Source organism: Cupriavidus sp. 22TCCZM04-2 (assembly GCF_057798895.1).
On record NZ_JBYOJS010000004.1, the window covers coordinates 281,814 to 335,965 of the forward strand.

The window sequence follows — 54,152 nt, forward strand, 5'->3', positions numbered from 1 at the left end:
GGCCTGCGGCGCCACGGGATGCGGCGGATCATTGCGGGAACCGAGCCAGATCAGCGCCGCCAGCAGGCTCATGCCGAGCAGCAGGTGCGTCACGACGATGATTGGCTGCAGCTTCATGGTCACCGTGAAGGCGCCGAACGCGCCCTGCACGCACACCAGCAGCAGCACACTGGTGGCGAACCACGGCGACTGCTTCAGTTCCTTGCGCTTGACCCACGCCAGCACCATCAGCGTGATGATCAGCACGCCCACCGCCATGGCGAAATAGCGGTGGATCATCTCGATCCACGCCTTGGCCAGCGTCACCGGGCCGCTGGGCAGCGCGGTCTGGGCGGCGTGGATCGGCTCCATCGCCGCATGCGGGTTGGAATGGCCGTAGCAGCCCGGCCAGTCCGGGCAGCCGAGGCCGGAATCGGTCAGCCGCGTGAAGCTTCCGAACATGATCAGGTCGAGCGTCAGGAACGCGGTGATCCAGACCAGCTTGCGGTACTTGTTGCGGTCGCCGCGGACCAGCACGTAAGAGACCGGGAACAGCGCGATCAGGATGCCGATGATGGCGAGTTGAAGCAGCATGCCAGTCGTTCCCTCAGCCGATGCGCGAGACCCGGAGCAGCTTCTTGAGATCGCCGCTCATCTTCTTGGGGTCGGGGTCCTTCGGGAAGCGCATCATCAGGTTGCCAAGCGGATCGACCAGGAAGATGGTGTCCTCGATGCGGCCGCCCTCGGTCGCGGGTATCCATTGACGCGCCACGTCAGGCGCAATGCGAAGGAAGCGCACGCCGGCGTAGGGCTCGTTGTAGGCCGCGGACAGGCGTTCGTCGACAGCGCCTTCGTCCGTGATCAGCCATACCGGCACGATCCGTTCGCGGTCCTGGCCCTGACCCGCGCGGATCTGGCGGATGGTGAACAGCTTCTTTGCGCACGCTTCGTCGCAGGCCGACCCATCGGCCGTTACCAGCAGCCACTTGCCGCGGAAACTTTCGAGCGGCACGGCTTCGGCGCGCTCGTTGGCGACGCGAACGGCGGGCATCGGACGCTGGGGATCGATCAGCGCGCCATAGTTGGTGGCGCCGCCCGTCGGCTTGAAGACATAGAAGGTCAGGTAGGACGCGATCACCGGCGATGCGCACACCAGCAGCAGCAGCAGCATCTGGATGCGGCCGCGGCGGGTGCGGGCATCGATGCGCGAATCCGGCGCCGGTGCCGTGCCGGCCGGAGCCGGGGCGGAGTCTTGGTGTGGCATGCGTACGTCTGTCGTTCGTTGGTCGTGGCCAGTTGGCCGTCAATTGGGTCCTGCCCCCGCAAGCCGGCGCGCGCGGCGCCAGCCCAGCGCAATCACCAGCACCAGCGTCAGCGCGGCCAGGCCGAACCACTGGAAGGCGTAGCCGTAGTGCCGGTCGGCGCCCAGATCAGCGGGCGCCCAGTCGCGGGCTAGGCCGTCGCCAGTATCGGTGCGCTGCTCGATCACGATCGGCTGCAACGCCACGCCGGTCTCGGCCGCGTAGGCGGCAAGGTCCACGTTCTGCCGAATCCGATGGCCGGCTTCGGCGCTTGCGTCCTGGCCCAGGCTATAGACCCTGGGCACCGCCGCAAGTGCCGTGCCTTCGACGGTGACTTCACCGGCTGGCGTAGCGAATGGCGCAATGCGCGTGCGGTCCTGGACATCGCGCGGCAGCCAGCCACGCAACACCAGCACGCTGCGGGCGGCGGCGCCATCACTCCGGATCTGCAAGGGCGTCAGCACCAGGAAGCCGGCGCGGCTGTCGGAACCATTGCCGTGGGGGCGATTATCCAACAAGACGGTCCGGTCCGCGTCAAAACGTCCGGTGACGCGCACGGTGCGGTCGGCCAGGCCGCCCGGCGCGGGTGCCGTGGTCAACGTCACCGGCGGCTGTGCGGCCAGTGCCTGCAGCCGTTCGGCACGCGCGATCTTCTCGTGCGCGCGGTTGAGCTGCCAGTTGCCGAGCATGCAGGTCGCCGCGATCACCACCGCGGCCGCAACCGTCGGTACCGGACTCAGGGCGCGCCAAAGCTTCATCGGTCCGCTCCCGTGGCATACGGCGACATGCCGGCGGTGCGATAATGGCCCTTTCCGCCCCCGAGCCCGCGGCACGCATCGTACGTATCGTACGTATCGCGGCCAGCCTGCCCCGCCATGCGCTTTGTCATCATCGTCGCCTTTCTCCTGATCATCGGCAGCCTGGCCTCGGCCCTCTTCTTCATGATGCGCGACCGCGGCAGGACGCCGAACATGATGCGCTCGCTGATGCTGCGCGTGGGCTTCTCGGTGGCGCTGTTCCTGTTCATCCTGTTCTCGAACTGGATGGGCTGGATCCACAGCACCGGCATCCGCATGAATCCCTAGACGCCTCGTCTTCCGAAACCGCAAAAAACAAGCGCCGCAGGCTGGGTTTCCCTCCTGCGGCGCTTCTGTTTTGTGGTCCCGCCGCGGAAGGCGCTTCAGGCCTTCCGCCGGTACGACAAATTGCTGCTTACAGCCAGTACACCACGATGTAGAGGAACAGCCACACCACGTCAACGAAGTGCCAGTACCAGGCGGCGCCTTCGAACGCAAAGTGATGCTCGGGCGTGAAATGGCCCTTGAGCACGCGAATCAGCACGACGGTCAGCATGATCGCGCCCATGGTCACGTGGAAGCCGTGGAAGCCGGTCAGCAGGAAGAACGTGGAACCGTACACACCCGAGGTGAGCTTCAGGTTCAGTTCCGAGTAAGCGTGCATGTACTCGTACGCCTGGAAGCACATGAAGATCGCGCCGAGCAGGATGGTCAGCACCAGCCCCTGGATCAGCTGGCTGCGCTTGCCTGCCAGCAGCGCGTGGTGCGCCCAGGTCAGCGTCACGCCCGACATCAGCAGCAGTGCCGTGTTGATGGTCGGGATCGGCCACGGACCCATGGTCTGGAAGGTCTCGACCACGCCGGCGGGGCCGGTGTTGGGCCATACGGCGGCGAAGTCAGGCCACAGGATCTTGTTGTCGAGGTCGCCCAGCCACGGCATGGCGATGGTGCGGGCATAGAACAGCGCGCCGAAGAAGGCCGCGAAGAACATCACTTCGGAGAAGATGAACCAGCCCATCGACCAGCGGAACGACAGGTCGATGTTCTTGCCGTACATGCCCCCTTCGGATTCACCGATGGCGTCGCCGAACCAGCTCTTGAGCACGAACAGGAACCACAGCAGGCCGAAGCCGCACAGGTACGGCGCCCAGTGCTGTCCGTTCACCCAGCCGGCAGCGCCGGCGCCGGTCATCAGCAGGCCGATGGCTGCCGTGATCGGGTGGCGCGACGGTCCCGGTACGAAGTAGTACGGAGCGTTTGCGCGATTCGCACTCATTCTTTTATCTCCAGCTCAGAGTCTTGGTTCAATCGTTATATCGGCACACCCGGCGGCCTTGTCTCCCTGGCCGCCGGCGGCACTGCTTTTCTGTCTACCCTACCTGCCCTGCTAGGCCGCGGCCGAACTGACCACGACCCGTACGATCGTGACCAGGATCGCGATGAACACAACCGCCGCGATCACCCCGGCAATGACCACATGCACCGGGTTCAGCCTGGCCATGTCGCTCTCGTGCTCCGCGCCCTTGCGCAGGCCGATGAACGACCACAACACCGCACGCATGGTCTGCGCGAACGACATCTTGCGCTTGACCGCGTCTTTCAACTCGTCCACGGCGTTTCCTCCTGCCTCAGCCGCCGCTGCGCGCCGCAGGCGGGCTTTCCAGCGCGCCCTGCGGTGCCTGCGCCACCGGCGTACCCACTTCAAAGAAGGTGTACGACAGCGTGATGTTCTTCACGTCCTTCGGCAGCTTCGGATCGATCACGAATACCACCGGCATCTCGCGTGCTTCCTTGGCCTTGAGCGTCTGCTGCTTGAAGCAGAAGCACTCGAGCTTCTTGAAGTACTCGGTCGCCTGCTTGGGCGCGTAGCTCGGGATCGCCTGCGCCGAGATATCGCGCGACTGCCCGTTGGCCACCTCGTAGACGATCGTCACCATCTCGCCCGGATGCACTTGCATGCTGTTCTTCACCGGACGGAAGGCAAAGGGACCGCGCGCGTTCGAATCGAACTCCACCGTGACGGTGCGGCTCGTGTCGACCTGCGTGTTCTTGAGCGAGCCGCCATACAGCTCGCGCGTGGTCACCACGTTGATCCCGGTGAGGTCGCAGATCTTCTTGTACAGCGGCACCAGCGCGTAGCCAAAGCCGAACATCACGCCAACGATCACGACCAGCCGCAGCATCATGCCGCGGTTGAACCGCTTGTCGGCTTCCCTGCCCTGACCTTGCTGCTGCTCCTGCTGATCGACGCTCATCCCGCTTCCCCGCTACCCCGCAGCTTCAGCCAAGGAACACCATCTTGGCGAAGAACCCCAGAAAGAAAACCACCACGATGGAAAACAGGATCAGTCCCAGGCGCCGGTTGGCGGCTTTCTGGCCTGCTTGCGATGGGTTTTTTTGTGGAGCCTGCATCTTCTGCATCTTGTATTACCTGCCGGCACGGAAGGCGGCTGGCGCCCTCCGTGCCTTGTTGCGTTCAGTGCTTAGCGAACTTGCGGCGGCACTTCAAAGGTGTGGAACGGCGCCGGCGACGGCACGGTCCACTCCAGGCCCTCGGCACCATCCCAGGGCTTGTCCGCGGCCTTCTCGCCGCCACGGTAGGACGGCAGCACCACGAAGAAGAAGAAGTACACCTGCATCAGGCCGAAGCCCAGTGCCCCGATCGACGCGATCGCGTTGAAGTCCGCGAACTGGGTCGGATAATCGGCATAGCGGCGCGGCATGCCGGCCAGGCCCAGGAAGTGCATCGGGAAGAAGGTCACGTTGAAGAAGATCAGCGAACCCCAGAAGTGGATCTGGCCGCGGGTTTCGTTGTACATGAAACCGCTCCACTTCGGACCCCAGTAGTAGAAGCCCGCGAACAGCGCGAACAGCGAGCCGGCCACCAGCACGTAGTGGAAGTGCGCCACGATGAAGTAGGTGTCCTGCAACTGGATGTCGATCGGGGCGACCGCCGGCATCAGGCCGGTGAAGCCGCCGATGGTGAATACGAAGATGAAGCCGATCGCGAACAGCATCGGGGTCTCGAAGGTCATCGAGCCGCGCCACATCGTCGCAATCCAGTTGAAGATCTTCACGGCCGTCGGCACCGCGATCAGCATGGTCGCGTACATGAAGAACAGCTGGCCCGTCACCGGCATGCCTGTCGTGAACATGTGGTGTGCCCACACGATGAACGACAGGATGGCGATCGACGCCGTGGCGTACACCATCGAGCTGTAGCCGAACAGGCGCTTGCGCGCGAAGGCCGGTACCACGTGCGAGATGATGCCGAACGCCGGCAGGATCATGATGTACACCTCGGGATGCCCGAAGAACCAGAAGATATGCTGGTACATCACCGGGTCGCCACCGCCCGCGGCCGAGAAGAAGCTCGTGCCGAAGTGGCGGTCGGTCAGCACCATGGTGATGGCGCCGGCCAGCACGGGCATCACGGCGATCAGCAGGTAGGCGGTGATCAGCCAGGTCCAGCAGAACATCGGCATCCGCATCAGCGTCATGCCCGGGGCGCGCATGTTGAGGATGGTCACGATGATGTTGATCGAGCCCATGATCGACGACGCGCCCATGATGTGCATGGCGAAAATGGCCATGTCCATGCCCGGACCCATCTGCACCGACAGCGGCGCATACAGCGTCCAGCCGGCGGCGGTGGCGCCGCCCGGCGCGAAGAACGAGCCGGCCAGCAGCAGCGCGGCCGGCGGCATCAGCCAGAAGCTGAAGTTGTTCATGCGCGCGAACGCCATGTCGGAGGCGCCGATCTGCAGCGGGATCATCCAGTTGGCGAAGCCGACGAAGGCCGGCATGATCGCGCCGAACACCATGACCAGGCCGTGCATGGTGGTGAACTGGTTGAACAGTTCGGGGCGGAAGAACTGCAGGCCCGGCTCGAACAGCTCCAGGCGGATCAGCAGCGCCAGCACGCCGCCAGACAGCAGCATGGTGAACGAAAACAGCAGGTACAGCGTGCCGATGTCCTTGTGGTTGGTCGCGAACAACCAGCGGCGCCAGCCATGCGGGTGATCGTGCGCGTGATCGTCGTGCGCGTGATCGTGCGGATGGCCGATTGCGTCGTGGGTAGCAGTACTCATCGCAAATGCTCCTCTAATCCTGTCCTGTCTTCAGCCGGTCAGCCCGCGCTGCGGTTGCCCGCGATGCTGGCCTGCTTGCTGCCCTGGTCCTTGACGGGCTTGGCGTCCGCCTTCGGTGCCTCGCCGCCCGCGGCGCCGCCGCCTTCGGGGAACTTGCCGGCGCGGGCATTCACGAAGTCGCTGGGCTGGATCACTTCGCCGGTCTTGTTGCTCCAGCTGTTGCGCACGTAGGTCATGGCCGCGGCCAGTTCGGTATCGGACAGCTGCTTCCACGACGGCATGGCGTTCTTGCCTTCCAGCATGATGTGCATCTGGCCGGCCTTGGGGCCGTTCACGATCTTGGAGCCGTCCAGCGCCGGGAATGCGCCGCCGCCCTTGCCGTTGGGCTGGTGGCAGACCGCGCAGTTGGCGGTGTAGACCTTCTCGCCGCGGACCTTCATCTCGTCCAGCGTCCAGGTCTTGTTCGGATCATCGGCCTTGGCGGCCATTTCCTTCTTCTTGCCGTCGACCCACTTGGTGTAGTCGGCGTCGGACACGACGCGCACGACGATCGGCATGAAGGCGTGTTCCTTGCCGCAGAGTTCGGCGCACTGGCCGCGGTACACGCCGATCTTCTCGGCCTTGAACCAGGTGTCGCGCACGAAGCCGGGGATCGCATCCTGCTTGACGCCGAAGGCCGGGATCATCCAGGCGTGGATCACGTCATTGGCCGTGGTGACGATGCGCACCTTCTTGTTGACGGGCACCACCAGCTCGTTGTCCACCTCCATCAGGTAGGTGTTGGACTTCGGCGCTTCGTTATTGATCTGTTCACGCGGGGTGGTCAGGGTCGACACGAAGGAAATGCCTTCGCCCTCGCCCTTCAGGTAGTCGTAGCCCCACTTCCACTGGTAGCCGGTGGCCTTGATGGTGACGTCGGAATTGGTGGTGTCCTTCATGGCCACGACGGTCTTCGTCGCCGGCAGGGCCATGGCGATCACGATCAGGAACGGGACGATGGTCCAGACCACTTCGACCGTGATGCTTTCGTGGAAGGAGGCGGACTTGGCACCCTTGGCCTTGCGGTGCGTGAAGATGGAATAGAACATCACGCCGAACACGGCGACGAAGATCACCGTGCAGATGATCAGCATCATCCAGTTCAGCCAGTGAATCTGCTCGGCGATCTTGGTGACCGGCTCGGTCAGGTTCAGCTGACGCACGGCGGGACCGCCGGGCATGTCACTGACCGCCAGGGCCGCCTGGCTGGCAAGCAGGGATGCGCTCGCCAGGCAAACTGCGGATGCCTTCTTCCACATTTTCATTTGTTATCTACCCAATTTACAGATTCAAATCTGCCCCCGCCTCCGCCCCTGCCACCTCTCAGAGGCGGCGCAGGGCCGCTGCGAGCTCCTGGGCGAACTTGCGCCGCCTGTGCAGGTCCAGATAGCACCCCACCTGCACATCGCGCCCGCCCGAGCGCAGCGTTACCAGTGCGCGGGGCGATTCCCCCAGTTCGACCCGCACCCAGTGCGGGTTGAATTCCTCGCGCGTCAACCGCTGCGCGCTGGCTGTCTCCACGACCAGCACGCCATCGTTGATGCTGACACGCTCATAGTCCGTCGCATGACGTGCGTACACAAGCAGAGCAATCCCCAGTCCGAGCAGGTCCAGGCCGGCAAACGGCAGCACGAGCCAGGACCCTTGCACCGCGAAAAACAACGCGATGGCAAGCGAGACAGTGAAGATCGAGAGGTAAAACCAGCCGACCTGGCGTGGGGAAAGCGAGCAATTCCGCTTCATCAGCCAGTCGTGGGGCGCGGGAGGAGGTCCGTCGAGATTTCCGCCGGAGTCACCACTTGCCGTCTGGAATGCGATACCCAAGTCTTGCATCGCCAACCACTCTGCATTTGGATGCACACCCGGGACGATTGCGCCAGGAGTGCACCTTGCGAGTGCAACTCCAGGACGTTCTTGTGCCAGGGGACCACTGCGACAAACTGGCGCATTATAGGGCGCTTCGCATACCCGGACAAGGCCGCACATTGACCAAAGCGCTTGCGCGCCGTAAGGATTTATGCTTAGACGCTATCCATTGGATCACCCGTAAAGCCAATGCCGGCGCGGCTTTGCGGGCGATGGGCCCATCGTGCCGCGACACGAAAGTCAATACAGTCGTAACCGCTCGACGCCGCGTTCAGCGACGCGGTCTTGCCCGGCCAATCTTGTCCAGCGGCACCACGGCATGGCCCTGCTCATCGAGCTGCTGCGCACCACGCGAGGGCAGTTTCCACGCGTGGCCATAGACGATCTCGAAGCTCAGCGGGATCACCCCATCGGCGTCGCGCCGGCGCGCCAGGGCCGCGCAGACCGCCTCGTGCCAGCGCCGGCCATGCAGGCCGGCGTGGCTCGCGTCCGGGTGCGCGCGCAAGCCACCGAAGGCCTGGACCTCGCGCAGCAGCGTCTCGGGCGATTCGTAGGTCACGGTCAGCGTTTCCATGTCCATCACCGGCGTGGACCAGCCGCTGTGGACCAGCATGTCGCCGATGTCGTGCATGTCGACAAAGCGCAACGTATGGGGCGCGGCATCGACCTCGGCGAAGGCCGCGCGCAGCTCGCGCAGCGTATCGGGACCGAACAGCGAAAACATCGCCAGGCCTTCGTCCCGCGTCACGCGATGCCATTCGGGAAACACGCGGTGCGGCTCCGGATGCCAGTGCAGCGCCAGGTTGGACCACAGCAGGTCGAAGCTGCCGGGCGCAAAAGGCAATGTGGCAAGATCGCCCTGGACCAGATCGAACAGCGGGCGCTTGCCAAGCAGGCGGCCAACCCAGCCGGGCCTCCGCTGCGGATCGCGTTGCCCCGCTTCGGCCAGCATCGCGCCGGAGATATCGAGGCCGGCGATCTGCGCATCGGGAAAGCGTGCCCGCAGGCCCGCCAGCCCCTGGCCATGCCCGCAGCCAAGATCCAGCGCGCGCTGCGGCGCCAGGCGCACGACTTCCATGCGCTCCTGCATGCGGCGGCCGATCTCGCCGAGCAGGAAGTCGAGCTGGCCGAACGCGGCGCTGCGCCGGTCGAAGGCCAGCCGCGTCAGGCGCGTGGGCGGCAGGAAGGCATCGGGGGAATCGGCGGCATGCAGGGACACGGGAAAACCAGGCAACAGGAAGACGGGGAAGTCGCGGCAGCAGACACCGCGCATGGCGGCCGCGCGCGTTGGCGGGCGGCTGGACGGCAAGTATACGCGCGCATCGCGAAAGCCGCCGGGCATGCGCGCGGGCTGACGCGTGCGCTGTTGCCGTGCGCCTGTGCGCTCTGCGGCGTGGTGCAGGACGAAGTGGTGTGCCGCGACTGCGTCAGCGACCTGCTCTACCCGGTGTCGCGCTGCCCGGTCTGCGCGATGGGCCGGGCGCCCGGCGAGCCGTGCCCGGCCTGCGCCCAGCACCGCCCCGCATTCGACCAGGCCGTCACGCTGGGCGACTACGCGTTCCCTCAGGACTCGCTGGTGTTGGCACTGAAGTACGGCAAGGTGCTGCCACTGGCCAGCTGGCTCGCGACCGCGCTGGCGGAGCGGATGCAGCGCGGGTTACGCACCGGCGCGTTACGGCCGGACGTGATCGCACCGATACCGCTGTCGCCGCAACGGCTGGCCGAACGCGGCTTCAACCAGGCCTGGGAGATCGCCCGGCCGCTCGCGCGCCACCTGGGCGTACCCAGCGACCCCGTGCTGCTCGAGCGACCGCGCGACATCGCCACCCAGCACTTGCTGGATCTGGCGCATCGGCAGTTGAACGTGCGCGGTGCATTCCGCCTGGGCCGCCGGCAGTCGCTGGCGGGCAGGCACATCGGCCTGGTCGATGACGTCATGACCTCGGGCGCTACGCTGGATGAAGCGGCGCGCACGCTCAAAGCGCACGGTGCGGCGCGGGTCAGCGTGATCGTGGCACTGCGCACGCCCTGAGCGGATGACAGCGCGGATGACAGCGCCGCGGTCGCGCGGTAAGCTGCGCACCGTTTTCGATGCCCCCCTTTGCAAGGAAGTCCCCCATGTTCAACGTCGTCCTGGTCGAACCGGAGATCCCGCCCAATACCGGCAATGTGATCCGCCTGTGCGCCAACACCGGTGCGCAATTGCACCTGGTGAAGCCGCTGGGATTTCCGCTGGAAGACGCCCGCATGCGGCGCGCGGGACTCGATTATCACGAGTACGCGACCATGCGCGTGCATGACAACTGGGACGCGCTGATGGCCAGCGAACAGCCCGACCCGACCCGCATGTTCGCGCTCACCACGCATGGCTCCACGCCGTTCGGGCAAGTGAGTTTCCAGCCTGGCGACTGGTTCGTGTTCGGCTCCGAGACGCGCGGGCTGGCGCCGGAACGGCGCGAAGGGTTTCCGGCGTCGCAGCGCATCCGCCTGCCGATGCGGCCCAATAACCGCAGCCTGAACCTGTCGAACACCGTGGCGGTGGTCGTCTTCGAAGCCTGGCGCCAGAACGGCTTTGCCGGCGGCGCCTGAGCGCGAGCTTTGTGACCGTTATTCGGGCTGCACGCCCGCGGCGCGGATCACCTTGTCCCAGCGCACTTTCTCGCTCGCCATGGTCTGGCGCAGCGATGCCGGGGCCGTGCCGGCCGGCACGAAATACTGCGCGCGCATCTTCTCGCGCACGTCGGCGCTGCCAATGATGGCGACCAGCTCGCGGTAGAGCCGGTCGATGATCGCCGGTGGTGTGCCCGCCGGCGCCAGCACCGCCTGCCATGAAATCGCTTCGAATCCCGGATAGCCCGATTCCGCGACGGTCGGCACCGAAGGCAGCACGCCCGTGCGCCCCGTGGTGGTGACCGCCAGGATGCGCAGCTTGCCCGCATTGACCAGCGGCATCGCAATCGCGGGCACCATGAAGCCGGCCTGGATCTGCCCGCCGACCATCGCCGTGGTGACCTGCGGGAAGCCCGGATAGGGCACGTGCTGCAGGTCGATGCCGGCCATGGCCTTGAGCTGCTCCATCGCCAGGTGCGCGGCGCTGCCATTGCCGACCGAGCCGTAGTTCAGCGCGCCGGCCTTCGATTTGGCCAGCGCCACGAATTCGCGCACGTTTTGCACGGGCAGCCTTGCATCGACCACCAGCACATTGGGCGACGTCGCCACCAGCGTGACCGGGGCCAGCTGGCGGAACGGGTCATAGCTGAGGTTGCGCGACAGCGATGGCGCCGTCACCAGCGGCCCGTTGATCGTGAAGAGCAGCGTGTAGCCATCGGGCGGGGCCTTCGCCACCATGCCGGTGCCGATATTGCCGCCGGCGCCGGGACGGTTTTCCACCACCACCGGCTGCCCGAGCGTGGCCGCCAGTTTTTCCGTGAGGATGCGCGCGATCAGGTCCGGCGACGATCCCGCCGGGAACGGCACCACCATGCGCAGCGGCCGCGACGGCCAGGTGTCGGCCCAGGCCGGGGAAACAGCGCTGGCGGCGCAGGCACAGGCAAGCGCGATCAGCGCGTGGCGACGGGAAGTCATGCGATGTCGAGGTCGGAAAGAAACTGGAAGGCGGCTATTCGTCGCGCGCGTCGCGCTGCAGCAGTTGTGCCACGGCATCGGCGGCGCTCAGGCCTTCGAACAGCACGGCGCACACGGCACGCGTGATCGGCATCTCGACCTTTTGTACAGCGGCCAGTGCCGCCACGGCCTGCGCGCAACGCACGCCTTCGGCGACGTGGCCGAGACCGGCCAGGATCTGCTCCAGAGTCTGCCCAGCCGCGAGTTGCTGGCCGACCTTGCGGTTGCGCGACAGGTCGCCGGTGGCGGTCAGGATCAGGTCGCCCACTCCGGCCAGGCCCATGAACGTTTCCACGCGCCCGCCGAGCGCCAGGCCCAGGCGAGTCATTTCCGCCAGGCCGCGCGTCACCAGCGCGGCGCGTGCGTTCAGGCCCAGGCCGAGGCCATCGCTGGCGCCGGTGGCAATCGCCAGCACGTTCTTCACGGCGCCGCCAACCTCGACGCCGGTCAGGTCGTCGCTGCCGTAGATGCGCATGGCGTGGTGATGGAAAGCGGCCTGCGCACAGTCGGCAAGTTCAGGGACGCTGCACGCCACCGTCAGCGCGCACGGCAAACCCATTGCCACTTCGCGGGCAAAGCTGGGCCCGGTCAGCACGCCGTAGTCGAAGCCGCTGCTGCGGCCGGCGACATCGAGTTCCTCGCGCACCATCTGGTGCGGCAGCGCGTGCGTGCCGGCTTCGAAGCCCTTGCACAGCCACAGCATGCGGACATGGCCCTCGCCGCGCGTGGCCAGCCTGCGGGTCATCTCGCGCAGGCCCGAGACCGGCGTGGCGACCACCACGAGACCGTCCGGATCGTCGGCGGCATGAGCGACCGCCCGCTCGAAATCGGCCTCGACACGCAGCCGCTCGGAGAGCCGCACACCAGGCAGATAGGCATCGTTGCTGCCGCTGGCCCCGATCGCGGCAAGCTGGGCAGGATCGCGCCCCCACAGGATCACGTCATGGTTGACGGCGGCATGGCTGGCGAGTGCGGTACCCCAGGCACCCGCACCGAGGAAGGTCAGTTTCATGGCGGCTCGAACGGTGGATCGGCGCAATCGATGGTAATCCGGTGTGCGTGCCCCGGAAAGGCAAAACGGGGCCGCGGCCCCGTTTCGTCAGGCAGTGCGGGACTGCGGGATCAGTGGCGAGCCTGGCTGCCGTCGGGCATCACGATGCCGCTGTTGCTGTTGCCGCCGCCGGCGGCCTGGGCTTCTTCCATGGCGGCCTGCAGGCGCTGCTCGTACAGGGCCTGGAAGTTGATTTCCGACAGGTGGATGGCCTGGAAGCCGGCGCGCGTGATCACGTCGGCGATATTGCCGCGCAGGTACGGATACAGGATCGTCGGGCAGGCAATGCCCAGCAGCGGGTCGAGCTGCTCGACCGGCACGTTGCGGATGTCGAAGATGCCGGCCTGGTGCGCTTCCACGAGGAAGGCGACCTTTTCCTGGACCTTGGTCGTCACGGTGCCCGTCACCACCACTTCGAAGATGCCTTCCTGCAGCTGCGAAGCGGCCACGTTGACCTGCACTTCGACCGACGGCGCTTCCGATTCCAGGAAGATGCCCGGCGAATTCGGCTGCTCGAGCGACATGTCCTTGAGGTACACGCGCTGGATATTGAAGAAGGGTTGGTCTTCCTGCTGGGTGTTTTGCTGGTCGCTCATGAAAGGCTTCCGGGATGGGCGTTGGGCGTGGCGGCCGGTATCGGCACGAGCCTGCGCCCGGTTGGAAAACGCATATGGTACATGACGCGGGTGGCAATATCACCCGCGCCGGAGCGGGCTCAGGCAGCCAGCAGCGGCGACAGGCCGCCCTGGCGGTCCAGCGCTGAGAGATCGTCGAAACCGCCAACATGGGTGTCGTCGATATAGATCTGCGGCACGGTACGGCGGCCGGTGCGCGACATCATTTCTTCGCGCTTGCCGGGTTCGCGGTCGATCAGGATCTTCTCGATCGTCTCTACGCCCTTGGCCTTGAGCAGGCGCTCGGCCATCACGCAATAGGGACACACCACCGTGCTGTACATGACGACGCGGGCCATGCTGAATCTCCTTCGATACTCAAACGCCACGGCCCTGCCAGATGCAGGGTCCGGCGCGATGTGACGGACAGGCCGGCCAGTCGGGCGCGGCTTACTTGATGACCGGAAGACCGGCCTGCTGCCAGGCGGCGAGGCCGCCTTCAAGGGCATAGGTCTCACTGTACCCGGCTTCCTTCAGCGCTGCCTGAGCCTTGCCGAGGCCCTGGCCAGTCTGGGATACCACGATGATGGGGACGGCCTTGTCCTTTGCAAGACCGGCCGCGCGCGAGGCCAGCTCGGCCAGCGGGGCGCTCTTGGCCTGCGGCAGGTGGCCCTTGGCATACTCGGAGGCATCACGGATGTCGACCACCACGGCGCCGCGCTTGTTGATCAGCTGGGTGGCGGTCACCGTATTGACGGCTTTTCCGCCGGTGCCGCGGGCAATCGTGGGCCAGGCGAGCAGTCCGCCGGAGACCACGGCAAGTGCGATCAGGGCAAGGTTGTTATAGTCGGCGAAGAAATTCACGTTGGCGTTCCGTTGGGTTGGGTCGGCGGCATTATAAAATACGCGGTTTGGTGTCCGGGCCTCCGCTGTCAGGCACAGCGGCCATTGTCGCCTCATTGTTGCCTGGCTGGCACATGGCGACGCGCATGGGGCGATACCGGCGCACGCAGGTTACCTACACTCTGGAAGCAGCAGCATGTACAAGCTAGTCCTTATCCGCCATGGCGAGTCGACGTGGAATCTCGAAAACCGCTTTACCGGCTGGGTCGACGTCGACCTGACCGAAACCGGCGCCGCCCAGGCCCGCCTGGCCGGCAAGCTGCTCAAGGATGCCGGCTTCGCCTTCGACGTGGCCTACACCTCGGTGCTCAAGCGGGCCATCCGCACGCTGTGGCACGTGCAGGACGAAATGGACCAGATGTGGATTCCGGTGCGCAACGAGTGGCGCCTGAACGAACGCCACTACGGCGCGCTGGCCGGCCTGAACAAGGCGGAAACCGCCGCCAAGTTCGGCGACGAGCAGGTGCTGGTGTGGCGCCGCAGCTACGACACCCCGCCGCCCGCGCTGGAACCTACCGATCCGCGTGCCTCGTACGACGATCCGCGCTACGCGAGCGTTCCGCGCGAACAAATCCCGCTGACCGAATGTCTGAAGGACACCGTGGCCCGCGTGCTGCCGCTATGGAACGAATCCATCGCGCCCGACATCCAATCGGGCAAGCGCGTGGTCATCGCCGCTCACGGCAACAGCATCCGCGCCCTCGTGAAATACCTGGATCAGATCTCGGATGACGATATCGTCGGCCTCAATATCCCCAACGGCACCCCGCTCGTCTATGAGCTGGACGCCAACCTGCGCCCCCTGCGCCACTACTACCTGGGCGACCAGGAAGCCATCGCCGCCTCCCTGGCGGCTGTGGCCAGCCAGGGCAAGGCGCGCTGAAAGCCCGCCGGGCGACCTGCACCAGCCATGGTGCGGCCGCCCACCGACCGCCGGTACGTGACAGGCCTTTTTCTTCACACCCACTTATACTGTCGGACAAACCGCCCCGCGCCCCACGCGTGGCGGCTGCAGCCGGCATAATCCCCCTACGTACACGTTCAGGCAGCCCTCATGCGTAAGACGCTCAAGAACATCAGTCTCGTTTCGGTCGGACTTGTCGCCGGCGTGCTGGCCACGCTGCAGATTTCGGCAACCGCGCAGAATTCTTCCGGCCCGTTGCCGCTGGACCAGCTGCGGCTGATGGCCGACATCTTCGGGCAGATCAAGCGCGAATATGTTGAGCCGGTCGATGACAAGAAGCTGCTGACCGAAGCCATCAAGGGCATGGTCGCCAGCCTCGACCCGCACTCGGCCTACCTGGACGAAAAGGACTTCAAGGAACTGCAGGAAGGCACGCGCGGCCGCTTCGCCGGCCTGGGCATCGAGATCTCGCAGGAAGAAGGACTGGTCAAGGTCATCAACCCGATCGAGGACACGCCCGCGTTCCGCGCCGGCATCCAGCCCGGCGACCTGATCACCCGTATCGATGACAAGCCCGTGCGCGGCCTGCCGCTGGAGCAGGCGGTCAAGCGCATGCGCGGTGAACCGGGCACCAAGGTCACGCTGACGATCTATCGCAAGAGCGAGGAACGGACCTTCCCGGTTTCGATCACCCGCGCCGAAATCCGCGTCCAGTCGGTCAAGACCAAGATGCTGGACAACAACACCATCGGCTGGGTGCGCCTGACCAGCTTCCAGGAACGCACGGTGGCGGACCTGGGACGCAGGCTGAACGAGATGGCGCAGAAGAACCCGGGCCTGAAGGGCATCGTCCTGGACCTGCGCAACAACGGCGGCGGCGTGCTGCAAGGCGCGGTCGGCGTGGCAGCGGCGTTCCTGCCGGAAGACTCTACCGTGGTCTCCACCAACGGCCAGGTTGCCGACGCCAAGCGCGTGTACAAGGCGACCTTCAACAACTACCGCCTGTCGTCGATCGAGGACGATCCGCTCAAGGACCTGCCGGCGCTGTACAAGAAGATCCCGATGGTCGTGCTGACCAACGCCTATTCGGCGTCGGCGTCCGAGATCGTGGCCGGCGCGCTGCAGGATCACCACCGCGCGCTGATCATGGGCAAGACCACGTTCGGCAAGGGTTCGGTGCAGACCGTGCGGCCGCTGACCAATGACACCGGCATCAAGCTGACCATCGCGTACTACTACACGCCGACGGGCAAGTCGATCCAGGCCAAGGGCATCCGCCCGGACATCCCGGTCGACCAGAACGCGGACGGCGATCCGGACGACGCGCTGATCACCCGCGAGATCGACACCGAGCGCCACCTGCACAACAAGCAGGAATCGGAAGAGCCGGAAATGAACGAGCGCGAACAGCGCCGCGTGGAAGAACTGCGCCGCCTGGAAGAGGAAAACGCGAAGAAGACGCCGGAAGAGCGCGAGAAGGATCGCCGCAAGAAGCCGATCGAATTCGGCTCGGCCGACGACTTCATGCTGCAGCAGGCCATCGCCCAGCTCGACGGCCAGCCGGTCAAGCGTTCCAAGTCGAAGCTCGAAACCAACCCGCCCGCCGACAAGCCGGCCAAGGCCGCACCGGCGAAGAAGAGCCCCAGCGCCCCGGCGGCCAAGCCTGCGCCGGCGCCGGCCAAGCAGCCCCCGGCGAGCGCGCCGATGGGCGCGCCGCTGGGCACGCCGACCGGCAAGGCGCCCTCGCCCTGAGCGGCACCCTGACCAGAAGCGGCCCCGCGGGGCCGCTTTTTACATTGCACGCCCGGCCCTAAGTTGCCTCCGGGCCCTGTCCTGAGCCTGATGCCATGAACGACGATCAACTGCTGCGCTACTCGCGCCATATCCTGCTCGATGAACTGGGCATCGAAGGCCAGGAACGCCTGCTGGGCGCCCGCGCGCTGGTGATCGGCGCCGGCGGCCTGGGCGCCGCGGCCCTGCCCTACCTGGCGTCGGCCGGCGTCGGGCGGATCAGCGTGGTCGACAACGACCACGTGGACCTGACCAACCTGCAGCGCCAGATCATCCACACCACGGAAAACGTCGGCCGCCTGAAGGTGGAATCGGCGCGCGAAGGGATGCTGCGCATCAACCCGGGCGTGCAGGTGGAAATCATCGCAACCCGCGTCGGCGATGCGGAGCTGGACCAGCTCGTGGCGCAGGCTGACGTGGTGCTCGATTGCTGCGACAACTTCGCCACACGCCAGGCCGTCAACCGTGCCTGCGTACGGCACCGCGTGCCGCTGGTGTCTGGCGCGGCGCTGCGCTTCGACGGCCAGATCAGCGTGTTCGACCGGCGCCGCGACGACGCGCCGTGCTACGCCTGCCTGTTCCCGCCGTCAGAGCCAGCGCCCGAAGTCGCCTGCGCCACCATGGGCGTGTTCGCGCCGCTGGTGGGCATGGTCGGCACCGTGCAGGCGGCCGAAGCGCTCAAGCTGCTCAGCGGCGTGGGCCAAAGCCTGGCCGGCCGGCTGCTGATGGTCAATGCCATGACGATGGAGTGGACCACGATGCAGCTCGCGCGGACGCCGGACTGCCCGATCTGCGCGGGACACTAGCGCAACGCCGGCCAAGCTCAACGCGCGGAGCGCTCGCGCAGCCACTCGGTCACCGCGGCGCGGTCGCCGCGGAACACGATGCGCTCCGCTCGGTTCTGCTTCTGGTAGGCGTACATCGGGTCGTAGTAGTCGCGCAGCAGCACTTCGATCCAGCCACGATGCAAGCCGGTTTCGCCTTGCTCCGACTGGCGGACCAGCGCCTGCTCGAGCAGTGTCGACAGCCGCGCGTAGCGCTCGCCGCCCAGGCGCGGGGAGATTGCCGCCATGGCATCACGCAGACGCGCCGCATACGCCTCGAAACCGGCCTCCGGACCGAGCTGGTCGATGTGCTCGGCTGCCAGGCCCAGCACATAGTCGCGCAACACGCGTTCGACGCGCTCGTCGAATGGCGCCTCCAGCCACACCAGCGGGCTCGCCTGCATGCGCTGCCACAGCACCTTGGGCAGGTCCCGGCCGCCGATGAAGCGGCCCTCGTCCTCGACCACCAGCGCGCGGTAGCCGGCATCGGCCCGCCGCAGCAGGTCGATGGCCAGCGCATTCTCGAAATCGACCTGCGGCGGTTGCGCCTGCGCGCGGCGGCCAAACGCGGAGCCGCGGTGACGGGCCAGCCCCTCCAGGTCCACGGCCGCCGGCACCTCGTCGATGACGTCGGTCTTGCCGGTCCCGGTCATGCCGCCAAGCACGAGAATATCCCGCGTGGCCGCGGCTTGCTCCGTCACGTCGATCAGGAAGCTGCGCATGGCCTTGTAGCCGCCGGTCACGCGCGGGTATTCGATGCCCGCCTCGTCGCGCAGCCACCGCTGCACGATCTGCGAGCGCAGGCCGCCACGGAAGCAGTACAGGTAGCCGTCCGGATGCGCGCGGGCAAACGCCGCCCATTGCGCTAGCCGCGCGGCCTTGATATCGCCCGACACCAGGCGATGACCCAGTTCGATCGCCGCGTCCTGCCCCGCCTGCGCATAGCAAAGGCCGACCTGATGCCGCTCCTCGTCATCCATCAGCGGCAAGCTGACGGTGCCCGGGAACGCGCCGCGCGCAAACTCCAGTGGCGCCCGCACATCCATCATCGGCGCGCCGCTCAGAAACAGCTGCCGGAAGTCGCCGGTGTCCTCACGCATCAGACCACCTCCGGCGCACGACGCGTTCAACGACAGTGGCTAGTTCCACACCGGCGCGGATCACGTCGGGCATATTGGGGAAAATGGTGCAGCCACAGCCGGCCCCGTGGCTGCCCTGCGTCAGGCGAATGGATTTGGCCATGGTCATGGCTCCTGTACGGCGGTCTGGATGAAGAAAAGAATTGGAATGAGAAGGGTTACTGCAGGTGGGCAAACAAGGCGGTGGCGCCCGGATGCGCCACGCGGGGATGCCGGCCACCCGAAAAGGCAGCCCGGCAGGAACTGGCGGCTTACTGCTCGCCCGGCTCCATCTGCGACTGCAGGTAGTTCTGCAGGCCGACCTTGTCGATCAGGTCCAGCTGCGTCTCCAGGTATTCGATGTGCTCCTCGGTGTCGGTGAGGATATCTACCAGGATCTCACGGCTGACATAGTCGCCAACGGATTCACAGTATGCAATCCCTTCCTTCACGGTGGCATGCGCGCCCTGCTCGAGCTTCAGGTCGCACTTGAGCATCTCCGGCGTGTCTTCGCCGAGCAGCAGCTTGTGCAGGTCCTGCAGGTTGGGCAGGCCGTCGAGCATCAGGATGCGGTCGATCAGCCGGTCGGCGTGCTTCATTTCGCCGATCGATTCCTTGTACTCCACCTCGCCGAGCTTCTTCAGGCCCCAATGGCGATACATGCGCGCGTGCAGGAAATACTGGTTGATCGCGGTCAGCTCGTTCTTGAGCTGGGCATTCAGATGCTGGATGACCTTTTTGTCACCTTTCATGGGTGGCTCCTGTTGCATCGGGCCCGCGCCAAAACACGAACGGCGCCAGAGGCGCCGTTTGCAGTCGAAGCAAGAATGCGCGAAAACGCGCCGTGAACCCCGTTTCAGTTCATGGGCGCGTTCAAGCCACCAGCGCCTGACGCTGGTCGTTCGCGACTGCCGGGTCCCGAGTGTCCATTATGGTACATGTGGTGGACACCGAACAGGTAGAAATCTCCACAACCTGGATGCTCCCGATCGTGGCTGCAGTCACGTTTCGCACGGCGGCTATGCCTTCCTGCAGCACCTCGTGGGCGCACTCGCGGCACCGGCCGCAGCAGGTCCCGACGCCAAGCGTCTCGGCCAGTTCGTCGAGGGTCTCGACGCCCAGAAGAGCGGCTCCATGGATTTCGCGATCGGTAATCTGGTTGCAGATGCAGACGTACACAACTCCCTCCTTGGGGGCTGGCGGCACCGGCTTGCCGCTCGAATGAACGTCAGAATACCAAAGATCGAAAATGATAACAATTCCCATTAAGCCACATGTGCAAAGGTGGGATCTGCATCACGTCAGGAAGCGTGGCAAGCCATTTTTGGCGCACATTCACCATGCAAAAGTGACGATTATGCGCAAACTTGCAGAAAAACCCTTTGCGCCCTAGGGCTTAGCGAGTTGCCGCAGCGCGGCTTCCTGCTCCTCGGGTTCGTAGGCGCTGAGCACCTGGTCGACGAGCGGCTCGAGACGGGTGCAATCGGCGTGCAGGACTTCCTGCTTGACCCGCAACAGCTGCGCCGGATGCATCGAGAATTCGCGCAGGCCCATGCCCAGCAGCAGGCGCGTCATGCCCGGATCACCGGCCATCTCGCCGCAGACCGCCACCGGCACGCCGGCCCGGTTGGCTTCGCGGATGGTCCGGGCAATCAGTTGCAGCACGGCCGGGTGCATCGGATCGAACAGGTGTGCCACGGCATTGTCGGCACGGTCGATGGCGAGCGTGTATTGCGTCAGGTCGTTGGTGCCGATCGACAGGAAATCCATGCGCTTCAGGAACAGCGGCAACAGCAGCACCGCGGCCGGGATCTCGATCATGGCGCCGACCTTCAGGCCGGGATCATAGGGCACGCCGCACTCGTCGAGCTGGCGCTTGGCCTGCGCGAGCAATTCGAGGGTCTGGTCGATCTCGCGCGCATGCGACAGCATCGGCACCAGCAGCCGCACCGGCCCGAAGGCCGAGGCCCGCAGCAAGGCGCGCAGTTGCGTCAGGAACATGGTCGGCTCCGACAGCGACCAGCGGATCGCACGCAGCCCGAGCGCCGGATTGAGCGCGGTCTCGAAATCGTCGCCGCGTCCGTCCAGCGGCTTGTCGGCACCGACGTCGATGGTACGGATGGTCACCGGCAGGCCATGCATGGCCTCGACCGCGCGACGGTAGGCGGCAAACTGCTCGTCCTCGTCGGGCAACTCGCCGCGCCGGTTCATGAACAGGAATTCCGAGCGGAACAGGCCAACGCCCACGGCGCCCGCCGCCAGCGCGGCGCCGGCGTCCTCGGCCATTTCGATATTGGCCAGCAGGTCAACCTCCTGGCCGTCCAGGGTGACCGCCGGCGTGTGCCGCAAGCGCTGCAGGCGCTTCTTTTCCAGCGCGCGCTCGCTCTGGCGGTGGCGGTATTCCTCGAGAATGATGGCCGAGGGATCGACGATCACCAGCCCGGCGTCACCATCGATGATGATCCAGTCGTCCTGCCGGATCAGCTCGCTGGCGCTCTGCACGCCGACCGCCGCGGGGATGTCCAGGCTGCGCGCGACGATGGCCGTGTGCGAGGTGCGGCCGCCCATGTCGGTCACAAAGCCGTGGAAGACGGTGTGGCGGAACTGCAGCATGTCGGCCGGCGCGATATCGTGGGCCACCACGATCACGCCCGGCGCCGGCTCGCCGTCGGCGGCCAGTGCGGGCACAGGCGCGGGCGCCAGCACCGGCGCGCCGGCCAGCACCTTCAGGATCCGTTCCACCACCTGCTGGATGTCGGCCTTGCGCTCGCGCAGGTATTCGTCTTCGATCTCGTCGAACTGGCGCATCAGCTCTTCAAGCCGCGTGGTCAGCGCCCACTCCGCGTTGTATCGGCGCCCGCGGATCAGGGCTTCCGGCTCGCGCGACAAGGCCTCGTCATCGAGGATCATCGCGTGCACGTCCAGGAACGCCCCCATTTCCTCGGGGGCTTCGCGCGGCAGGTCGCGCTTGAGTGCGGACAGTTCGGCCCGCACGGCGGCGCGGGCCGAACGCAGGCGCTCGACCTCGTCGTCGAGCCGGTCTTCATCTACCAGGTAGTGCGAGACGTCCAGCGCCGCGGGCGCCAGCAAATGGGCGCGGCCGATGGCGACGCCGCGGGAGACCGGGATGCCGTGCAGGGCAAATGACATGTGCCGCTCCGTCAGGAACGTTCAGGGAAGCATCGTGGCGCGGCGGACCTCACTCGCCCTCGCCAAAGCGATTGGCGATCAGCGCCAGCAGCGCGTCCATCGCCGCCTGCTCGTCCGGCCCGTCGGTCTCGATGGTCACCGTGGACCCGATGCCCGCCGCGAGCATCATCACGCCCATGATGCTCTTGGCATCGACCTGGCGCCCGTTGCGGGACATCTTGACCTGACTGGCAAAGCTGCCGGCCAGCTGGGTCAGCTTGGCCGATGCGCGGGCATGCAGCCCGAGCTTATTGATTATGGTGGTGTCCCTCTGCAGCATATCGGTCGGGATGGTTGGCTGTTTGGTTTTGTACGGTTGTTGTGCCGACCTGCAGCACGCCCTGCGATCCCCCGGCAAGCGCCTTGGCCACCAGCTGGTCGAGCTTTTCCCCGCGATAGCAGATGGCGCGCACCAGCATCGGCAAGTTGACGCCGGCCAGCACCCGGACACGCCCCGGTTCCGCCAGCCGCGCCGCAATATTGGCTGGCGTGGCCCCGAAGATGTCGGTCAGCACCAGCGCGCCGTTTTCGTCGCAGACGGCATCGAGCCGTTGCCGGGCTTCCGCAAGGACGGTGGCGGGATCCGCGTCAGGAAGGACGTCGATGGCCTCCAGCCGCTGCGGCTGGCCACAGTAGACGTGGGTGGCGCAATCGCGCAAGGCCGAAGCCAGTGGGGTGTGCGCGATGATCAGAATTCCTGCCATGTTGTGAATCCGTTGGACTGGCCCGATTGTAGCAGGCGCCTTCCCCGGTTTTTTCGCCCTCCTGGCCGCCTTACGCCCGCTTTCGGACTCCTCCTACCGGCGAGCTTTGCTCAGGCCCCTGGTGCCTCTACCGCATGTTCGAGCGCGTCAATGAACATCGCGGCCACCTGGAACCCGGTCTGCTGGGTGATCTCCTGGAAACAGGTCGGGCTCGTCACATTGACTTCCGTGAGGTAATCGCCGATCACATCGAGCCCCACCAGCAGCAAGCCTTTCTCCCACAGCCCCGGCGCCAGCGCCTCGGCGATCTCGCGGTCGCGCACGCTCAGCTCCTGGGCGCGGCCCGTGCCGCCCGCGGCCAGGTTGCCGCGCACTTCGCCGGCCATCGGCACCCGCGCCAGCGAATACGGCACGGGCACCCCGCCGATCAGCAGGATGCGCTTGTCGCCGTCCTTGATCGCCGGGATATAGCGCTGGATCATCAGCGTGCGGCGGCCGTCCTCGCCCAGCGTCTCGACGATGGCACCGAGGTTCATGCCGTCCGGGCCCACCCGGAACACGCCCATGCCACCCATGCCGTCCAGCGGCTTGATGATGATGTCGCGGTGTTCGGCGTGGAAGTCGCGGATGCGCGCGATGTCGCGCGTCACCAGCGTCGGCGTGATGAATTCCGGAAACTGGTTGATCGCCAGCTTCTCTGAATGGTCGCGGATGGCGGCCGGCTTGTTGAACACGCGCGCGCCCTGGGACTCGGCCAGCTCCAGCAGCCAGGTGCTGGTGACGTACTCCATGTCGAACGGCGGATCCTTGCGCATCAGCACCGCGTCGAAGTCCTTCAGCGACGTGAGCGCCGGCGTGCCTTCGCGGAACCAGTCATGGCTGTCGCCCGTTAGCTGCAGCGGCGTGGCCACGGTCTCGACCTGGTCGCCGAACAGCGACAGCTGCGACTGGAGGCTCCAGAACAGCTGGTGGCCGCGCGCGGCGGCCTCCGTCATCATGGCGTAGGTGGAGTCCTTGTAGGTCTTGAAGGTCTCCAGCGGATCGGTGATGAAGAGGATGCGCATGGCGGCTCGTCAGAGAATCGGATTCGGGTCGGTCTTTTCGAGTTCGAGCGAAGCCGCCAGCAGGGCGAGCCGCGCCACCACGCCGTACATGTAGAAGCGGTTCGGCACCGCCGCGCCCGGCTTGGCGTGGCTGTCCGGGATGCCGTTGGGCGCGAACGCCAGCGGCACGAAGTGCATGCCCGGGGCGTTCAGGTTCTCGTCGTTGCCGCGGCCGGTGTGCACGCGGTAGAAGCCGCCGACCACGTAGCGGTCGATCATGTAGACCACCGGCTCGGCCACGGCCTCGTTGACCTTCTCGAAGGTATGGACGCCTTCCTGGATGATGACGTCGCTGACCTCCAGGCCTTCCTTCACGACGCTCATCTTGTTGCGTTCCTTGCGGTTCAGGCCCTTGACCTCGGACGGGTCGCGCACGGTCATGATGCCCATGCCGTAAGTGCCCGCATCGGCCTTGACCACCACGTAAGGCGTTTCCTTGATGCCGTATTCGCGATACTTCTTGGCCACCTTCTTAAGCACGGCCTCCACCGAGTCGGCCAGCGCTTCCTCGCCGATGCGCTCGTGGAAATTCACGCCCGAACAGCGCGCAAAGTACGGGTTGACCATCCACTGGTCGATGTCGATCAGCTTGGCGAACTTCTTGGCGACCTCGTCATAGGCGGCGAAGTGGTTGGTCTTGCGGCGCGTCGACCAGCCGGCGTGCAACGGCGGCAGCAGGTACTGTTCGTTGATGTTCTCCAGGATCGGCGGAATGCCGGCCGAGAGGTCGTTGTTCAGCAGGATCGAGCAGGGATCGAAATCCTTCAGCCCGAGGCGGCGGTCCTTGGTGCCGAGGCGTGCCAGCGGCTCCACCACCAAGCTCTGTCCGTCGGGCAGTTCGATCGGCGTCGGCTCCGTGATTTCCTCGGACAGCGACCCGAGGCGCACATTGAGGCCCGCCTGGCGCATGATCAGCGACAGCCGCGCCACGTTCTGCAGGTAGAACATGTTGCGGGTATGGCGCTCGGGGATCAGTAGCAGGTTCTTGGCGTCCGGGCAGATCTTCTCGATCGCGGCCATGGCCGCCTGGACCGCCAGCGGCAGCATTTCCGGCGCCAGGTTGTTGAACCCGCCCGGGAACAGGTTGGTGTCGACCGGCGCCAGCTTGAAGCCGGCATTGCGCAGGTCCACCGAACAATAGAACGGAGGCGTATGTTCCTGCCATTCCAGCCTGAACCAGCGCTCGATGGACGGCGTGGCGTCCAGGATTTTCTTCTCCAGTTCGAGCAGCGGACCGTTCAGCGCGGTGATGAGATGCGGGACCATATCCATCCTGTTGATCTATTGGTCGTCTTAATCGTTCGCCCAGATTGTAGAGGAACGGCCAATTGGCTGCTGGCACGCCCTTTATAAGGATATGCCCGGCGCAGCATAAGGGATGTGGATATGGGGACGTCCGCGCAGATGTAAACCCCGGCGGCGGCACAAAAAAAGAAGCGCGGCATTGCCGCGCCTTCAAATGGCCTGACAGATACGGGGAGCGTTCTGCAGGTGGAGGAAACTGCCTCACTGGCAATTTATGTGCGCTACCCCCTAAATACAATTGAAGCTTTTTAAGATCGGATTTAAGCACCCGGCGAAGAACCGCTCTGCCGCGCCAGGCCTGCCCTTGCGGCGCGACAGAAAAAAGCCCGGCACGCGGCCGGGCAAAACTCCTGAGAGTCGATTCCCAATCAGCTCTCCAGCACAACACCTTTACGATCAGACCTCGTAAGCAGTTTCACCGTGCGAGGTGATATCCAGGCCCTCGCGCTCTTCTTCTTCCGGCACCCGCAGGCCGATCAGCATGTCCACCAGCTTGTAGGCCACGAAGGCCACCACGCCGGACCACACGATGGTGGTGAGCACGCCCTGGAACTGAATCCAGACCTGGCCGGCGATCGAGTAGTCGTCCGCCACCTTGTTGGCCACGTAGTCGTAGATGCCGGTGCCGCCGAGGCTCGGCGCGGCAAATACGCCGGTCAGCAGCGCACCCAGGATGCCGCCAACGCCGTGCACGCCGAACACGTCGAGCGAGTCGTCCATGCCCAGCATGCGCTTCAGGCCGGTCACGCCCCACAGGCACAGCAGGCCAGCCAGCAGGCCGATTGCGATCGAACCCATCGGGCCGACGAAGCCGGCTGCCGGGGTGATGGCGACCAGGCCTGCCACAGCACCCGAGGCACCACCCAGCATCGAGGGCTTGCCCTTGCCGATCCACTCGCCGAAGGTCCACGCCAGCACCGCGGCGCAGGTGGCCAGCAGCGTGTTGACGAAGGCCAGCGCGGCCGAGCCGTTGGCTTCCAGCGCCGAGCCGGCGTTGAAGCCGAACCAGCCGAACCACAGCAGCGAGGCACCGACCATGGTGAAGGTCAGGCTATGCGGACGGATCGCCTCGCGGCCGAAGCCGATGCGCTTGCCGAACATGAAGGCACCCACCAGGCCAGCCACGGCGGCGTTGATGTGCACCACGGTGCCGCCGGCGAAGTCGAGCGCACCCTTCTGGAACAGCCAGCCGGACTTGGCCGTTGCTGCCGTACCCGCGGCGGCGTCGGTGAACGAGTCCGGACCCGGCCAGAACCAGACCATGTGGGAGATCGGGATGTACGAGAAGGTGAACCACAGCACCACGAACACCAGCACGGCCGAGAACTTGGCGCGCTCGGCAAAGGCACCGATGATCAGGCCACAGGTGATGCAGGCAAACGCGCACTGGAAGGCGAAGTAAGCCAGTTCCGGCACGGCCACACCCTTGCTGAAGGTGGCCGCCACGGCGTCGACCGTGAGCCCCTTCATGAACAGCCGGTCGGTGCCGCCGAAGAAGGCATTGCCCTCGGTGAAGGCGAAGCTGTAGCCATAGACGGCCCACAACAACGCGACCAGCGAGAAGATCACCAGGCACTGCATCAGCACCGACAGCATGTTCTTGGAGCGCACCAGGCCGCCGTAGAACAGTGCCAGTCCAGGCAGCGTCATCAGGATCACGAAGGCCGTGCTGACCAGCAGCCAGGCGGTATCGCCCTTGTTGGGCACGGGCGCGGCCGGCGCGGCAGCCGCTTCGGCCGGGGCAGCGGCGGCGGCGGGGGCGGCCGCTGCTGCCGCAGGCGCCGCGGCTGGCGCGGCGGCGGCGGCCGGCGCGGAGGCCTCTGCCGCCGGCTTGTCCTGCGCGACGGCATGGGTGGAAAGGCCGACGCCGGCCGTGCCGATGGCCAGGGCCATCGCGCCCGCCGTCAGGATTCGCTTGAACCAGGTTTTCATTTGTCTAGCCTCTTGTCGTTGTGCTGTCACAGGGCATCGCTGCCGGTCTCGCCGGTGCGGATGCGGATGACCTGCTCGATCGGCGCCACGAAGATCTTGCCGTCGCCGATCTTCCCGGTGCGGGCCGACTTTTCGACGGCCTCGATAGCACGGTCCACCACATCGTCGGGCACTGCCACCTCGATCTTCACCTTGGGCAGGAAGTCGACGATGTACTCGGCGCCGCGGTACAGCTCGGTGTGGCCCTTCTGGCGGCCAAAGCCCTTGACTTCGGTCACGGTAATGCCCGACACGCCGACGTCGGACAGTGCTTCACGCACCTCGTCTAGCTTGAAGGGCTTGATGACTGCGATGATCAGTTTCATCGATTTCTCCTGTGGGCACGCCGCTGCGGCCTGCCCTGGCTGACGCTCAATTAGAAAGTCTTGGAAAGGGACACCCACCCCGTGTTGTTGCCGACGTTGTGGTTATAGCTGTTGGTGTAGAACGAGTCCTTCGCGTTGGTGCCGATATAGGCCACCGCCACGGAGAAGCCCTTGCCCAGGTCCTTGGTCAGGCCGAGCTTCCAGTCCAGGTAGGAAGCCGCGCTGATGTGCTGGACGTTCTGGTAGCCGACATGCGCGTTCAGCGTCAGGTCCCACACATTGAGCGGGTAATTGAAGCTCAGGTCGATGTAGCTGCTGTACTGGCTGTTGGCGATGCCGAACAGGTTGGTGAGCGCCTGGGAGTACTTCAGGAATACCGGACCGTAGCCGATGCCGGCGTAGAGCTCGGTGGTGTAAGGACGCGGCTGGCTGTAGCCGCCCGGATAGAAGTACTGCAGCACGCCGACGTCATAGTTGAACTCCAGGTCGCTGGCCTTGAAGGTGTTCTTGAAGCCGCCGTAGAAGTCCATCTCGATCGGTGCCGACACCGACTTGTCGGCGTCCGAGATCCAGCTGATGCTGGAGTTCCAGTTGCCGATGTAGAAGCCGCTCTCATGCGCGTAGTCGAAGCCGCCCTGGATGGCCGGACGGCGGTTGGACTGGCTGAGGCCGCGATAGCGGTAGTCCGACACCAGCGCGACGTTCGCCGTGAACGTATGCGGCGACGCGGGCTCCGCGGCAGCGGCGGCCGGGGCTGGCGCCGCAGCATCCGTGGCGCTTTGGGCGAATGCGGTGGCAGCGGAACTACAGAGAACTACCGCGCTGACTGCAAGGGCCAACTTCTTCATGGGTTCCTTCTCCTTTTCCTTTTGGCTCGGATTTCGTTTTTGGGGTTTCGGTGATGCGGGCGAACTCATTACTGCAACTGCCGTGCCAGCTCTGCGGAAACCAGGCATCCGGAAATACCGGAAGGACGAAGGGTGATCAGAACCCGGCTTCAATTTGCCTTGCAGCAAAGCCAGATCGCGTCAAAAGGTGTGAACGGCCGCACGGCGGAGCTTTCATGCACGTGCCTGAAGGGCGATAATCGAAGCCTGAAGATGACCGGCCAGCACGTCGGCGGACGGGCCGCCCGCAATATGGGCGCCCAATTCCTGTGCGAAAGCGAGGCATGCGGCAGGTCATTCCCAGGACTGGCACCACCAAGGTGCGCGAAGGAGAAACCATGAAACCGACCGATCTCTTCAACGACCTGCAGAACAAGGTCAACGAGGCACTGCGCAACTCGCCGGCAAGGGATATCGAAAAGAATGTGCGCAGCATGATGACCCAGGGCTTCGCCAAGCTTGACCTGGTCACGCGCGAGGAATTCGATGTGCAGTCGCAGGTGCTGGCCCGCACGCGCGCGCGCCTGGAGGAACTGGAAGAACGCGTAGCCGAGCTGGAGCGCCGCGCCGGCATTCCGCCCGGACCTGGTGCCGTGGACAGCACCGGGGGCGCATGACGCCCAGGCCGCTGCCTGACCCGTTGCCGAAAGGCCGCCGTTTCACGGCGGCCTTTTTCGTTAACGCTTCCAACAAGCTTCCATCACAACCGCGTCACAACGACGTTCGAGACACATGAGCCTTGCCGTCCTGCACAGCCGCGCGCTCACCGGTATCGAGGCGCCGCCCGTGCGTGTCGAAGCCCACCTGGCCAATGGCCTGCCTGTCTTCACCATCGTCGGCCTGGCTGACACCGGCGTGCGCGAAAGCCGCGAGCGCGTGCGCGCCGCCATCCTGAACAGCGGCTTCGAGTTCCCGAGCCGCCGGATCACCGTCAACCTGGCGCCGGCGGACCTGCCAAAGGAGTCGGGCCGCTTCGACCTGGCCATCGCACTAGGCATCCTGGCGGCCAGCGGGCAGATACCGTCGGCGGAGTTCGACCAATACGAGTTCGCCGCCGAGCTGTCGCTGTCGGGCGACCTGCGGCCGGTGCGCGGCGCGCTGGCGATGGCCATGCGCCTGGCGCGCGAGAACGCCGTGCGGCAGGCCTGCGGCGACACCCCGCGCGCGTTCCTGGTGGCAGCGGGCAACGGTGCCGAGGCGGCACTGATCGAAGACCTGGCCGTCCACGGCGCCGCCACGCTGCGAGAGGTCTGTGGCCACTTCGCGCCGCCGTTCAACCAGCGCATTGCCCGCGCGGTCCCGGCCGCGCTCGCGCTGGTGCCGGAGCCTGGACCGGACCTGCGCGACGTGCGCGGCCAGGCGCAGGCGCGGCGGGCGCTGGAAGTGGCCGCCGCTGGCCAGCATTCCGCCCTGCTGGTGGGGCCACCCGGCACGGGCAAGTCGATGCTGGCCCAGCGCCTGCCCGGACTGCTGCCGCCGATGTCGCTCGACGAGGCACTGGAATCGGCCGCCGTGCTGAGCCTGACGCCCGGCGGCTTCAAGCCCTCGCGATGGGGCGTGCGGCCGTGCCGGTCGCCTCATCACACCGCGTCCGGGCCGGCCATGGTCGGCGGAGGCGGCAATCCACGCCCCGGAGAAATCTCGCTGGCGCACCATGGCGTTCTGTTCCTGGACGAACTACCCGAGTTCGACCGCAAGGTGCTCGAGGTGTTGCGCGAGCCGCTGGAATCGGGCCGCATCACCATCGCGCGCGCGGCGGGCCATGCCGACTTCCCGGCCTGCTTCCAGTTCGTGGCCGCCATGAACCCGTGCCCCTGCGGCTACCTTGGCCATCCGGAGCGCGCATGCCGCTGCACGCCCGATCAGGTCCGGCGCTACCAGTCGAAGATTTCAGGGCCGCTGCTCGACCGGATCGACCTGCAGATCGAAGTTCCGGCGCAGGATCAGGGCGAGATGCTGGACGGCCCCGCCGGAGAACCCAGCGAGGTCGTGCGCGCCCGCGTGCTGGCCGCGCGCGAGCGCCAGCTGGCGCGGCAGGGCAAGCCCAACAGCGGCCTGGCCGGGCGCGAGATCGAGCACCACTGCCCGCTCGAGCCGACCGCCCAGGCCTTGCTGCGCGGCGCCATGGCACGGCTGGCGTGGTCGGCAAGATCGTACTTCCGGGTGCTCAAGGTAGCGCGCACGATCGCCGACCTCGAGGGCGCGGGGAACCTGACCACGGCGCACATCGGCGAGGCGATCCAGTATCGGCGTGCATTGCGCACACCGGGTTGATACCGCACGATGGATTCAGCGCCGCGGCGGTACGCCTACAGGCGGTTCCACGGGTGGCGGGAGCGGATCGTCTTCCGGCGGCAGGGGCAGGTCGGGCGGGACCCCCGGGGGCGTGGGATCGTCGAGGGGCGGGACGGTATGCGCCGGGCGCGCGGTCGTACCGGCGGGCGAAAGGAAAGTCGGCATCAGGGGATCTCCGCGACGAAGGTCTCCCCTCATTGAAGCAAACCGGACCGCTTATCGCCAGCAGCGACCGGCAAGCCGCCCTCAGGCGTGCTGGCGGCGCACGAAGAACAGCGCCGCGCCGACGGCCATCAGCACGCTGCCGAAGAAGCGGTTCTGCCAGCGCACGGCGCGCGCATTGCGGAACAGGCCCTGCATGCGCGAGGCCAGCAGCGCATAGCCATGCATGACGACCAGATCGACGCCGCACATCGTCACCGCGAGGATGGCCAGCTGCGGCCCGAGCGGATGCGCGGGATCGATGAACTGCGGCAGCACCGCGACCATGAAGATGATCCCCTTCGGGTTGGTCACGTTGGTCAGCAGGCCGGTGGCAAAACGCCGGCGCGGGCTCATTGGCGTCACGCGTACGGCATCGCTGCCATTCGCTGCCGTGCCTTCCTCAACCCGCGCCCGCCATTGCTGCAGGCCCAGGTAGATCAGGTACATGGCGCCCACGGTCTTGACCGCGGCGAACGCATGCTCCGACGCCAGCAGCAGCGCCCCCAGCCCGCCACCGGCAATCAGCAGGATGATGACCAGCCCGGCCTGCAGGCCGAAGATGGTGGTCGACGTCCTGCGCACGCCGTACGACAGGCCATGGCTCATCGACAGTACCGCGCCTGAACCGGGCGACACGGCAATGACCCAGCACGCGGCGAAATAGGCCAGCCAGACTTCCCAACGCATCACTTCTCTCCTTCAGACAAACCTTGAGACAAAACGTGGGGGCGGATCAATACGGATGGAACCCGCCCAGGAACTGTTCCACCTGCTCGGCATGGCGCTGGTCGCGCGCGCCCTCGCCCGACTCCAGCACCACCGCCTGGTAAGCGCGTGGGCCCACGGCCACGAGCCGCGCGGTCAGGCGGCGCGGCAACTTGTCCTGCGGAGACACGCCGCTTGCCTCGACTTCGATGCCGTCGAGCGGCCGCGCCGGCTGGTCGGCGGACTGGATCGTCACCGCGCGCGCGCGCACGGGCTCGCCGGCATGTACGCCAAGGTTGGCCAGCAGGCCGGATTGCATGGCAGCCAGCGCCTCGCGGCGCAGGGCGGCATCGTCGGCCGGCAGCGTGACGACGCCGACAGCGAACAGCATCTCGTCGACGCGCGCCGCCTCCATGGTCATCGGCAGCTTGTGCCCGGCAATGGCCACGTCGCGCGCGGCGCTGGTCGGCTTGCCCGGATAGAGCGCGGCATAGCCGCCCTCGCCCGACTGGATCGTGCGCCAGTCATAGCGCGGCGAACACGCGCCGAGCCAGGCCACGGCAAGCATGGCCGGCAACACCAGGCGAAGCCGGGAGAACCACTGACAGACCTGAGGAGGGGGCATCGGGGGCGTGGCCGCTACGTTGCGGCGCAGATTGTCGGGGCCGGGACGGCGGCGGGCTGGCGCCTCGCCGCCGGGCGGAAACCGGTATTATCCTGGAAGCCGCCGGCCCGTGCTTGCTGCGCTTTACACCATGCCCCCGCTGATCCCGATCCGTCGACCCTCCGTTCGTCTTGCGGCCGCAGCGCTGCTCGGACTTGCCGCCCTGGCCGGCTCCGCCAGCGCCGGCACGCCACATCTGCCGCGCGCGACTGACCTGGCCGCCCATGCCGCCGAAGCGGCGCGCCGCGGCGAGCCGCTCGTGGTGCTGGTCTCGCTGCCCGATTGCGGCTACTGCGACACCGTGCGCAAGAGCTATCTCGGCCCGCAGGCAGCAGCCGGCGAAATCGCCGTTCGCGAAGTCGACATGACCGCCGACACCCCGTTGCGCGACACCGATGGCTCGATGACCACGGCACGCGCGTGGGCCAAGGCACATCAGGTGCGCGTGGCGCCGACCGTACTGTTCCTCGATCGCGAAGGACGGCAGGCCGCAACCCCGCTGCGCGGCCTCCAGCCCGATTTCTACGGCGCCTACCTGGAACAGGCCCTGGGCCAGGCGCGTGCTGCTGTCGCCACCGCACGCTGACCACCGCCACTGCGGCGGATTGACGCACGCGGCGGAATGCAGCAGCGCGCCGCGCCCGGGTTTAGAATGGCCTGTTGCCAGTTGAACGGGGCCGGCCCCTGCCGGACCGCATTGCCATGACAAACGCCGCCTCCGCCACTTCCCGACCCCGCAAGCTTTGGCCCATCGCCGTAGTCGTCGTAGTCCTCGCCGCGCTGGGCTGGTTCGGCTACCGCGCGCTGTCGCCATCGAGCCAGGTGCCCGCCGCCACCTTCACGCTGCTCTCGGGCGAGAAAGTCAGCACGGGCGACCTCAAGGGCAAGGTCTACCTGATCAATTTCTGGGCCACGAGTTGCGCCACCTGCGTCAAGGAAATGCCGGACATGGTCCGCACCTATGAGCAGTACAAGGGCAAGGGGCTGGAATTCGTAGCCGTGGCCATGAACTACGATCCCCCGATGTACGTGATGAACTACGCCAAGACGCGCGGCCTGCCGTTCAAGGTCGCGATGGACTCGGACGGCGCCGCGTCCAAGGCCTTCGGCAATGTGCAGCTCACGCCCACCACCTTCGTCGTGGACAAGGACGGCCGCATCCTCAAGCGCTATGTCGGCGAGCCTGAATGGGACGCGCTGCACAAGCTGCTCGACGGCGCGCTAGCCAAGGCGGCCTGACGAATTTTCCGGCAACGGCTGCAAAACGGGGATAAAAGGTGCTCATCGGGCACCTTTTTTGTTGGGCTGGTGCCGCGCCCGCTGCGACTGGCTTGCGCCCGGGGCCTGTATGGATATACAGTTTGCGACAGTCTTCCTGCCCGCCCTGACGGCGGCCACACCCGAACCGCCCGTGTCACTGGATCTTGCCCCTCTCGCGGAATTGCCTTCCGCCCTTGCCGAACATGCCACACCGGACGCTGACGTCCCCGCCTACCTGGCGCGGCTCAATCCGGAACAGCGGACGGCGGTCGAGCACACCAGCGAAGGTCCGCTGCTGATCATCGCGGGTGCGGGCTCGGGCAAGACCAATACGCTCGCCCATCGTGTCGCGCACCTGGTGCTCAAGGGCGCCGATCCGCGCCGCATCCTGCTCCTGACGTTTTCACGCCGCGCGGCGGCGGAAATGGGCCGGCGCGTGGAGCGCATCGTCGACCAGGCGCTCGGCATCAGTACCGGCGCCGGCCGGGCCGCGCTGCAGTGGTCGGGCACCTTCCACGCGATCGGCGCACGGCTGCTGCGCGAATACGCGGAAACGCTGGGCTTATCGCCGGCCTTCACCATCTGCGACCGGGGCGACTCCGCCGACCTGATGCACGTGGTGCGGCATGACCTGGGCCTGTCCGAGCAGGCCAGCCGCTTCCCGAAAAAGGAAACCTGCCTGTCGATCTATTCGCGCGTGGTCAACACGCAGGCGCCGCTTGAAGACGTGCTCAAGCGCTGGTTCCCGCGCTACACCATGTGGATCGATGCGCTGCGCGCGCTGTTCGCGGGCTATGTCGAAGCCAAGCAGAAGCAGCAGGTGCTCGACTATGACGACCTGCTGCTGTACTGGGCGCAGGCACTGACCGAGCCCGCCATCGCACAGGACATGGGTGCGCGCTTCGACCATGTGCTGGTCGACGAATACCAGGACACCAACGCGCTGCAGGCGTCGATCCTGCTGGCGCTGCGGCCCGATGGCCACGGCCTCACGGTGGTCGGCGACGACGCGCAGTCGATCTACGCGTTCCGTGGCGCCACCGTGCGCAATATCCTCGATTTCCCCGCGCAGTTCGCGCCGCCCGCGCGGCAGGTCACGCTGTCGCAGAACTACCGTTCGACGCAGCCGATCCTGCAAGCCGCCAACGCGGTGATCGGGCTTGCGTCCGAGCGTTACACCAAGGATCTATGGTCCGAGCGCACCTCGGCCGAGAAGCCGGGCGTGGTCGTGGTCAACGATGAAGCCGACCAGGCCCGCTTCGTGGTCGAGCGCGTGCTGGAGCGGCGCGAGGCAGGCCTGGCGCTGATGGCGCAGGCGGTGCTGTTCCGCGCGGCCGACCACAGCGCGCAACTGGAGATCGAACTGGCCCGGCGCAATATCCCGTTCGTGAAATTCGGCGGCCTCAAGTTCCTCGAATCCACGCACGTGAAGGACGCGATGGCCGTGGTGCGCTGGCTGCAGAATCCGCTCGACCGCATCGCGGGTTTCCGCACGCTGCAGTTGCTGCCCGGCATCGGGCCCAAGACTGCCGCGCGCGTGCTCGACGCACTGGCGGTGGCCACCGAGCCGCTGTTCGCACTGGAATCGTTCGAGGCGCCGCCCGCCGCCGCGCCAGCCTGGAGCGACCTGCTGGCGCTGGCGCGCACGCTGCTCGGACCGGCCTCGCCGTGGCCGTCGGAGTTCGAGCAGGTCATCGCCTGGTACCAGCCGCACCTGGATCGCATCCACGACGATGCCGCCGCGCGCATGGCGGACTTGCAGCAGCTGGAGCGCATTGCCGCGAGCTATGCCTCGCGCGAGCGCTTCCTGACGGAACTGACGCTGGACCCGCCCAGTGCATCGAGCGATGAATCGGGCGTGCCGCTTCGCGACGAGGATTTCCTGATCCTGTCGACGATCCACTCGGCCAAGGGCCAGGAGTGGAAGGCGGTGTACGTGCTCAATGCCGTGGACGGCTGCATGCCGTCGGACCTCGCGACGGGCACGACAGAAGAGATCGAAGAGGAAAGGCGGCTGCTGTACGTGGCGATGACGCGCGCCAAGGACCATCTGGATGTCGTGGTGCCGCAGCGTTTTTATGTGCACCAGCAGCCGGGGTTCGGCGATCGCCATGTCTATGCGTCACGCACGCGTTTCCTGCCGAACCGGGTGATGCCGAACTTCTACAGCCGGTCCTGGCCGCCTCCGCCGATGCCGGGAGAAACGACGTCGAAGGCAACGCTGGCGCCGGTGGATCTGGCCAGCAGGATGCGGAATATGTGGCGGTGAGCCGCGGACGCTGACTCGCCTCAGCAAACCCGCCGGTTTGCTCCCTCCTTCCACGCAGTGGGACAGGGGAGAAACACCGCGGTCGATGGAACGCCGCAGTCAATTCCCCTTACTCAACCTTCTCCAGCAACAAACCCTTCAGATACTCCCCTTCCGGGAAGGCCGACAGCATCGGATGATCCGTGCCCGCCGACAACCGGCGCAGGATGCGCGCATCGGCACGCGCATCGGTCACCGCGCCGGCCACGATCTTCTGGAACAGCTCCATGCTGATCGCACCCGAGCACGAGTACGTGAACAGCAGCCCGCCCGGACGCAGCAGCTGCGTGCCGACGAGGTTGATTTCCTTGTATGCGCGCGCGGCACGATCGATATGCTGCGCCGACGGCGCGAACTTCGGCGGGTCGAGGACGATCAGGTCGAACTGGCGGCCTTCCGCGCGGAATTCGCGCAGCGTCTTGAACACGTCGGCATCGAGCCACGTCGCACGATTCTCGTCGAAGCCATTGAGCGCAACATTGCCCGCGGCAATCTTCAGCGCCTCGCCCGAGGAATCAATCGAAGTCACCGATGTGGCGCCGCCGCGCAGCGCCGCCAGCGAAAAACCACCGGTGTAGCAGAAGCAGTTCAGCACCTCGCGCCCGGCGGCGAGGTCGCCGACCAGCTTGCGGTTGTCGCGCTGGTCGACATAGAAGCCGGTCTTGTGGCCGTTGCGCACGTCAACGTAGTAGCGCACGCCATGCTCGGTCACCGACAGCGCCGGATCGGGCTCGGCGCCGGCCAGCACGCCGGTCACCAGTTCCAGCCCCTCGCGCTGGCGCACGGCGGCGTCGGAGCGCTCGTACACGTTGGGGCATCCGGTCTCCTTGACCAGCGCCTGCACGATGGCGGTCTTCCAGTGTTCCACGCCGGCGGAATTGAACTGGCACACCAGTTGGCCATTCGCGCCGTTGCCGTAGTAATCGACGATCAGGCCCGGCAGGCGGTCGGATTCGCCGAAGATCAGGCGCACCGCATCGCTGTCCTTCACCCACTGGCGGCGATAGGCGATCGCCGCGGCCACGCGGCGCTTGAACAGCGCGTGGTCGACCGGCTCGTTCTCGTCGAAGGTCCACGCGCGCGCGCGGATCTGCGATTCGGGGCTGTAGGCGGCCTTGGCCAGGAAACGGCCATCGGCGGCGCGCACGATGACGGTCGCGCCCGGTTCGCAGCGGCCTTCCGTGGTGGCGATGCCGGTGGCGTAGATCCACGGATGGCGGCGCAGCAGGGACTTTTCCTTGCCCGGCTTGAGGGTGATGGTGTTCATGTTGGTATGGAAATACAGCAGAGTCCGGGGCGTCAAAACCGCGGATATGCAAGCCGAGGGCACCCCTCTCCCGCCTGCGGGAGAGGGGTGGGGGAGAGGGCGGGAGCGTCAACGAAGTGACGGGCGTCGATATCGCCAGCGCCTGCCCTCTCCCCCGGCCCCTCTCCCGCGAGCGGGAGAGGGGGAAAACAAACGGTGTTCTGTGAGTCGATGCCTTACAGCACCACCTTCACCATCGGATGCGCCGTCAGCGCGCGATATAGATCGTCAAGCTGTTCGCGGCTGGTGACCCACACCGTGACCGTCAGGCCCAGATAGTTGCCCTTGCTCGACGGACGCATTTCCATCTTCCCGGCGTGAAAGCCCGGGTCGAACTCCTGCACCAGCGTCACGATGGCTTCGGCAAAGCCGTCCTGCATCGCACCCATCACCTTGATGGGAAAATCACTGGGGTACTCGATCAGCGACTGCTCGGGCGGGATATCGCCAGGCTTGCCGCCGCCATGGTTGTCGGTTGCCATTTCAGTTTCTCCAGCAACCCGGCGCGCGCATGGCGTGCCTGGCCGCTCCATCACATTACTTGCGCTTGAACCACAGGCGGATGGTGTCCCACAAGCGGCCGAAGAAGCCTGCCTCGGGCACTTCTTCCAGCGCCACCACGGGGAACTCCGCCACCTTAGTGGTGCCGTCCATCAGCTTCACCGTGCCCACCTGCTGGCCCGCGGCGATCGGGGCGATCATCAGTTCCTGGCGCTCGAGCACCGGCTTCAGGCGACCGCCCGTGCCCTTGGGCACGGTGACGAAGGTCTCGTTCTGCACGCCGATCTTGACCGTGCCGGCCTTGCCCTTGTAGATGTCGGGCGTGGCCAGCACCTGGCCCTTGTCGTACAGGCGCAGCGTGTCGAAGAACTGGAAGCCGTAGTTCAGGATCTTCAGGCTTTCCTGCGTGCGGATCTGCTCGGTGGCCGTGCCGATCACGATCGACACCAGGCGGCGCGAGCCATTCGGCACGTTGGCCAGCGGGCGCTGGGCCGACGAGATCAGGCAGTAGCCGGCGGACTTGGTATGGCCGGTCTTCAGGCCGTCCACGGTCGGGTCGATGTACAGCAGGCGGTTGCGGTTGGGCTGCCTGATCTTGTTATAGGTGAACTCCTTCTGCGAGTACATTCCGTAGTACTCGGGGAAGTCCTTGATCAGGCGCGTGGACAGCGTGGCCAGATCCACGGCCGTGGTGTAGTGGTTCGGATCGGGCACGCCATCGGTGTTGGTGAAGTGCGTGCCCTTCATGCCCATGCGCTGGGCTTCGCGGTTCATCATCGCGACGAAGCCTTCCTCCGAGCCGCCCACGGCTTCGGCCAGCGCCAGCGAGGCGTCGTTGCCGGACTGCACGATCAGGCCCATCAGCAGGTCGTTCACGCTGACCGGCTTGCCGGCTTCGATGAACATGCGCGATTCATCGCTTTTGACCTTGCGCACGATCTCGGTCGGCGTAATGGTCTGGTCCAGCGTCAGGCGCTTTTCCTTGAGCGCCTCGAACACCAGGTAGGCGGTCATCAGCTTGGTGAGCGAAGCGGGCTCGATGCGCAGATCGGCATTCTGCGACGCCAGGGCCTGGCCGCTGGTCACGTCGTACAGCATCCAGGACTTGGCCGCCACCTGCGGCATCGGCACACCCTGTGCCAGCACGGCGGCGGGCGCGGCGGCCAGCGTGACGGCCGCGACGAGCGCGGCGGGGGCAAAGACGGACGCAAGGCGCGGCGTGGCTCTGTTCAGCATGTTTCAGTTTCCGACAAGATAAGTTTCGCGAAGAACGGTTGCGGGCGCCGGCATGGCACCCGGGACGGCGTGCCGACTGGCCTCACCGGTCCCACGCATTGACGACGAGCTGCTTGATCAGGTGCAGCTTGCGGTGAAAGAAATGATCGGCGCCGGGGATGACAATGACCGGCAGCTCCTGCGGGCGGGCCCAGTCGAACACGCTTTGCAGCGGCACGGTGTCGTCCTGCTCGCCATGGATGACGATGGTATCGGCCGGCACTTCGGCCACCTCCCAGCGGCTCGCGGCGGTACCGACCAGCGCCAGGCGCTGCGCGGGCGTGCCGGCATCGGCCAGGCGCTTCGCGACGTGCGTGGTCACGAAGCTGCCGAACGAGAAGCCGCCCATGGCAAGCGGCAGCGTGGCGGCATCGGGCGACCACGCGGTCTGTTCGCGCATCCACGCGACCACGGCCAGCAGGTCGTCCTGCTCGCCCACGCCGTTGTCATGCACGCCGGCGCTGTTGCCGACGCCGCGGAAGTTCGGGCGCACCGTGGCGTAGCCGAGCTGCACGAAGCAGCGCGCCAGGGTCTGCGCCACCTTGTTGTCCTTGGTGCCGCCGAACAGTGGATGCGGGTGCGCCACCAGCGCCAGGCCGCGCGGCGCCGCTTGCGGCAGGTCGACCGAGAGGTCGATCGCGCCGGCCGGGCCGGCGATGGTCAGTACCTGGGTATGCGCGTTCATGATGGCAATGGACGATGCAAAGCAACTGGGGGCAATGGAAACGCTGCCGCTACGCTCGCGCTGGAGCGGCACTGCTACGGGAACAACCGGAAAACCTGGGGACATCCTCGACACCGGCGCTGCCGCGCCGGCAGGCGTCGCCGTCAGTGGTCCACCATCAGCCGAGTTACCGGCTTGCCGTGCAGCAGATGGCTGTCGATGATCTCGTCGATATCGTGCTCGTCGACGTAGGTGTACCAGACGGCCTCGGGGTAGACCACCAGCACCGGTCCAAGTTCACACCGGTTCAGGCAGCCGGCCTTGTTGATGCGCACGCGGCCTTCCCCGCCGGCGATGCCCAGCTCCTTGCAGCGCTTCTTGGCGTATTCCTGCATGGCCTTGGCGTTGTGCTGGGCGCAGCAGTTCTCGCCGTCCTCGCGCTGGTTGAGGCAGAAAAAAACGTGGTGCTGGTAGTAGCTGCTCATGCGTGCTGGGGGAAAGGCGAAAAACGCGGTGGCACCGGCTCGGGTCCGACGCGTCCGGCATTGATGGAAGCTCGGAATTATACGGTGTGTCGGCGGCCGGACTAAGGCAATCCGGCGCTCCATCGGCATCGCCGGCACGCCCCGCGCGCAAACCGGGCCGCGGATGTGCCATATCGGGCACCCCACGCATCGCCACCGTTCCGGATCCCCGGAGCCGGCGATTCCGGAATTCCGGAATTCCGGAGTGCCGGACCCTGCGCGCGATGCCACGCCTCGTTTCAAATCAATGACTTAGCGTCTTTCCGCACGCTGGCATATCGATTGCAATTCCTGAATCCGAGACGCGCTGCATTCCGTGACGGCGTGCGCCCGCCACGCCGGTGGGTATGGTCAAAAAACCGAGGACGACATCATGAGGAAACCCTTCTACAAGATCCTGTACGTGCAGGTGCTGTTCGCCATCTTCGTCGGCATCCTGCTGGGCCATTTCTGGCCCGACACAGGCGTGGCCATGAAGCCGCTGGGCGATGGCTTCATCAAGCTGATCAAGATGATCATCGGCCCGATCATCTTCTGTACCGTGGTGACCGGCATTGCCGGCATGAGCGACATGAAGAAGGTCGGCCGCGTCGGCGGCAAGGCGCTGCTGTACTTCGAGATCGTCTCGACCTTCGCGCTGCTGATCGGCCTGGGCGCCGCGCACCTGCTCAAGCCGGGCGTGGGCTTCAACATCGACCCGTCGACGCTCGACACCGCGTCGATCGCCCAGTATGTGTCCAAGGCGCACGGCCAGAGCACGGTCGAGTTCCTGATGCACATCATCCCGGAAACGGTCTTCAGCGCGTTCGCCAACGGCGACATCCTGCAGATCCTGCTGGTCTCGCTGTTCTTCGGCGCGGCCCTGGCGGCCATTGGCGAGCGCGCGCGTATCGTCGTGCAGCTGATCGACCAGGTGTCGAAGGTGTTCTTCCACATCGTGCACGTCATCACCAAGGTGGCCCCGATCGGCGCGTTCGGCGCGATGGCCTTTACCATCGGCAAGTACGGCCTGGGCTCGCTTGTGCCCCTGCTCAAGCTGATCGGCACGTTCTACTTCACGGCCATCGTTTTCGTGGTGTTCGTGCTTGGCACGATCGCGCGCCTGACCGGCTTCAACATCCTGCGCTTCATCTCGTTCATCAAGGAAGAGCTGCTGATCGTGCTCGGTACCAGTTCGTCTGAAGCCGCGCTGCCGCACCTGATGGAAAAGCTGGAGAAGCTGGGCTGCTCCAAGTCCGTGGTGGGCCTGGTGGTTCCGACCGGCTACTCGTTCAACCTGGACGGCACCAACATCTACATGACCATGGCGGTGATCTTCATCGCGCAGGCCACCGGCATCGAACTGACGCTGATGCAGCAGCTCACCATCCTGGGCGTCGCAATGCTCACGTCCAAGGGTGCCAGCGGCGTGACCGGCGCGGGCTTCATCACGCTGGCGGCGACGCTGGCGGTGGTACCCACCATTCCGGTGGCCGGCATGGTGCTGATCCTCGGCATCGACCGCTTCATGAGCGAGTGCCGCGCGCTGACCAACATCATCGGCAATGGCGTGGCCACCGTGGTGGTCTCGGCCTGGGAGCGCGAGCTTGACCGCGCCAAGCTGCGCCGTGCGCTGAAGCAGAGCACCGACGATGAGGCAGAACTCGCCGACGCCGGCCAGAACGTCTGAGGCCGCGCGCGGTGCTGGCCGGCCCGGTGGGCCGGCCGCGCCGCAGCGGGTATCATCGGCGCGACAGCCTCCGCGCGCGCCGATGCCCCATTCCGACGACTTCCTCGCCGTACATGACCCCGCCGCCATCCAGGCGGCGCACGAGCCCGGCAGCGAGAACCGCCGCTGGTGGGGCTTTGCCGTGGCGCTGGGCGCCGGCCTGGTGCTGCTGTGCGCACTGACCTGGCTGGTATCGGTGCAGCGCGGCCTGGCGGCCTTGCAGGAGTCCACGGCCACGCGCGCCGACCGCTACGCCGCCACGCTCGAAAGCACGCTCGACCGCTACGAATTCCTGCCCGCGCTGGTATCGCTGCACCCGTTCGTGCGCGGCCTGCTGCAGGCCCCCGGCGACCCGGCCCGCGTGGCCGCCGCCAACCACTACCTGGCCGAAGCCAACCGGCGCTCGCACGCCTCGGCCACCTACGTGATCGCCACCAACGGCATCGCGCTGGCCGCCAGCAACGCCGGCGAGCCCGGCAGCTTCGTCGGCACCGACTATCGCTTCCGCCCCTATTTCCAGATTGCCGCACGCGGCGAGATGGGACGCTTCTACGCCATCGGCATCACCAGCGACGAACCTGGCTACTACATCGCCCAGCCCGTGGAGTCGGGCGGCAAGGTGATCGGCGTGACCGTGGTCAAGCTCAACCTGGAGTGGTTCCAGCGCGCCGGCGGCGGCAGCGCCGAGCCGCTCATGGTCAGCGACGCCCACGGGGTGATCTTCCTGTCTTCCGTGCCGGGCTGGCAGTACCGCACGCTGGGCCCGCTGCCCCCCGAACTGCACGAAGAACTCGGCAAGACGCGCCAGTACCACGACCGCGACGTGACGCCGCTGCCGCTGGAGCCGCTGACCTCGCCGGTGACGGCGTGGCTGGCCGCCACCGCGCTGGACCCGGGCGCGCGCCTGGTGCGCGTGCGGGCCAACGACACCAATCCGGACGGCACCGAGCGTGCCGACCGCTACCTCGAACTCGGCCGCAAGGTGGGTCCGGCGAACTGGACCATGCAGGTGATGGCGCCGCTCGACCCCGTGCTGGCCAATGCGCGCAACGCCACCGTGGCCGCGGCGTTGGCCTATGCCTGCATCTGCCTGCTGCTGGTCAACTGGCGCCAGCGCCGCCAGCGCGCGCGCGACATGCAGTACAGCCGCCGCCTGCTCGAAGCTGCCTATGACGAGCTGGAGCGGCGCGTGGAGGCGCGCACCGCCGACCTGATGGCCATCAACGAGAAGCTCGAGGAAGAAGTCGCCGAGCGCACCCGCGCCGAGGGCGAATTGCGCGCGGCGCAGGATGAACTCGTGCAGGCCAGCAAGCTGGCCGCGCTCGGGCAGATGGCCGCGGGCATCACGCATGAGCTGAACCAGCCGCTGGCCGCGCTGCGCACGTTCTCGGACAACACGCGGGTGCTGCTGGAGCGCGGGCAGCTCGGCGCGGCCGAAGGCAACCTCTCGGCGATTGCCGACCTGACCGAACGCATGGGCAAGATCACCGGCCAGCTGAAGCTGTTTGCCGGCAAGGCGCGGCCGCCGCGCCGCTCGGTGCTGGTGCGGGCCGCGCTCGAACATGTGCTGGCCCTGCTGGCGCCGCGGCTGTCCGCCGTGGCCTTGCATGTGGACGGCCTGGACGCGCTGCCCGGCATAGCCGTGCGCGCCGACGAACTCAAGCTCGAGCAGGTGCTGCTCAACCTGATCGGCAACGCGCTCGACGCCATCGCTAGCGCCGCGCCCGTGCAAGGCCGCATCGACGTGTCCGTGCGCGCCGAGGCGGGCGCCGTGACGATCGAGGTGCGTGACAATGGCACCGGCATCCGGCCCGAAGACCTGCCGCGCCTGTTCGAGCCGTTCTTCACGACCAAGGAAACCGGCCAGGGGCTGGGCCTGGGCCTGGCCATCACGTCATCGATCGTGCGCGAATTCGGCGGACAGCTGAGCGCCGCCAATGCCGATGGCGGCGGCGCGGTATTCACCATCGTGCTGACGCGCGCCCCGGCGGAAGCCGGCGCGCCGGTCAGCCAGACACATTGAGGCCCCCGATGCAAGACGGTTTGCGCGTCCTGTTCGTCGAAGATGAACCACTGGTGCGCCAGGCCACGGCACAGAGCCTGGAGCTGGCCGGGTTCTCCGTGCTGGCGCTGCCCTCGGCCGAGGCTGCCCTGCCCCACCTGAGCGCCGACTTCCCCGGTGTGCTGGTCACCGACGTGCGCCTGCCCGGTGCGAGCGGGCTGGACCTGTTGCACCATTGCCGCAACGCCGCGCCCGGCATCCCGGTGATCCTGGTGACCGGGCACGGCGACATCACCATGGCCGTGCAGGCGATGCGCGAAGGCGCCTATGACTTCATCGAAAAGCCCTTTGGTGCCGACCGCCTGACCGACACGGTGCGGCGCGCCATTGAACGGCGCGGCCTTGAGCTTGAAAACCAGGCCTTGCGGCGGGAGCTGGCTGGCTCCGCCGCCGGCACGCGCATCATCGGCCGCTCGCATGCGATCGACCAGGTGCGTGGGCTGGTGGCCAACGTCGCGGCCACCGACGTGCCGGTGATGATCAATGGCGAGACCGGCACCGGCAAGGAGCTGGTGGCGCGCAGCCTGCATGCGCTGTCCAACCGCGCCGACGGGCCTTTCATCGCGCTCAACTGCGGCGCGGTGCCGGAGTCGATCTTCGAAAGCGAGATGTTCGGCCACGAAGCCGGCGCGTTCACTGGAGCCGGCAAGCGGCGCATCGGCAAGCTCGAGCACGCCTCTGGCGGCACACTGTTCCTTGATGAGATCGAAAGCATGCCGCTGGCGCTGCAGGTCAAGCTGCTGCGCGTCTTGCAGGAAGGGATGCTGGAACGGCTCGGGTCCAACGCATCGGTGAAGATCGACGTGCGCATCGTGGCGGCCGCCAAGGGCGACATGGATGCGCTGGTTGCACAGGGCGTGTTCCGGCAGGACCTGTACTACCGCCTCAACGTGGTCACCATTGCGCTGCCGCCGCTGCGCGAGCGGCGCGAGGACATCGTGCCGCTGTTCGAGCATTTCATGCTGATTTCGGCGGTGCGGTACCAGCGGCCTGCGCCGATCCTGTCCGAGTCGCAGCGCCAGGCCCTGGCGCAGCGCCCGTGGCCCGGCAATGTGCGCGAGCTGCGCAATGCCGCGGATCGGCTGGTACTGGGCGTGCCTGAAGGCGGCCAGGCCGGCGCGGCGTCGGCACCCGACGAAACCGCGCCGCTGCGCGAACGGATGGAGCATTTCGAGCGCGCCGTAATTGCCGATGCGCTGGCGCGCACCGGCGGCGCCGTCAGCCAGGCGGCCGACCTGCTGCAGGTGGGAAAAGCGACCTTGTATGACAAGATCAAGCGATATGGGTTATAGGCGCTTCATTTCGCCTTAGGCAATGCGTGCCCCAGAGTTTTCACTACGCTGCCATGGCAACGTCACAATCGACGACTATATTTCGTGTGCGGTTGCGGCATTGGCAGGTGCCCTGGCTGCTTGCTTCTTTTATCAGTCTTCGTGGTAATTGGTGCCCCGCTTGTGCGGGGCGTTTTTTTTGGCTCTTCGCTGAATTGCGGGGACGTAGCTCTTGGGAAGCGCCGCTGTTTCGCCGGCGTAGCCGGCGACTTACTTTCTTGTCCAAGCGACAAGAAAGTAAGCAAAGAAGCGCGTTTACTTGTCCTAGCGGACGAATATTGATCGTAGTGTGCGAAGAATTTCGTACGGGTATGAACTTCAGAGACTGCCCGGCTGCCTGCCGCGGGGAGCGCGTCCGAATGCAGGCTCTCACACAATGATTGAACGAGCCCCGAAACTGTCCGTGGCCCGATACTGCCCGCGATATCGCATCATCGCCTTCGGCTGCTGCGCGGCTCAGTAGTCGGCAGGCGGGACGACATCGACGGCGCGGATTCTGGAGCTTCCGTTTCTTCTCTTCCCTTCCCTTGGTTTTTCAGTGAGTGCGCGCAGCTCAGCCGTAGGCGTCCTACCGATGGCGTGGTTAGGATAAGCCACCAAGTAATCCGGGCTCGCTCATCTGAGGTGTCTGTCCTGATCGTCATTGCCCCCCCGGCCAATGTGACAGGCTCCGACGATTCCCCCAATTGGCGTAGATTGACGCTTCTAGCCTCCCCAATTCGAAACTCCCTATAATCGAACGACCGTTCATTTCAGGGTGCCACCCGGCGCCCTCACGTGGTTCAGGAGACTCCATGCCCGCCGCCCGACAACTGCCTCAGGTACTGCAAAACCTGGCTCTTCCCGTCATCGCCTCGCCGATGTTCATCGTCAGTTATCCGGAACTGGTGCTGGCGCAGTGCAAGGCCGGCATCGTCGGCTCGTTCCCGGCGCTGAATGCCCGCCCGGCGGAACTGCTCGACGAATGGCTGACGCAGATGCAGGAAGAGCTGGCCAGTTTCCAGGCGGCCAATCCCGGCAAGCCGGTCGGCCCGATCGCCGTGAACCAGATCGTGCATGCATCGAACGCACGGCTCGAACACGACATCAAGGTCTGCGTGGACCATAAGGTGCCTATCTTCATCACCTCGCTGCGTGCGCCGATGAAGGAGATGATCGATGCCGTGCACAGCTACGGCGGCATCGTGCTGCACGACGTCATCAGCCTGCGCCATGCCGAAAAGGCGCTGGAAGCCGGCGTGGACGGCCTGATCCTGGTAGCCGCCGGCGCCGGCGGACATGCCGGCATGCTGTCGCCGTTCGCGCTGGTCGGCGAAGTCCGCAAGATTTTCGACGGTCCGATCGCACTGTCGGGTTCGATCGCCACCGGCGATGCGGTGCTGGCCGCCCAGGCCTTGGGCGCCGACTTCGCCTACGTGGGCACGCGCTTCATCGCCTCGCAGGAAGCGCACGCGAACGAGTCGTACAAGCAGTCGATCACCGGCTCGGCCGCCGCCGACATCATCTACACCAACCTGTTCACCGGCGTGCACGGCAACTACATCCGCGAGAGCATCGTAGGGGCCGGCCTCGACCCGGAGAACCTGCCCGTGGCAGACAAGAGCAAGATGGATTTTTCCAGCGGCAGCTCCAAGGCCAAGGCCTGGAAGGACATCTGGGGCGCCGGCCAGGGCGTGGGCCAGATCCACGATATCCCGCCCGCCGGCGAGATCATCGCGCGCATGAAGGCGGAGTACGACGCGGCCAAGGCGCGTCTCGGTATTGCGCGCTAAGCACGCCAAGCCCGCTTGCCTCCTTTGACGTCCCTGCACCGCGACACTTCGAAGCCTGCCGTCACGGCCGGACTAAGCCGGCGGCAGCGGCTGCTGCGCGCGATGTGGGTGACATTGGGGGCGATCAGTCTCTTGCTTGGCATCATCGGCATCTTCTTGCCGGTGCTGCCGACCACGCCGTTCGTGCTGCTCGCCGCAGGCTGCTTCGCGCGCGGCTCCGAACGCTTCCACGGCTGGCTGCTCGAACATCCGCGCTTCGGCCCCCTGGTCAGCGACTGGCAGCGCCACCACAGCATTCCGCTGCGCGCCAAGTGCCTGGCCTTGGTGATGATGTGGTCGTCGATGGGTGCGACGGCCTGGTTGATGCGCGAACGGCCGCTGGCGTCCGCCGCGCTGATTGCATGTGCGGCGGCGGTGAGTATTTGGATGCTGCGCCTGCCGACCCGGCCACAGGGCGGGCACGATAGCTAACGGTCGTTCAATTGGCTGCATGCCGGGGCGCGTAGGGCCGCACAGGGTGATGCTATTACGAGCGCCGGCCCTCACCCCGGCCCCTCTTCCGCGAGCGGGAGGGGAGCAAACCGTCGGTCAATTGGATTGCACTGGTTAATCGTAACGACGCGCGTCCTCGATCACCCTGCCGTCCTGCGGCAACGATCCCGACGGCACGAAGGCCACTTCGCCGCGCAGCCGCATCACTTCACGCAGCGACTCCGCCACGGCCAGGCGCAAGCCCTCGTCGCCGTGCGCGGCATCGCAATGCAGCGTCATCACGTCGGCGCCCATGGTGCCGGTCACGACGAGCCGCGCGGCGCGGATCTCCGGATGGCGGCGCAGTACATCGGCCACCTGCCCCGGATGCACGAACATGCCCTTGACCTTGGTGGTCTGGTCCGCACGGCCAAGCCAGCCCTTGAGGCGGATATTGGTGCGCCCGCACGGACTGGCACGGCGCGAGGAATCCGTGACGACGGCCGACAGGTCGCCGGTGCCGAAGCGGATCAGCGGATAGTCGCCGTTGCCGAGCACCGTGATCACCACCTCGCCCGTCTCGCCCTCCGGCATCGGCCGCGTGCCGCCCGGCTCGACGATCTCGACCAGCACGCCCTCGTCCACCACCCAGCCATCGCCGCCTTCGGTCTCATAGGCGATCAGGCCGACATCGGCCGTGCCATACATCTGCCGCACGCGGATCCCGCGCTCCTGGAACCAGCCGCGCAGCGAAGGCGGCAGCGCCTCGCCCGAGACCAGCGCCTTGGTCAGGCTGTGGCACGGCGCACCCATTTCCTCGCCGCGTTCGAGCAGCAGTTTGAGGAACGACGGCGTGCCCGCGTAGGCGGAAGGGTGCAGGCTCGCCAGCGCCTGGACCTGCGACTCGGTTTGGCCGACACCCGCGGGGAACACGCAACAGCCCAGCTTGTGCGCGCCGGTTTCCATCATCATGCCGGCGGGCGTGAAGTGGTAGGAGAAGGTGTTGTAGACCAGCTCGCCCGAGCGGAATCCCGCTGCGAACATGGCGCGCGCGATGCGCCACCAGTCGGCGCCGTGGCCGTCCGGTTCGTGGATCGGGCCCGGTGACTGGAAGATGTGGCGCAGGCCGCCGACTGGCGTGGCATTGAGTCCGCCCAGCGGTGGCATGGCCTTCTGCCGTGCGCTCAAGTCCGATTTGCGCGTCACCGGCAACGCGGCGAGTGCGTCGCGCGAGGTCAGCGCGGACGGATCTACATCGCGCAGCGTTTCGGTGAAGTAAGGCGCGTGCGCTTTGGCATGGGCGATCTGGCGCGAGAGCGCGGCGAGCAGCGCCTGCTCGCGAACTTCCGGCGCGCGCGTTTCCAGCGAATCGAAGTATTCGGGCATGGTTAATTACGACGAATAAGGTCGTTGAATAGGCAGCGTGTTGCTCTTCCCTCTCCCGCTGAGGGGGCAGGGGAAACCATCGGCGTGCGTTACGCCAGCCAGCGCTTTCTTCGCCGGTAGCTCTTTACGTCCCGGAACGACTTGCGCTGCGCGCCGTCGGCATCATTGGCGGCCACGCCGAGGTAGAACTCCTTGACGTCCTCGTTGGTGCGCAGCGACTCGGCGTCGCCATCCATCACCACGCGGCCGTTCTCGAGGATGTAGCCATAGTCGGCATAGCGCAGCGCCACCATGGTGTTCTGCTCGGCCAGCAGGAAGCTGACCTTCTCGCGCGTGTTCAGATCGCGCACGATCTCGAAGATCTCTTCGACGATCTGCGGCGCCAGGCCCATCGACGGTTCGTCGAGCAGGATCATCGCGGGCTTGGCCATCATGGCCCGGCCGATCGCACACATCTGCTGCTCGCCGCCCGAGGTGTAGCCGGCCTGCGACTTGCGGCGCGTCTTCAGGCGCGGGAAGTAGTTGTAGATCTTCTCCAGCTCGTCGCGCGTCTCGCCGCGCGACAGGCCGCGCGTGTAGGCGCCGGTCAGCAGGTTTTCCTCGATGGTGAGGTGGGCAAAGCAGTGCCGGCCCTCCATCACCTGGATCACGCCGCGCCGGACGAGATCGTTCGGCGTGAGCTGGTCGACGCGGTCGCCGCGGTATTCGACCGAGCCCTTGGTGACATCGCCACGCTCCGCGTGCAGCAGATTGGAGATGGCCTTGAGCGTGGTGGTCTTGCCCGCGCCGTTGGCCCCCAGCAGGGCGACGATCTTGCCCTCCGGCACTTCGAGCGACACGCCCTTGAGCACCAGGATCACGTGATCGTAGATGACTTCGATGTTGTTGACGCAGAGAAGGGTCATGGTACGGCTCGTATTGGTGTTGCGATAACTCCGGGCTTCGCGTTCGACCCGGTTGTCTCGCCTCCCCCTCAGGGAAAGGCGAGACAACCGTCAGGACGCGTTCAGCATCACGACTTCATGCACCCCGGCGTGATTCCCTTCTCCTTCGCGTACTGCGCCGCGGTCGCCTTGAACAGCGGGTGGATCAGGTTCTTGTTGCCTTCGATCCAGTCGGACACCACGACCCACTTGGTGCCGTCCCACTGCTGGATCTTCACCTTGCCCGAGCCCTCGTGGTTGTCGCAGCTGGTCTTGATTTCCGGCAGCAGGCCGGTCGCGCCAAGCTGCTGCAGGCGCGCGTTGGTCAGGTTCAGGTTCTCGAAGGCCCAGCGCATCTGGTCGCCGGTCATCGGCTTGCCCTTGCCGAACTTCGCCTGCGCCACGCGGATGGCTTCCACGGTCACCACGGCCGCAGAAACACCGCGGTTGTAGAGCACCGAGCCAACCTTGTTCTTGTCCTGCATATTGCCCTTGCCCGCGCCGTAGACCACCTTGTCGATGTCGGCGATCAGCGGCACGCTGCGGCCCGCCACGTTCCAGGTGGCGCTCATATAGCCCTTCGCGGCTTCGCCGGCCGGCACGGTGTCCTCTTCCGAGCCTGCCCACCACGAGCCGATCATCTTGTCACGCGAGAAGCCCACCTTCTGCGCGGCCTTCAGCGCGGTCTGGTTCATCACGCCCCAGCCCCAGAAGATCACGTAGTCGGGGTTTTCCTGGCGGATCTTCAGCCACTGCGCGCCCTGCTCGTTGCCCGGGTGCGCCACCGGTATCTCGACCAGGTTGAACTTGCCGAGCTTCGCTTCCGCCTGCAGCGCCACAATCGGCTCCTTGCCATAGGCCGAGTCGTGGTACAGGTAGACGATCTTCTTGCCGGCGAGCGAGCCGCCATTCTTGGTCGCCAGGTATTTCACGATGGCCGAGACCTGCATCTGGTAGGTCGTCACCAGCGGGAAGGCATAGGGGAACACCGAGCCATCGACCGCATCGGTGCGGCCGTAGCCCATCATCACCAGCGGCACCTTGTCGGCGGCGGTCTTGTCGACCAGCGCGTACGAAATGCCCGTCGACATCGAGTGATACGCGGTCCCCCTGGTGGTGGCGTTCTTCGCCTTCAGGCGTTCATAGCACTCCACGCCCTTGGCGTTGTTGTACTCGGTCTCGCACTCTTCCCAGCTCAGCTTGACGCCATTGACGCCACCATCCTTCAGGTTGACGTAGTTCAGGTAGTCGACGAAGCCGCCATACCAGGACTGCCCATTGGCGCCATACGGGCCCACGCGGTAGCTTGGCAGTGCCACGAACTGTTCGTTGGTCTGCGCCAGTGCCGTTGCGGCCGGCACCATCAGCGCCGCTGCGGCGCTCGCGGCCAGCACGGCACGCCGCACATTGCGAATCAGGGTTGTCATGACAGTCTCCTTCACCTTGGCAGGTGCGTTTGTTATGGGGTACCCGTTTGATCGAAAGCTACGTCGGAAAGCGATTGATGCGATTAATGCGGGAACGGCCACAGCCTCAGCTTCTCCTTGGCGATCTGCCACAGCCGCGCAAGGCCGTGCGGCTCGACGATCAGGAAGAAGATGATGAGCCCGCCGAACACCATCAGCTGGATGTGCGATACCGTGGCATTCGTGAACGGCAGGTGCAGCAGCGACGCCAGCGGCGGCAGTACGTTGTCCAGGAAGATTGGCAGCAGCAGGATGAACGCCGCGCCCAGGAACGAGCCCAGGATGCTGCCCACCCCGCCAATGATGATCATGAACAGCACGCGGAACGACAGGTCCAGCGAAAAGCCGTCGGGCTCCACCGAGCCCAGGTAGCAGAACGCGTACAGCGCGCCGGCCACGCCGCAGTAGAACGAGCTGACGGCAAAGGCCAGCAGCTTGGTGCGCATCAGCGGAATGCCGATCACCTCGGCCGCCACGTCCATGTCGCGCACCGACATCCACGCGCGGCCCGTGGCCGAGCGCACCAGGTTCTTGGCGATGAACGCCAGCACCGTGACGATGGCCAGCACGAACAGGTACTTCTTCACCGGCGTGTCGATGGCCATGCCGAACAGGTCCAGCCGCTGCGCGGTAATCACGCCCGACGAACTGTTGTTGGAGAACCAGGGGAACTTGGTCAGCGCCCACACCACGAAGAACTGCGCGGCGAGCGTAGCCACCGCCAGGTAGAAGCCCTTGATGCGCAGCGACGGCAGGCCGAACGCCACACCGACCAGTGCCGCGGACAGGCCCGCAAGGATGAACGTCAGCAGCACCGGCAGGCCTTCCACGCGCAGCTGGAAGTTGTAGGCCGCGTAAGCACCCACCGCCATGAACGCCGCCGTGCCCAGCGACAACTGCCCGGCATAGCCGGTGAGGATGTTCAGGCCGAGCGCCGCGAGCGCGAAGATCAGGAACGGGATCAGGATGGCCGAGAACCAGTATTCCGAGCCAATGAACGGAATCACCAGGAAGGCCATCGCCATCAGCACGGCAAAGCCGATGCGGTCCTGGCGGATGGGGAAGATCTGGCTGTCGGCGACGTAGCTCGTCTTGAACTGGCCGGCTTCACGATAGAACATGGAAAGTCTCCTGGAGCGAAGTCGGTTCAGACGCGGTCGATATGCTTCTCGCCGAACAGGCCTTCGGGCCTGACCAGCAGGAACAGCAGCGCGAACACATACGGGAACCAGCCCTCGATGCCACCGAAGTTGCCGCCGAACGCCGACTGGAACACGGGCGGGATGTAGATCTCGGCGAGCTTCTCCGAGGCACCGATGATCAGGCCGCCGACAATGGCGCCCGGCACCGAGGTAAAGCCGCCGAGGATCAGCACCGGCAACGCCTTCAGCGCCGTCAGCGTCAGCGCGAACTGCACGCCATTGCGCGAGCCCCACAGCATGCCGGCCACCAGCGCGACAAAGCCCGCCACGCCCCACACGATGGCCCAGATGTGCTGCAGCGGAATGCCCAGCGACAGCGCGGCCTGGTGGTCGTCGGCCACCGCGCGCAGCGCGCGGCCCACCTTGGTGTACTGGAAGAACAGCGCAAGCGAGCCGACCAGCACGCCGGCAATCGCCGCCGCCGCGATGTCGAACTTGGAAAGGACGATGTTGAAGTTGGTCAGGATCGACTCGATTGGCTCGTCGACGATGCCCAGGTTGATCGGGCGCACTTCGTTGCCGAACAGCAGCGGCCCCAGCCCTTCCAGGAAGAACGACAGGCCGATGGTGGCCATGAACAGCGTGATGGGCGGCTGGTTGACCAGCTTGCGCAGCACGAAGCGCTCGGTGCTCATGCCGACAATGATCATCACGACAAAGGCGCCGATCACGGCGGCCCACATCGGCAGACCCTTGTCCATCAGGCCGACCACGGCCAGCGCGGCGAAGTAGACCATCGCGCCCTGCGCGAAGTTGAACACGCCCGAGGCCTTGTAGATCAGCACGAAGCCCAGCGCTACCAGCGAGTACATCAGGCCCGACAGCAGGCCGCCGAGCAGGATTTCAATGAAGAACGTCATGGCTGCGTTCCGGTGGAATCGGTTGAATGGAGAGCCGTTCGCGGGCTCAGTGCGACGTGCCCAGGTAGGCCCTGATCACATCCGGATTAGCCTTCACCTCATCCGGTGTCCCGTCGCCGATCTTCTTGCCATAGTCCAGCACCACCACGCGGTCCGAGATATCCATCACCACGCCCATGTCGTGCTCGATCAGCACGATGGTGGTGCCGAACTGCCGGTTCACGTCCAGGATGAAGCGGCACATGTCCTGCTTCTCTTCCACGTTCATGCCGGCCATCGGTTCATCGAGCAGCAGCATCGACGGCTCGGCCGCGAGCGCGCGCGCCAGCTCCACCCGCTTCTGCAGGCCGTAGGGGAGGCGCCCCACCGGGGTCTTGCGGATCGACTGGATTTCCAGGAAGTCGATCACCTCCTCGACCTTCTGCCGGTGCCGCATCTCTTCATTGCGCGCGGACCCCCACCAAAGTGCATGCGCGAGAATGCCGGTGCGGAACTGCGTGTTGCGGCCGGTCATGATGTTGTCGAGCACCGTCATGCCCTTGAACAGCGCGATGTTCTGGAACGTGCGCGCAATACCCTGGCGCGCCGCTTCGGTCGGATGCATCTGGCGGCGCTCTTCGCCGCGGAACACGATGCGACCCTGCTGCGGGTGGTACACGCCGTTGATCACGTTCAGCATCGAACTCTTGCCCGCGCCGTTGGGGCCGATGATGGCGCGGATCTCGTGCTCGCACACATCGAACGAGATATCGGTCAGCGCCTTCACGCCGCCGAACGACAGCGAGATATGCTGCAGGTCCAGGATCACCTCGCCACCGGTACGCGCTTGCTCATGTGTCTGCTGCGAACGCTGCACGCCGGCTTGCAGGCCGATGTCG

The 54,152-nt window shown here is 66.0% G+C and carries 57 protein-coding genes (2 of these 57 cut by a window edge); 16 read left to right on the forward strand and 41 right to left on the reverse strand.

The features are described from left to right. The 3 genes in view from AC3FKG_RS09225 to AC3FKG_RS09235 are tightly spaced (at most 39 nt apart) and all read right to left on the reverse strand, a layout consistent with a single transcriptional unit that may run on beyond the window. Positions 1–573 carry the 5' portion of a COX15/CtaA family protein gene (locus AC3FKG_RS09225; protein WP_488742899.1) on the reverse strand. Its footprint begins 531 nt before the window's first position, so only the first 573 of its 1,104 coding nucleotides appear in the window; the start codon lies at positions 571–573; its stop codon lies off the left edge, out of view. A 13-nt stretch (positions 574–586) separates the two neighbouring features. Continuing rightward, positions 587–1,243: an SCO family protein gene (locus tag AC3FKG_RS09230; RefSeq protein WP_488742900.1), complete on the reverse strand. Its 657-nt coding sequence runs from the start codon at positions 1,241–1,243 to the stop codon at positions 587–589. A gap of 39 nt (positions 1,244–1,282) precedes the next feature. Then, on the reverse strand, positions 1,283–2,038 hold the full coding sequence (locus tag AC3FKG_RS09235; protein ID WP_488742901.1) for an SURF1 family protein: 756 nt from the start codon (positions 2,036–2,038) through the stop codon (positions 1,283–1,285). Positions 2,039–2,155: 117 nt separating this feature from the next. Between AC3FKG_RS09235 and AC3FKG_RS09240 the strand changes: the two genes are divergently transcribed. Then, positions 2,156–2,365, forward strand: coding sequence for a twin transmembrane helix small protein (locus AC3FKG_RS09240; RefSeq protein ID WP_211947067.1), 210 nt, complete (start codon positions 2,156–2,158; stop codon positions 2,363–2,365). A 127-nt stretch (positions 2,366–2,492) separates the two neighbouring features. Here the strand turns inward: AC3FKG_RS09240 and AC3FKG_RS09245 are convergent, their stop codons facing one another. From AC3FKG_RS09245 to AC3FKG_RS09280, 8 genes are all read right to left on the reverse strand, one after another. After that, on the reverse strand, positions 2,493–3,353 hold the full coding sequence (locus tag AC3FKG_RS09245) for a cytochrome c oxidase subunit 3 (RefSeq protein ID WP_483710307.1): 861 nt from the start codon (positions 3,351–3,353) through the stop codon (positions 2,493–2,495). A 111-nt stretch (positions 3,354–3,464) separates the two neighbouring features. Continuing rightward, positions 3,465–3,689 (reverse strand): DUF2970 domain-containing protein, encoded by a 225-nt coding sequence (locus tag AC3FKG_RS09250; RefSeq protein ID WP_483710306.1) that lies wholly within the window; start codon positions 3,687–3,689, stop codon positions 3,465–3,467. Positions 3,690–3,705: 16 nt separating this feature from the next. Beyond that, positions 3,706–4,332 (reverse strand): cytochrome c oxidase assembly protein, encoded by a 627-nt coding sequence (locus AC3FKG_RS09255; protein ID WP_483710305.1) that lies wholly within the window; start codon positions 4,330–4,332, stop codon positions 3,706–3,708. A gap of 25 nt (positions 4,333–4,357) precedes the next feature. Then, on the reverse strand, positions 4,358–4,489 hold the full coding sequence (locus AC3FKG_RS09260) for a cytochrome oxidase small assembly protein (RefSeq protein ID WP_488672870.1): 132 nt from the start codon (positions 4,487–4,489) through the stop codon (positions 4,358–4,360). A gap of 71 nt (positions 4,490–4,560) precedes the next feature. Further along, positions 4,561–6,168, reverse strand: coding sequence for a cytochrome c oxidase subunit I (gene ctaD, locus AC3FKG_RS09265; RefSeq protein ID WP_483710304.1), 1,608 nt, complete (start codon positions 6,166–6,168; stop codon positions 4,561–4,563). A 38-nt stretch (positions 6,169–6,206) separates the two neighbouring features. Continuing rightward, on the reverse strand, positions 6,207–7,472 hold the full coding sequence (gene coxB / locus AC3FKG_RS09270; RefSeq protein ID WP_488742902.1) for a cytochrome c oxidase subunit II: 1,266 nt from the start codon (positions 7,470–7,472) through the stop codon (positions 6,207–6,209). Between the two features lie 58 nt (positions 7,473–7,530). Next, entirely contained in the window at positions 7,531–8,040 is a 510-nt protein-coding gene (locus AC3FKG_RS09275; protein WP_483711444.1) for a DUF2244 domain-containing protein, read from the reverse strand. A 304-nt stretch (positions 8,041–8,344) separates the two neighbouring features. Next, positions 8,345–9,346, reverse strand: coding sequence for a methyltransferase domain-containing protein (locus AC3FKG_RS09280; RefSeq protein ID WP_488742903.1), 1,002 nt, complete (start codon positions 9,344–9,346; stop codon positions 8,345–8,347). On the opposite strand from AC3FKG_RS09280, the gene AC3FKG_RS09285 reads away from it, so the two are divergent. Continuing rightward, the gene (locus AC3FKG_RS09285) at positions 9,281–10,105 is read left to right on the forward strand and encodes a phosphoribosyltransferase family protein (RefSeq protein WP_483710301.1); all 825 of its coding nucleotides are present in this window, start codon (positions 9,281–9,283) and stop codon (positions 10,103–10,105) included. The two genes, AC3FKG_RS09280 and AC3FKG_RS09285, sit on opposite strands and share 66 nt — an antisense overlap. Positions 10,106–10,191: 86 nt before the next feature. Beyond that, a complete protein-coding gene (gene trmL / locus AC3FKG_RS09290) occupies positions 10,192–10,662 on the forward strand; it encodes a tRNA (uridine(34)/cytosine(34)/5-carboxymethylaminomethyluridine(34)-2'-O)-methyltransferase TrmL (RefSeq protein WP_483710300.1) in 471 nt (156 codons plus the stop codon). 18 nt (positions 10,663–10,680) lie between these two features. Here the strand turns inward: trmL and AC3FKG_RS09295 are convergent, their stop codons facing one another. From AC3FKG_RS09295 to AC3FKG_RS09315, 5 genes are all read right to left on the reverse strand, one after another. Beyond that, a complete protein-coding gene (locus tag AC3FKG_RS09295; RefSeq protein ID WP_488742904.1) occupies positions 10,681–11,658 on the reverse strand; it encodes a Bug family tripartite tricarboxylate transporter substrate binding protein in 978 nt (325 codons plus the stop codon). A 34-nt stretch (positions 11,659–11,692) separates the two neighbouring features. Continuing rightward, positions 11,693–12,709: an NAD(P)H-dependent glycerol-3-phosphate dehydrogenase gene (locus AC3FKG_RS09300; protein WP_488742905.1), complete on the reverse strand. Its 1,017-nt coding sequence runs from the start codon at positions 12,707–12,709 to the stop codon at positions 11,693–11,695. A gap of 110 nt (positions 12,710–12,819) precedes the next feature. Continuing rightward, the gene (secB, locus tag AC3FKG_RS09305) at positions 12,820–13,344 is read right to left on the reverse strand and encodes a protein-export chaperone SecB (protein ID WP_483710297.1); all 525 of its coding nucleotides are present in this window, start codon (positions 13,342–13,344) and stop codon (positions 12,820–12,822) included. A gap of 119 nt (positions 13,345–13,463) precedes the next feature. After that, complete coding sequence (grxC, locus tag AC3FKG_RS09310) at positions 13,464–13,721, reverse strand: glutaredoxin 3 (RefSeq protein ID WP_483710296.1); 258 nt, start codon at positions 13,719–13,721, stop codon at positions 13,464–13,466. Positions 13,722–13,812: 91 nt separating this feature from the next. Beyond that, positions 13,813–14,226, reverse strand: a complete 414-nt coding sequence (locus tag AC3FKG_RS09315; protein WP_488742906.1) for a rhodanese-like domain-containing protein — start codon at positions 14,224–14,226, stop codon at positions 13,813–13,815. 175 nt (positions 14,227–14,401) lie between these two features. On the opposite strand from AC3FKG_RS09315, the gene gpmA reads away from it, so the two are divergent. The 3 genes from gpmA to AC3FKG_RS09330 all read left to right on the forward strand — a co-directional run bounded on the left by gpmA (position 14,402) and on the right by AC3FKG_RS09330 (position 17,766). After that, entirely contained in the window at positions 14,402–15,148 is a 747-nt protein-coding gene (gene gpmA, locus AC3FKG_RS09320; RefSeq protein WP_483710294.1) for a 2,3-diphosphoglycerate-dependent phosphoglycerate mutase, read from the forward strand. Positions 15,149–15,319: 171 nt separating this feature from the next. Then, the gene (locus AC3FKG_RS09325) at positions 15,320–16,921 is read left to right on the forward strand and encodes a S41 family peptidase (protein WP_483710293.1); all 1,602 of its coding nucleotides are present in this window, start codon (positions 15,320–15,322) and stop codon (positions 16,919–16,921) included. Between the two features lie 95 nt (positions 16,922–17,016). Beyond that, complete coding sequence (locus AC3FKG_RS09330) at positions 17,017–17,766, forward strand: HesA/MoeB/ThiF family protein (RefSeq protein ID WP_488742907.1); 750 nt, start codon at positions 17,017–17,019, stop codon at positions 17,764–17,766. Positions 17,767–17,783: 17 nt separating this feature from the next. Here the strand turns inward: AC3FKG_RS09330 and mnmH are convergent, their stop codons facing one another. The 12 genes from mnmH to AC3FKG_RS09390 all read right to left on the reverse strand — a co-directional run bounded on the left by mnmH (position 17,784) and on the right by AC3FKG_RS09390 (position 28,348). After that, positions 17,784–18,884, reverse strand: coding sequence for a tRNA 2-selenouridine(34) synthase MnmH (gene mnmH, locus AC3FKG_RS09335; protein WP_488742908.1), 1,101 nt, complete (start codon positions 18,882–18,884; stop codon positions 17,784–17,786). Beyond that, positions 18,877–19,026, reverse strand: a complete 150-nt coding sequence (locus tag AC3FKG_RS09340; protein ID WP_488742972.1) for a hypothetical protein — start codon at positions 19,024–19,026, stop codon at positions 18,877–18,879. The genes mnmH and AC3FKG_RS09340 overlap by 8 nt, the downstream gene beginning before the upstream one ends. Before the next feature lie 148 nt (positions 19,027–19,174). Next, entirely contained in the window at positions 19,175–19,654 is a 480-nt protein-coding gene (gene bfr / locus AC3FKG_RS09345; protein ID WP_483710290.1) for a bacterioferritin, read from the reverse strand. Positions 19,655–19,775: 121 nt separating this feature from the next. Further along, positions 19,776–20,081, reverse strand: coding sequence for a (2Fe-2S)-binding protein (locus tag AC3FKG_RS09350; RefSeq protein ID WP_488742968.1), 306 nt, complete (start codon positions 20,079–20,081; stop codon positions 19,776–19,778). A 210-nt stretch (positions 20,082–20,291) separates the two neighbouring features. Next, a complete protein-coding gene (gene ptsP, locus AC3FKG_RS09355; protein ID WP_488742909.1) occupies positions 20,292–22,052 on the reverse strand; it encodes a phosphoenolpyruvate--protein phosphotransferase in 1,761 nt (586 codons plus the stop codon). 49 nt (positions 22,053–22,101) lie between these two features. Further along, the gene (locus tag AC3FKG_RS09360; RefSeq protein WP_483710288.1) at positions 22,102–22,371 is read right to left on the reverse strand and encodes an HPr family phosphocarrier protein; all 270 of its coding nucleotides are present in this window, start codon (positions 22,369–22,371) and stop codon (positions 22,102–22,104) included. Further along, on the reverse strand, positions 22,340–22,795 hold the full coding sequence (locus AC3FKG_RS09365) for a PTS sugar transporter subunit IIA (RefSeq protein ID WP_483710287.1): 456 nt from the start codon (positions 22,793–22,795) through the stop codon (positions 22,340–22,342). Before AC3FKG_RS09365 ends, AC3FKG_RS09360 begins: the two co-directional genes overlap by 32 nt. 110 nt (positions 22,796–22,905) lie before the next feature. After that, positions 22,906–23,859: a glutathione synthase gene (gene gshB / locus AC3FKG_RS09370; RefSeq protein ID WP_483710286.1), complete on the reverse strand. Its 954-nt coding sequence runs from the start codon at positions 23,857–23,859 to the stop codon at positions 22,906–22,908. Between the two features lie 9 nt (positions 23,860–23,868). Further along, entirely contained in the window at positions 23,869–25,164 is a 1,296-nt protein-coding gene (gshA, locus tag AC3FKG_RS09375) for a glutamate--cysteine ligase (protein ID WP_483710285.1), read from the reverse strand. 435 nt (positions 25,165–25,599) lie between these two features. After that, positions 25,600–27,135, reverse strand: coding sequence for an ammonium transporter (locus AC3FKG_RS09380; RefSeq protein ID WP_488742910.1), 1,536 nt, complete (start codon positions 27,133–27,135; stop codon positions 25,600–25,602). A 26-nt stretch (positions 27,136–27,161) separates the two neighbouring features. Continuing rightward, the gene (locus AC3FKG_RS09385) at positions 27,162–27,500 is read right to left on the reverse strand and encodes a P-II family nitrogen regulator (protein WP_276099315.1); all 339 of its coding nucleotides are present in this window, start codon (positions 27,498–27,500) and stop codon (positions 27,162–27,164) included. A 50-nt stretch (positions 27,501–27,550) separates the two neighbouring features. Continuing rightward, on the reverse strand, positions 27,551–28,348 hold the full coding sequence (locus AC3FKG_RS09390) for a TorF family putative porin (protein ID WP_483710283.1): 798 nt from the start codon (positions 28,346–28,348) through the stop codon (positions 27,551–27,553). A gap of 377 nt (positions 28,349–28,725) precedes the next feature. Here AC3FKG_RS09390 and AC3FKG_RS09395 point away from each other — a divergent pair, with 377 nt between their 5' ends. Continuing rightward, positions 28,726–29,004: an accessory factor UbiK family protein gene (locus AC3FKG_RS09395; protein ID WP_483710282.1), complete on the forward strand. Its 279-nt coding sequence runs from the start codon at positions 28,726–28,728 to the stop codon at positions 29,002–29,004. A 115-nt stretch (positions 29,005–29,119) separates the two neighbouring features. Beyond that, positions 29,120–30,661 carry a YifB family Mg chelatase-like AAA ATPase gene (locus tag AC3FKG_RS09400; protein ID WP_483710281.1) on the forward strand — a complete coding sequence of 514 codons (1,542 nt, stop codon included), beginning with the start codon at positions 29,120–29,122 and terminating at the stop codon, positions 30,659–30,661. Positions 30,662–30,928: 267 nt separating this feature from the next. Here the strand turns inward: AC3FKG_RS09400 and AC3FKG_RS09405 are convergent, their stop codons facing one another. Continuing rightward, complete coding sequence (locus tag AC3FKG_RS09405) at positions 30,929–31,573, reverse strand: LysE family transporter (protein WP_483710280.1); 645 nt, start codon at positions 31,571–31,573, stop codon at positions 30,929–30,931. A 46-nt stretch (positions 31,574–31,619) separates the two neighbouring features. Beyond that, positions 31,620–32,216: a hypothetical protein gene (locus AC3FKG_RS09410; protein ID WP_488742911.1), complete on the reverse strand. Its 597-nt coding sequence runs from the start codon at positions 32,214–32,216 to the stop codon at positions 31,620–31,622. 130 nt (positions 32,217–32,346) lie between these two features. Here AC3FKG_RS09410 and AC3FKG_RS09415 point away from each other — a divergent pair, with 130 nt between their 5' ends. The 3 genes from AC3FKG_RS09415 (at position 32,347) to AC3FKG_RS09425 (ending at position 35,784) form a co-directional block, all read left to right on the forward strand. Then, complete coding sequence (locus tag AC3FKG_RS09415) at positions 32,347–32,841, forward strand: thioredoxin fold domain-containing protein (RefSeq protein ID WP_483711442.1); 495 nt, start codon at positions 32,347–32,349, stop codon at positions 32,839–32,841. Positions 32,842–32,957: 116 nt separating this feature from the next. Next, the gene (locus AC3FKG_RS09420; protein ID WP_488742912.1) at positions 32,958–33,494 is read left to right on the forward strand and encodes a TlpA disulfide reductase family protein; all 537 of its coding nucleotides are present in this window, start codon (positions 32,958–32,960) and stop codon (positions 33,492–33,494) included. Between the two features lie 109 nt (positions 33,495–33,603). After that, complete coding sequence (locus AC3FKG_RS09425) at positions 33,604–35,784, forward strand: ATP-dependent helicase (RefSeq protein ID WP_488742913.1); 2,181 nt, start codon at positions 33,604–33,606, stop codon at positions 35,782–35,784. A 109-nt stretch (positions 35,785–35,893) separates the two neighbouring features. Here the strand turns inward: AC3FKG_RS09425 and AC3FKG_RS09430 are convergent, their stop codons facing one another. The 5 genes from AC3FKG_RS09430 to AC3FKG_RS09450 all read right to left on the reverse strand — a co-directional run bounded on the left by AC3FKG_RS09430 (position 35,894) and on the right by AC3FKG_RS09450 (position 40,054). After that, positions 35,894–37,090: a class I SAM-dependent rRNA methyltransferase gene (locus AC3FKG_RS09430; protein ID WP_488742914.1), complete on the reverse strand. Its 1,197-nt coding sequence runs from the start codon at positions 37,088–37,090 to the stop codon at positions 35,894–35,896. Between the two features lie 215 nt (positions 37,091–37,305). Then, the gene (locus AC3FKG_RS09435) at positions 37,306–37,611 is read right to left on the reverse strand and encodes a YbeD family protein (protein WP_483710275.1); all 306 of its coding nucleotides are present in this window, start codon (positions 37,609–37,611) and stop codon (positions 37,306–37,308) included. Between the two features lie 55 nt (positions 37,612–37,666). Then, a complete protein-coding gene (locus tag AC3FKG_RS09440; RefSeq protein WP_483710274.1) occupies positions 37,667–38,866 on the reverse strand; it encodes a D-alanyl-D-alanine carboxypeptidase family protein in 1,200 nt (399 codons plus the stop codon). Between the two features lie 82 nt (positions 38,867–38,948). Then, complete coding sequence (locus tag AC3FKG_RS09445; protein WP_483710273.1) at positions 38,949–39,590, reverse strand: alpha/beta hydrolase; 642 nt, start codon at positions 39,588–39,590, stop codon at positions 38,949–38,951. A 143-nt stretch (positions 39,591–39,733) separates the two neighbouring features. After that, positions 39,734–40,054: a (2Fe-2S) ferredoxin domain-containing protein gene (locus AC3FKG_RS09450; RefSeq protein ID WP_488742915.1), complete on the reverse strand. Its 321-nt coding sequence runs from the start codon at positions 40,052–40,054 to the stop codon at positions 39,734–39,736. A gap of 412 nt (positions 40,055–40,466) precedes the next feature. On the opposite strand from AC3FKG_RS09450, the gene AC3FKG_RS09455 reads away from it, so the two are divergent. The 5 genes from AC3FKG_RS09455 (at position 40,467) to AC3FKG_RS09475 (ending at position 47,437) form a co-directional block, all read left to right on the forward strand. Beyond that, positions 40,467–41,762, forward strand: coding sequence for a dicarboxylate/amino acid:cation symporter (locus AC3FKG_RS09455; RefSeq protein ID WP_483710271.1), 1,296 nt, complete (start codon positions 40,467–40,469; stop codon positions 41,760–41,762). 82 nt (positions 41,763–41,844) lie between these two features. Beyond that, positions 41,845–43,824, forward strand: a complete 1,980-nt coding sequence (locus AC3FKG_RS09460; RefSeq protein WP_488742916.1) for a sensor histidine kinase — start codon at positions 41,845–41,847, stop codon at positions 43,822–43,824. Positions 43,825–43,832: 8 nt separating this feature from the next. Then, positions 43,833–45,155: a sigma-54-dependent transcriptional regulator gene (locus AC3FKG_RS09465; RefSeq protein ID WP_488742917.1), complete on the forward strand. Its 1,323-nt coding sequence runs from the start codon at positions 43,833–43,835 to the stop codon at positions 45,153–45,155. An 833-nt stretch (positions 45,156–45,988) separates the two neighbouring features. Then, the gene (locus AC3FKG_RS09470) at positions 45,989–46,966 is read left to right on the forward strand and encodes an NAD(P)H-dependent flavin oxidoreductase (RefSeq protein WP_488742918.1); all 978 of its coding nucleotides are present in this window, start codon (positions 45,989–45,991) and stop codon (positions 46,964–46,966) included. Between the two features lie 102 nt (positions 46,967–47,068). After that, positions 47,069–47,437, forward strand: a complete 369-nt coding sequence (locus AC3FKG_RS09475; protein ID WP_483711441.1) for a YbaN family protein — start codon at positions 47,069–47,071, stop codon at positions 47,435–47,437. 135 nt (positions 47,438–47,572) lie between these two features. On the opposite strand, the gene AC3FKG_RS09480 is transcribed toward AC3FKG_RS09475, so the two are convergent. From AC3FKG_RS09480 to AC3FKG_RS09505, 6 genes are all read right to left on the reverse strand, one after another. Continuing rightward, a complete protein-coding gene (locus AC3FKG_RS09480) occupies positions 47,573–48,823 on the reverse strand; it encodes a phenylacetate--CoA ligase family protein (protein WP_488742919.1) in 1,251 nt (416 codons plus the stop codon). Positions 48,824–48,912: 89 nt separating this feature from the next. Beyond that, complete coding sequence (locus AC3FKG_RS09485; RefSeq protein WP_483710266.1) at positions 48,913–49,728, reverse strand: ABC transporter ATP-binding protein; 816 nt, start codon at positions 49,726–49,728, stop codon at positions 48,913–48,915. Between the two features lie 107 nt (positions 49,729–49,835). Continuing rightward, positions 49,836–51,173, reverse strand: a complete 1,338-nt coding sequence (locus AC3FKG_RS09490; protein ID WP_488742920.1) for an ABC transporter substrate-binding protein — start codon at positions 51,171–51,173, stop codon at positions 49,836–49,838. Positions 51,174–51,256: 83 nt separating this feature from the next. Continuing rightward, positions 51,257–52,333, reverse strand: a complete 1,077-nt coding sequence (locus tag AC3FKG_RS09495; RefSeq protein ID WP_483710264.1) for a branched-chain amino acid ABC transporter permease — start codon at positions 52,331–52,333, stop codon at positions 51,257–51,259. A gap of 26 nt (positions 52,334–52,359) precedes the next feature. Continuing rightward, positions 52,360–53,274, reverse strand: a complete 915-nt coding sequence (locus AC3FKG_RS09500; RefSeq protein ID WP_483710263.1) for a branched-chain amino acid ABC transporter permease — start codon at positions 53,272–53,274, stop codon at positions 52,360–52,362. A 46-nt stretch (positions 53,275–53,320) separates the two neighbouring features. Further along, on the reverse strand, positions 53,321–54,152 hold the 3' portion of the coding sequence (locus tag AC3FKG_RS09505) for an ABC transporter ATP-binding protein (RefSeq protein WP_488742921.1). The gene runs 161 nt beyond the window's last position; 832 of the gene's 993 nt are visible here — the last part of the coding sequence; the start codon falls outside the window, past its right edge; the stop codon is at positions 53,321–53,323.

What these genes read in the sequence shown, in the direction of transcription:
- AC3FKG_RS09230 (WP_488742900.1), bottom strand. Translation starts at nt 1,243, where the DNA reads ATGCCACACCAAGACTCCGCCCCGGCTCCGGCCGGCACGGCACCGGCG.
- AC3FKG_RS09235 (WP_488742901.1), bottom strand. Translation starts at nt 2,038, where the DNA reads ATGAAGCTTTGGCGCGCCCTGAGTCCGGTACCGACGGTTGCGGCCGCG.
- AC3FKG_RS09240 (WP_211947067.1), top strand. Translation starts at nt 2,156, where the DNA reads ATGCGCTTTGTCATCATCGTCGCCTTTCTCCTGATCATCGGCAGCCTG.
- AC3FKG_RS09245 (WP_483710307.1), bottom strand. Translation starts at nt 3,353, where the DNA reads ATGAGTGCGAATCGCGCAAACGCTCCGTACTACTTCGTACCGGGACCG.
- AC3FKG_RS09255 (WP_483710305.1), bottom strand. Translation starts at nt 4,332, where the DNA reads ATGAGCGTCGATCAGCAGGAGCAGCAGCAAGGTCAGGGCAGGGAAGCC.
- AC3FKG_RS09260 (WP_488672870.1), bottom strand. Translation starts at nt 4,489, where the DNA reads ATGCAGGCTCCACAAAAAAACCCATCGCAAGCAGGCCAGAAAGCCGCC.
- ctaD (WP_483710304.1), bottom strand. Translation starts at nt 6,168, where the DNA reads ATGAGTACTGCTACCCACGACGCAATCGGCCATCCGCACGATCACGCG.
- coxB (WP_488742902.1), bottom strand. Translation starts at nt 7,472, where the DNA reads ATGAAAATGTGGAAGAAGGCATCCGCAGTTTGCCTGGCGAGCGCATCC.
- AC3FKG_RS09275 (WP_483711444.1), bottom strand. Translation starts at nt 8,040, where the DNA reads ATGCAAGACTTGGGTATCGCATTCCAGACGGCAAGTGGTGACTCCGGC.
- AC3FKG_RS09285 (WP_483710301.1), top strand. Translation starts at nt 9,281, where the DNA reads ATGCAGGGACACGGGAAAACCAGGCAACAGGAAGACGGGGAAGTCGCG.
- AC3FKG_RS09280 (WP_488742903.1), bottom strand. Translation starts at nt 9,346, where the DNA reads ATGCGCGGTGTCTGCTGCCGCGACTTCCCCGTCTTCCTGTTGCCTGGT.
- trmL (WP_483710300.1), top strand. Translation starts at nt 10,192, where the DNA reads ATGTTCAACGTCGTCCTGGTCGAACCGGAGATCCCGCCCAATACCGGC.
- AC3FKG_RS09295 (WP_488742904.1), bottom strand. Translation starts at nt 11,658, where the DNA reads ATGACTTCCCGTCGCCACGCGCTGATCGCGCTTGCCTGTGCCTGCGCC.
- AC3FKG_RS09300 (WP_488742905.1), bottom strand. Translation starts at nt 12,709, where the DNA reads ATGAAACTGACCTTCCTCGGTGCGGGTGCCTGGGGTACCGCACTCGCC.
- secB (WP_483710297.1), bottom strand. Translation starts at nt 13,344, where the DNA reads ATGAGCGACCAGCAAAACACCCAGCAGGAAGACCAACCCTTCTTCAAT.
- grxC (WP_483710296.1), bottom strand. Translation starts at nt 13,721, where the DNA reads ATGGCCCGCGTCGTCATGTACAGCACGGTGGTGTGTCCCTATTGCGTG.
- gpmA (WP_483710294.1), top strand. Translation starts at nt 14,402, where the DNA reads ATGTACAAGCTAGTCCTTATCCGCCATGGCGAGTCGACGTGGAATCTC.
- AC3FKG_RS09325 (WP_483710293.1), top strand. Translation starts at nt 15,320, where the DNA reads ATGCGTAAGACGCTCAAGAACATCAGTCTCGTTTCGGTCGGACTTGTC.
- AC3FKG_RS09330 (WP_488742907.1), top strand. Translation starts at nt 17,017, where the DNA reads ATGAACGACGATCAACTGCTGCGCTACTCGCGCCATATCCTGCTCGAT.
- mnmH (WP_488742908.1), bottom strand. Translation starts at nt 18,884, where the DNA reads ATGCGTGAGGACACCGGCGACTTCCGGCAGCTGTTTCTGAGCGGCGCG.
- AC3FKG_RS09340 (WP_488742972.1), bottom strand. Translation starts at nt 19,026, where the DNA reads ATGGCCAAATCCATTCGCCTGACGCAGGGCAGCCACGGGGCCGGCTGT.
- bfr (WP_483710290.1), bottom strand. Translation starts at nt 19,654, where the DNA reads ATGAAAGGTGACAAAAAGGTCATCCAGCATCTGAATGCCCAGCTCAAG.
- ptsP (WP_488742909.1), bottom strand. Translation starts at nt 22,052, where the DNA reads ATGTCATTTGCCCTGCACGGCATCCCGGTCTCCCGCGGCGTCGCCATC.
- AC3FKG_RS09360 (WP_483710288.1), bottom strand. Translation starts at nt 22,371, where the DNA reads ATGCTGCAGAGGGACACCACCATAATCAATAAGCTCGGGCTGCATGCC.
- AC3FKG_RS09365 (WP_483710287.1), bottom strand. Translation starts at nt 22,795, where the DNA reads ATGGCAGGAATTCTGATCATCGCGCACACCCCACTGGCTTCGGCCTTG.
- gshB (WP_483710286.1), bottom strand. Translation starts at nt 23,859, where the DNA reads ATGCGCATCCTCTTCATCACCGATCCGCTGGAGACCTTCAAGACCTAC.
- gshA (WP_483710285.1), bottom strand. Translation starts at nt 25,164, where the DNA reads ATGGTCCCGCATCTCATCACCGCGCTGAACGGTCCGCTGCTCGAACTG.
- AC3FKG_RS09380 (WP_488742910.1), bottom strand. Translation starts at nt 27,135, where the DNA reads ATGAAAACCTGGTTCAAGCGAATCCTGACGGCGGGCGCGATGGCCCTG.
- AC3FKG_RS09385 (WP_276099315.1), bottom strand. Translation starts at nt 27,500, where the DNA reads ATGAAACTGATCATCGCAGTCATCAAGCCCTTCAAGCTAGACGAGGTG.
- AC3FKG_RS09390 (WP_483710283.1), bottom strand. Translation starts at nt 28,348, where the DNA reads ATGAAGAAGTTGGCCCTTGCAGTCAGCGCGGTAGTTCTCTGTAGTTCC.
- AC3FKG_RS09395 (WP_483710282.1), top strand. Translation starts at nt 28,726, where the DNA reads ATGAAACCGACCGATCTCTTCAACGACCTGCAGAACAAGGTCAACGAG.
- AC3FKG_RS09400 (WP_483710281.1), top strand. Translation starts at nt 29,120, where the DNA reads ATGAGCCTTGCCGTCCTGCACAGCCGCGCGCTCACCGGTATCGAGGCG.
- AC3FKG_RS09405 (WP_483710280.1), bottom strand. Translation starts at nt 31,573, where the DNA reads ATGCGTTGGGAAGTCTGGCTGGCCTATTTCGCCGCGTGCTGGGTCATT.
- AC3FKG_RS09410 (WP_488742911.1), bottom strand. Translation starts at nt 32,216, where the DNA reads ATGCCCCCTCCTCAGGTCTGTCAGTGGTTCTCCCGGCTTCGCCTGGTG.
- AC3FKG_RS09415 (WP_483711442.1), top strand. Translation starts at nt 32,347, where the DNA reads ATGCCCCCGCTGATCCCGATCCGTCGACCCTCCGTTCGTCTTGCGGCC.
- AC3FKG_RS09420 (WP_488742912.1), top strand. Translation starts at nt 32,958, where the DNA reads ATGACAAACGCCGCCTCCGCCACTTCCCGACCCCGCAAGCTTTGGCCC.
- AC3FKG_RS09425 (WP_488742913.1), top strand. Translation starts at nt 33,604, where the DNA reads ATGGATATACAGTTTGCGACAGTCTTCCTGCCCGCCCTGACGGCGGCC.
- AC3FKG_RS09430 (WP_488742914.1), bottom strand. Translation starts at nt 37,090, where the DNA reads ATGAACACCATCACCCTCAAGCCGGGCAAGGAAAAGTCCCTGCTGCGC.
- AC3FKG_RS09435 (WP_483710275.1), bottom strand. Translation starts at nt 37,611, where the DNA reads ATGGCAACCGACAACCATGGCGGCGGCAAGCCTGGCGATATCCCGCCC.
- AC3FKG_RS09440 (WP_483710274.1), bottom strand. Translation starts at nt 38,866, where the DNA reads ATGCTGAACAGAGCCACGCCGCGCCTTGCGTCCGTCTTTGCCCCCGCC.
- AC3FKG_RS09445 (WP_483710273.1), bottom strand. Translation starts at nt 39,590, where the DNA reads ATGAACGCGCATACCCAGGTACTGACCATCGCCGGCCCGGCCGGCGCG.
- AC3FKG_RS09450 (WP_488742915.1), bottom strand. Translation starts at nt 40,054, where the DNA reads ATGAGCAGCTACTACCAGCACCACGTTTTTTTCTGCCTCAACCAGCGC.
- AC3FKG_RS09455 (WP_483710271.1), top strand. Translation starts at nt 40,467, where the DNA reads ATGAGGAAACCCTTCTACAAGATCCTGTACGTGCAGGTGCTGTTCGCC.
- AC3FKG_RS09460 (WP_488742916.1), top strand. Translation starts at nt 41,845, where the DNA reads ATGCCCCATTCCGACGACTTCCTCGCCGTACATGACCCCGCCGCCATC.
- AC3FKG_RS09465 (WP_488742917.1), top strand. Translation starts at nt 43,833, where the DNA reads ATGCAAGACGGTTTGCGCGTCCTGTTCGTCGAAGATGAACCACTGGTG.
- AC3FKG_RS09470 (WP_488742918.1), top strand. Translation starts at nt 45,989, where the DNA reads ATGCCCGCCGCCCGACAACTGCCTCAGGTACTGCAAAACCTGGCTCTT.
- AC3FKG_RS09475 (WP_483711441.1), top strand. Translation starts at nt 47,069, where the DNA reads ATGTGGGTGACATTGGGGGCGATCAGTCTCTTGCTTGGCATCATCGGC.
- AC3FKG_RS09480 (WP_488742919.1), bottom strand. Translation starts at nt 48,823, where the DNA reads ATGCCCGAATACTTCGATTCGCTGGAAACGCGCGCGCCGGAAGTTCGC.
- AC3FKG_RS09485 (WP_483710266.1), bottom strand. Translation starts at nt 49,728, where the DNA reads ATGACCCTTCTCTGCGTCAACAACATCGAAGTCATCTACGATCACGTG.
- AC3FKG_RS09490 (WP_488742920.1), bottom strand. Translation starts at nt 51,173, where the DNA reads ATGACAACCCTGATTCGCAATGTGCGGCGTGCCGTGCTGGCCGCGAGC.
- AC3FKG_RS09495 (WP_483710264.1), bottom strand. Translation starts at nt 52,333, where the DNA reads ATGTTCTATCGTGAAGCCGGCCAGTTCAAGACGAGCTACGTCGCCGAC.
- AC3FKG_RS09500 (WP_483710263.1), bottom strand. Translation starts at nt 53,274, where the DNA reads ATGACGTTCTTCATTGAAATCCTGCTCGGCGGCCTGCTGTCGGGCCTG.